General features: G+C 37.7%; 49 protein-coding genes (2 of these 49 only partly in view). 25 read left to right on the top strand and 24 right to left on the bottom strand.

What is annotated here, in order from left to right:
- Window positions 1–134: the 3' end of a bifunctional nicotinamidase/pyrazinamidase gene (pncA, locus tag FRZ67_RS18455; protein WP_147191999.1), read on the top strand. 508 nt of this gene lie to the left of the window's left edge; only the last 134 of its 642 coding nucleotides appear in the window; its start codon lies off the left edge, out of view; its stop codon occupies window positions 132–134.
- Here the strand turns inward: pncA and cysQ are convergent.
- The 6 genes from cysQ to FRZ67_RS18425 all read right to left on the bottom strand — a co-directional run bounded on the left by cysQ (window position 121) and on the right by FRZ67_RS18425 (window position 4,686).
- Entirely contained in the window at window positions 121–900 is a 780-nt protein-coding gene (cysQ, locus tag FRZ67_RS18450; RefSeq protein WP_147191997.1) for a 3'(2'),5'-bisphosphate nucleotidase CysQ, read from the bottom strand. The genes pncA and cysQ overlap by 14 nt on opposite strands.
- Before the next feature lie 47 nt (window positions 901–947).
- Window positions 948–1,289, bottom strand: coding sequence for a hypothetical protein (locus FRZ67_RS18445; protein ID WP_147191995.1), 342 nt, complete (start codon window positions 1,287–1,289; stop codon window positions 948–950).
- Between the two features lie 38 nt (window positions 1,290–1,327).
- Entirely contained in the window at window positions 1,328–2,374 is a 1,047-nt protein-coding gene (locus FRZ67_RS18440; RefSeq protein ID WP_147191994.1) for a hypothetical protein, read from the bottom strand.
- An 11-nt stretch (window positions 2,375–2,385) separates the two neighbouring features.
- The gene (locus FRZ67_RS18435) at window positions 2,386–3,357 is read right to left on the bottom strand and encodes a ribose-phosphate diphosphokinase (protein ID WP_147191992.1); all 972 of its coding nucleotides are present in this window, start codon (window positions 3,355–3,357) and stop codon (window positions 2,386–2,388) included.
- A 322-nt stretch (window positions 3,358–3,679) separates the two neighbouring features.
- Window positions 3,680–4,309 carry a hypothetical protein gene (locus FRZ67_RS18430; RefSeq protein WP_147191990.1) on the bottom strand — a complete coding sequence of 210 codons (630 nt, stop codon included), beginning with the start codon at window positions 4,307–4,309 and terminating at the stop codon, window positions 3,680–3,682.
- 182 nt (window positions 4,310–4,491) lie between these two features.
- Complete coding sequence (locus tag FRZ67_RS18425; RefSeq protein ID WP_147191988.1) at window positions 4,492–4,686, bottom strand: hypothetical protein; 195 nt, start codon at window positions 4,684–4,686, stop codon at window positions 4,492–4,494.
- 316 nt (window positions 4,687–5,002) lie between these two features.
- Here FRZ67_RS18425 and FRZ67_RS18420 point away from each other — a divergent pair, with 316 nt between their 5' ends.
- Window positions 5,003–6,049, top strand: coding sequence for a type-X family DNA polymerase (locus FRZ67_RS18420; RefSeq protein WP_147191986.1), 1,047 nt, complete (start codon window positions 5,003–5,005; stop codon window positions 6,047–6,049).
- A gap of 297 nt (window positions 6,050–6,346) precedes the next feature.
- Here the strand turns inward: FRZ67_RS18420 and FRZ67_RS18415 are convergent, their stop codons facing one another.
- Entirely contained in the window at window positions 6,347–6,733 is a 387-nt protein-coding gene (locus FRZ67_RS18415) for a DUF302 domain-containing protein (protein ID WP_147191984.1), read from the bottom strand.
- 949 nt (window positions 6,734–7,682) lie between these two features.
- Between FRZ67_RS18415 and FRZ67_RS18410 the strand changes: the two genes are divergently transcribed.
- The 7 genes from FRZ67_RS18410 to FRZ67_RS18380 all read left to right on the top strand — a co-directional run bounded on the left by FRZ67_RS18410 (window position 7,683) and on the right by FRZ67_RS18380 (window position 15,655).
- Window positions 7,683–8,189, top strand: coding sequence for a P-loop nucleotide/nucleoside kinase family protein (locus FRZ67_RS18410; protein ID WP_147191982.1), 507 nt, complete (start codon window positions 7,683–7,685; stop codon window positions 8,187–8,189).
- The gene (locus tag FRZ67_RS18405) at window positions 8,170–9,186 is read left to right on the top strand and encodes a hypothetical protein (RefSeq protein ID WP_147191980.1); all 1,017 of its coding nucleotides are present in this window, start codon (window positions 8,170–8,172) and stop codon (window positions 9,184–9,186) included. The genes FRZ67_RS18410 and FRZ67_RS18405 overlap by 20 nt, the downstream gene beginning before the upstream one ends.
- A gap of 1,185 nt (window positions 9,187–10,371) precedes the next feature.
- Complete coding sequence (locus FRZ67_RS18400) at window positions 10,372–11,115, top strand: outer membrane lipoprotein-sorting protein (protein ID WP_147191979.1); 744 nt, start codon at window positions 10,372–10,374, stop codon at window positions 11,113–11,115.
- Window positions 11,112–12,323, top strand: coding sequence for an ABC transporter permease (locus FRZ67_RS18395; RefSeq protein WP_147191977.1), 1,212 nt, complete (start codon window positions 11,112–11,114; stop codon window positions 12,321–12,323). Before FRZ67_RS18400 ends, FRZ67_RS18395 begins: the two co-directional genes overlap by 4 nt.
- A 6-nt stretch (window positions 12,324–12,329) precedes the next feature.
- Window positions 12,330–13,541, top strand: coding sequence for an ABC transporter permease (locus FRZ67_RS18390; protein ID WP_147191975.1), 1,212 nt, complete (start codon window positions 12,330–12,332; stop codon window positions 13,539–13,541).
- A gap of 220 nt (window positions 13,542–13,761) precedes the next feature.
- Window positions 13,762–14,469, top strand: coding sequence for an ABC transporter ATP-binding protein (locus FRZ67_RS18385; RefSeq protein WP_147191973.1), 708 nt, complete (start codon window positions 13,762–13,764; stop codon window positions 14,467–14,469).
- A gap of 10 nt (window positions 14,470–14,479) precedes the next feature.
- Window positions 14,480–15,655, top strand: a complete 1,176-nt coding sequence (locus FRZ67_RS18380; RefSeq protein WP_147191971.1) for a hypothetical protein — start codon at window positions 14,480–14,482, stop codon at window positions 15,653–15,655.
- Window positions 15,656–16,074: 419 nt separating this feature from the next.
- Here the strand turns inward: FRZ67_RS18380 and FRZ67_RS18375 are convergent, their stop codons facing one another.
- From FRZ67_RS18375 to FRZ67_RS18350, 6 genes are all read right to left on the bottom strand, one after another.
- The gene (locus tag FRZ67_RS18375) at window positions 16,075–18,975 is read right to left on the bottom strand and encodes an FG-GAP-like repeat-containing protein (RefSeq protein WP_147191969.1); all 2,901 of its coding nucleotides are present in this window, start codon (window positions 18,973–18,975) and stop codon (window positions 16,075–16,077) included.
- A 277-nt stretch (window positions 18,976–19,252) separates the two neighbouring features.
- A complete protein-coding gene (locus FRZ67_RS18370; RefSeq protein ID WP_147191967.1) occupies window positions 19,253–20,356 on the bottom strand; it encodes a T9SS type A sorting domain-containing protein in 1,104 nt (367 codons plus the stop codon).
- Between the two features lie 250 nt (window positions 20,357–20,606).
- The gene (gene groL / locus FRZ67_RS18365) at window positions 20,607–22,229 is read right to left on the bottom strand and encodes a chaperonin GroEL (RefSeq protein WP_147191965.1); all 1,623 of its coding nucleotides are present in this window, start codon (window positions 22,227–22,229) and stop codon (window positions 20,607–20,609) included.
- Between the two features lie 107 nt (window positions 22,230–22,336).
- A complete protein-coding gene (locus tag FRZ67_RS18360) occupies window positions 22,337–23,014 on the bottom strand; it encodes a BON domain-containing protein (RefSeq protein ID WP_147191963.1) in 678 nt (225 codons plus the stop codon).
- Between the two features lie 67 nt (window positions 23,015–23,081).
- A complete protein-coding gene (locus FRZ67_RS23510) occupies window positions 23,082–23,378 on the bottom strand; it encodes a hypothetical protein (RefSeq protein WP_192903884.1) in 297 nt (98 codons plus the stop codon).
- 449 nt (window positions 23,379–23,827) lie between these two features.
- On the bottom strand, window positions 23,828–25,387 hold the full coding sequence (locus FRZ67_RS18350) for a T9SS type A sorting domain-containing protein (RefSeq protein ID WP_147191961.1): 1,560 nt from the start codon (window positions 25,385–25,387) through the stop codon (window positions 23,828–23,830).
- Between the two features lie 496 nt (window positions 25,388–25,883).
- Here FRZ67_RS18350 and FRZ67_RS18345 point away from each other — a divergent pair, with 496 nt between their 5' ends.
- Window positions 25,884–28,733: a TonB-dependent receptor gene (locus FRZ67_RS18345; RefSeq protein WP_158638405.1), complete on the top strand. Its 2,850-nt coding sequence runs from the start codon at window positions 25,884–25,886 to the stop codon at window positions 28,731–28,733.
- Window positions 28,734–28,885: 152 nt separating this feature from the next.
- Here FRZ67_RS18345 and FRZ67_RS18340 read toward each other — a convergent pair whose 3' ends face one another.
- Complete coding sequence (locus FRZ67_RS18340; protein WP_147191957.1) at window positions 28,886–29,092, bottom strand: hypothetical protein; 207 nt, start codon at window positions 29,090–29,092, stop codon at window positions 28,886–28,888.
- 408 nt (window positions 29,093–29,500) lie between these two features.
- Entirely contained in the window at window positions 29,501–30,232 is a 732-nt protein-coding gene (locus FRZ67_RS18335) for a tetratricopeptide repeat protein (protein ID WP_147191956.1), read from the bottom strand.
- Window positions 30,233–30,474: 242 nt separating this feature from the next.
- Between FRZ67_RS18335 and FRZ67_RS18330 the strand changes: the two genes are divergently transcribed.
- The gene (locus FRZ67_RS18330; RefSeq protein WP_147191954.1) at window positions 30,475–32,913 is read left to right on the top strand and encodes a TonB-dependent receptor; all 2,439 of its coding nucleotides are present in this window, start codon (window positions 30,475–30,477) and stop codon (window positions 32,911–32,913) included.
- Between the two features lie 272 nt (window positions 32,914–33,185).
- On the opposite strand, the gene FRZ67_RS18325 is transcribed toward FRZ67_RS18330, so the two are convergent.
- On the bottom strand, window positions 33,186–33,713 hold the full coding sequence (locus FRZ67_RS18325) for a VOC family protein (protein WP_225975391.1): 528 nt from the start codon (window positions 33,711–33,713) through the stop codon (window positions 33,186–33,188).
- A 191-nt stretch (window positions 33,714–33,904) separates the two neighbouring features.
- On the opposite strand from FRZ67_RS18325, the gene FRZ67_RS18320 reads away from it, so the two are divergent.
- The 8 genes from FRZ67_RS18320 (at window position 33,905) to FRZ67_RS18285 (ending at window position 44,703) form a co-directional block, all read left to right on the top strand.
- Window positions 33,905–35,536 carry an alpha-L-rhamnosidase-related protein gene (locus tag FRZ67_RS18320; protein ID WP_147191953.1) on the top strand — a complete coding sequence of 544 codons (1,632 nt, stop codon included), beginning with the start codon at window positions 33,905–33,907 and terminating at the stop codon, window positions 35,534–35,536.
- Between the two features lie 58 nt (window positions 35,537–35,594).
- The gene (locus FRZ67_RS18315) at window positions 35,595–35,984 is read left to right on the top strand and encodes a DoxX family membrane protein (RefSeq protein ID WP_147191951.1); all 390 of its coding nucleotides are present in this window, start codon (window positions 35,595–35,597) and stop codon (window positions 35,982–35,984) included.
- Window positions 35,985–36,314: 330 nt separating this feature from the next.
- Complete coding sequence (rhaT, locus tag FRZ67_RS18310) at window positions 36,315–37,403, top strand: L-rhamnose/proton symporter RhaT (RefSeq protein WP_147191949.1); 1,089 nt, start codon at window positions 36,315–36,317, stop codon at window positions 37,401–37,403.
- Between the two features lie 438 nt (window positions 37,404–37,841).
- The gene (locus FRZ67_RS18305) at window positions 37,842–40,022 is read left to right on the top strand and encodes a bifunctional aldolase/short-chain dehydrogenase (protein ID WP_147191947.1); all 2,181 of its coding nucleotides are present in this window, start codon (window positions 37,842–37,844) and stop codon (window positions 40,020–40,022) included.
- 322 nt (window positions 40,023–40,344) lie between these two features.
- Window positions 40,345–40,659, top strand: coding sequence for an L-rhamnose mutarotase (gene rhaM, locus FRZ67_RS18300; protein ID WP_147191945.1), 315 nt, complete (start codon window positions 40,345–40,347; stop codon window positions 40,657–40,659).
- Window positions 40,660–40,724: 65 nt separating this feature from the next.
- On the top strand, window positions 40,725–41,999 hold the full coding sequence (locus tag FRZ67_RS18295; protein ID WP_147191943.1) for a sugar isomerase: 1,275 nt from the start codon (window positions 40,725–40,727) through the stop codon (window positions 41,997–41,999).
- An 81-nt stretch (window positions 42,000–42,080) separates the two neighbouring features.
- Window positions 42,081–43,463: an FGGY-family carbohydrate kinase gene (locus tag FRZ67_RS18290; protein WP_192903883.1), complete on the top strand. Its 1,383-nt coding sequence runs from the start codon at window positions 42,081–42,083 to the stop codon at window positions 43,461–43,463.
- Window positions 43,464–43,554: 91 nt separating this feature from the next.
- Window positions 43,555–44,703: an alpha-hydroxy acid oxidase gene (locus tag FRZ67_RS18285; protein ID WP_147191941.1), complete on the top strand. Its 1,149-nt coding sequence runs from the start codon at window positions 43,555–43,557 to the stop codon at window positions 44,701–44,703.
- A gap of 25 nt (window positions 44,704–44,728) precedes the next feature.
- Here FRZ67_RS18285 and FRZ67_RS18280 read toward each other — a convergent pair whose 3' ends face one another.
- Window positions 44,729–46,153, bottom strand: a complete 1,425-nt coding sequence (locus FRZ67_RS18280; RefSeq protein WP_147191939.1) for a DUF1593 domain-containing protein — start codon at window positions 46,151–46,153, stop codon at window positions 44,729–44,731.
- A gap of 172 nt (window positions 46,154–46,325) precedes the next feature.
- Window positions 46,326–47,378 (bottom strand): nucleoside hydrolase, encoded by a 1,053-nt coding sequence (locus FRZ67_RS18275; protein ID WP_225975390.1) that lies wholly within the window; start codon window positions 47,376–47,378, stop codon window positions 46,326–46,328.
- Between the two features lie 138 nt (window positions 47,379–47,516).
- Between FRZ67_RS18275 and FRZ67_RS18270 the strand changes: the two genes are divergently transcribed.
- Together FRZ67_RS18270 and FRZ67_RS18265 are read left to right on the top strand one after the other, a co-directional pair.
- On the top strand, window positions 47,517–48,515 hold the full coding sequence (locus FRZ67_RS18270) for an NADP-dependent oxidoreductase (protein WP_147191937.1): 999 nt from the start codon (window positions 47,517–47,519) through the stop codon (window positions 48,513–48,515).
- A 107-nt stretch (window positions 48,516–48,622) separates the two neighbouring features.
- Window positions 48,623–49,735 carry a Gfo/Idh/MocA family protein gene (locus FRZ67_RS18265; RefSeq protein ID WP_147191934.1) on the top strand — a complete coding sequence of 371 codons (1,113 nt, stop codon included), beginning with the start codon at window positions 48,623–48,625 and terminating at the stop codon, window positions 49,733–49,735.
- 194 nt (window positions 49,736–49,929) lie between these two features.
- Here FRZ67_RS18265 and FRZ67_RS18260 read toward each other — a convergent pair whose 3' ends face one another.
- The 4 genes from FRZ67_RS18260 to FRZ67_RS18245 all read right to left on the bottom strand — a co-directional run bounded on the left by FRZ67_RS18260 (window position 49,930) and on the right by FRZ67_RS18245 (window position 52,731).
- Window positions 49,930–50,232: a DUF1330 domain-containing protein gene (locus tag FRZ67_RS18260; RefSeq protein ID WP_147191933.1), complete on the bottom strand. Its 303-nt coding sequence runs from the start codon at window positions 50,230–50,232 to the stop codon at window positions 49,930–49,932.
- Between the two features lie 136 nt (window positions 50,233–50,368).
- Window positions 50,369–50,635 carry a MazG nucleotide pyrophosphohydrolase domain-containing protein gene (locus FRZ67_RS18255; protein WP_147191932.1) on the bottom strand — a complete coding sequence of 89 codons (267 nt, stop codon included), beginning with the start codon at window positions 50,633–50,635 and terminating at the stop codon, window positions 50,369–50,371.
- A 177-nt stretch (window positions 50,636–50,812) separates the two neighbouring features.
- A complete protein-coding gene (locus FRZ67_RS18250; protein WP_147191930.1) occupies window positions 50,813–51,997 on the bottom strand; it encodes a THUMP domain-containing class I SAM-dependent RNA methyltransferase in 1,185 nt (394 codons plus the stop codon).
- Between the two features lie 236 nt (window positions 51,998–52,233).
- Window positions 52,234–52,731 carry a YybH family protein gene (locus tag FRZ67_RS18245; protein ID WP_147191928.1) on the bottom strand — a complete coding sequence of 166 codons (498 nt, stop codon included), beginning with the start codon at window positions 52,729–52,731 and terminating at the stop codon, window positions 52,234–52,236.
- A 392-nt stretch (window positions 52,732–53,123) separates the two neighbouring features.
- On the opposite strand from FRZ67_RS18245, the gene FRZ67_RS18240 reads away from it, so the two are divergent.
- Window positions 53,124–53,435, top strand: a complete 312-nt coding sequence (locus tag FRZ67_RS18240) for a hypothetical protein (protein ID WP_147191926.1) — start codon at window positions 53,124–53,126, stop codon at window positions 53,433–53,435.
- Window positions 53,436–53,570: 135 nt separating this feature from the next.
- Here the strand turns inward: FRZ67_RS18240 and FRZ67_RS18235 are convergent, their stop codons facing one another.
- A complete protein-coding gene (locus FRZ67_RS18235) occupies window positions 53,571–53,774 on the bottom strand; it encodes a hypothetical protein (protein WP_147191924.1) in 204 nt (67 codons plus the stop codon).
- A 118-nt stretch (window positions 53,775–53,892) separates the two neighbouring features.
- On the opposite strand from FRZ67_RS18235, the gene FRZ67_RS18230 reads away from it, so the two are divergent.
- Window positions 53,893–54,432: a hypothetical protein gene (locus tag FRZ67_RS18230; RefSeq protein WP_225975389.1), complete on the top strand. Its 540-nt coding sequence runs from the start codon at window positions 53,893–53,895 to the stop codon at window positions 54,430–54,432.
- Window positions 54,433–54,931: 499 nt separating this feature from the next.
- Here the strand turns inward: FRZ67_RS18230 and FRZ67_RS18225 are convergent, their stop codons facing one another.
- Entirely contained in the window at window positions 54,932–55,111 is a 180-nt protein-coding gene (locus FRZ67_RS18225) for a hypothetical protein (RefSeq protein ID WP_147191922.1), read from the bottom strand.
- Window positions 55,112–55,770: 659 nt separating this feature from the next.
- On the opposite strand from FRZ67_RS18225, the gene FRZ67_RS18220 reads away from it, so the two are divergent.
- Together FRZ67_RS18220 and FRZ67_RS18215 are read left to right on the top strand one after the other, a co-directional pair.
- A complete protein-coding gene (locus FRZ67_RS18220) occupies window positions 55,771–57,006 on the top strand; it encodes a radical SAM/SPASM domain-containing protein (protein ID WP_147191920.1) in 1,236 nt (411 codons plus the stop codon).
- Window positions 57,007–57,146: 140 nt separating this feature from the next.
- Window positions 57,147–57,671: the beginning of a hypothetical protein gene (locus FRZ67_RS18215; protein WP_147191918.1), read on the top strand. 1,233 nt of this gene lie beyond the right edge of the window; the window shows 525 of its 1,758 coding nt (coding positions 1–525); its start codon is at window positions 57,147–57,149; the stop codon falls past the right edge of the window.

Here is a 57,671-nt window from a genome sequence, read left to right as displayed (position 1 = left end):
AAGATGGCACTTGTCCTTTGAAGAAGGAAGACTTTATAACAACGATGCAGGTGTTTAAAGACAAAGGCGGAATGATTATTCAAAGTGGTAGTTTGCCCGCAGCTTTGAACATCGTGGGGGCTAAAACGCAATAAAGAACGGATTTGTAAGATCAGGTTTATTATAACAGAGTTCTGATTTCATATCAGCCTGGTACACGCCCCTGTTGGAAGCGTTTAAAATTGCATGAGCAGCCGCCGTGTCCCATTCCATCGTCGCTCCCAATCTTGGATAAATATCAGCCCGGTTTTCAAGAAGTAGCATGAATTTAAGTGAACTGCCAAGTGACATAAGCTTTGTACTTTGAAACTGTTTTATAAACGTCATTGTTTCAGAATTCACGTGAGATCTGGAAGCTATTACTGTTATATGTTCTCTTTGCAGCAGATCTTTAAATTGAACTCTTTCAGCCAATGGCGGAAATTCAACCAGGCTCCCTTTCTCATTTTTGAACGCCCCCGTTTCTTTTGACCCACTATACAAAGTATCGTTACATGGCGCATAGATTACACCTCCGGCAGCGGTATTCTGTCTTACGAAAGCAATATTGATAGTGAACTCACCATTTTTATTAATAAACTCTTTTGTCCCGTCAAGCGGATCTATCAACCAAAAATATTCCCATTGTTTTCTTTTTTTGAAATCAATATGCCCCCCTTCTTCGGAAAGAACTGGTAAATGGGTCTTATCAAGGTGCCCCGTGATAATTGTATGAGATATTTTATCTGCCTTGGTTACAGGAGAAGCGCCTGTCTTTATATCTGTTTCAAATTCCCCAGATCTGTATATTTCCATAACTGCTTTGCCTGCATCAAGCGCCGCATACTTTGCTATTTCCAATAAATTCTGTACATCTGTCATCTTCTGCCCCTGAGTTTTGCTAACATCCAAATATTATCTATTATCATTCAAAATATAAAGCTATCGCAGTATATGCATGCATCTGCCGGGATAATACCGCAGGCATTTAATAATACAATAGCACCCGGTACTAATTCATCAATTGGTATTTCTTTTCTATGCCGCTTTTTCTTACCGTTGCGTTCATGATTTCGGTATTTTATTAAGACAGCGTTGTTGAGTAAACGGGTACTTGCCTCACTTTCTGCTAAACCATTTAGAGAAGAGTCAGTTTGATAGAAAAGTTCTGGCTTATCAAGGCTCCAGAAAGATTTTATTGGTTGCACTGTTTTCGTTTTATTGCTTTTATACAAATTATTTTTTATCGGACCGCCTGTTGTGTAATTCATTTGTGCATTCTAAACTTTATTCATCTTAGAATATTACATTACGTTGTAAGTATTTTGTCATATTGTTCTGCCAGTGCTACATATCTGTTTGCTTTGGTAAGCCATCCGTTGTCTCTTTTATAATTCGATTCTGTTACATGTCTTGCACCAAGGTAAGCCCGGAGACAAGCTCTTTTTATTTTATAAAAAAGAACCAATGACGGATTTATATTATCTGAAGTTTGTTCGGAATAAGTGTTAAAAAAAAATTCACCAAGAACAACATTTCCTAACATTTCACATTCCATTGCAAAGTAAGAAAGCTCTTCAGCCGTATCCAATATTCTCAATGCACGGCTGAATTCAAGACGATCAATAATCACTGGTTTTGGAGTAAGGCAAACATGCTCGGGTCTAAGATCACCATGCGCTTCAATAATTTTTTTCTGCGATACCCTTTCGTTAAAAAGTAATGAATGTTTCTCCAGGAAACAGAGCAGTTTGTTTGTAAGCTTTTTGATTACCTGTTCAGGTAGTTTATAGTCCGGTTGAATCAATGCTTTATAGTTTTCTATAACCTCTTTTCGTAATTTTTTTTTGTATTCCTCTTCACCCATCCTTACAGATGGCTCTTCCTTGTAAAAATTTGAAAGCAATAAAGCCGCCTGTTTTAATCGCTCTTCATTAATACAATTATGCCTTATAGCATGATCGAGCATTGTTTCCTGAGATATGTAGTTCATTTTTACCAACCATTCTTCAATTTTACCATTCCCGCTCAGTTCTAACTTACCTTCTTCAGTTGAAGTGAGTGGTGTAAGCCCTATGTATATATCTTCAGCCAATTTTTTATTTAACCGAATTTCTCTTCTGCAATCTTTCAATCTCGAGGCTAGCGTTCGATGATCCAGGTAATTGTATCTGACAGGTTTTTTTAATTTGTACACAAAATTGCCAACAAAAAATATCCATGACATGTGCGTCTCCTTTGTATTCACTTTTTGTGCATGAAAAGGATAGACTTCAGGCTGTTTTAAAAACGCAACCTTTTCTTCAATCGAAAAACGATTATCAGTAACTGCTTCTACTGTATTTTTAGTTGTCATTTGTTCCCAATTTAATCATTCAGCAGTGCTGTAATCGAACCTCCTTCATTTATTCTTTTTATTGTCTCAGCAAACAAGGTTGCTGCATTTAATACCGTTACTTTCTCTTTCGTCTTTGTATTGTTTAACCTGAAAGGCGGAATGGTATTCGTAATAATTATTTGCTGCAACATTTCTTTACCAAAAACCTCGTCTGGATTTCCCGTGAAGATTCCGTGAGTGGCAAGTGCAAATATTTTTTTAGCTCCTGCTTTTTTACAAGCTGTGGCTGTACGGGCTATAGTAGTTCCTGTACTGATAAGATCATCAACAATGATAGCAGTTTTATCTTTTACTTCTCCCAACAATATGGAGCCCGATACAACTCCCTGGCTCCTGTATTTTTCCATAAACGCCAGGGGAATATTTCTCTCCATCCTTTTCTGTAAAGACTGCTGAAACTGTTCTGCTCTTTTAATGCCTCCAATATCAGGAGACACAATCACCACATTTTCATTTGAAATCAATGGAGCTAAATAATCTGCAAATATTTTTTTTGCTTCAAGATTTTCAGTGGAACAGCGAAAACTATTTTGAAATGCCTGGATGTTGTGTACGTCCATTGTTATGATACGATCGGTTCCAACTGCTTCAAAAAGTTGTGCTATATAACGTGTAGTAATGGGGTCCCTTGATTTTGTTTTCCTGTCCTTACGTGCATAGCACAAATAAGGAACAACAGCTGTGACATTTTTCGCGGAGGCATCTTTTAATGCGCCTATAAAGAATAGTAAACGGCAAAGTTTATCATTTACACTTTGCATTCCATCACTATATAAAGAATGAATCACGAATACTTCTTCATTGCGCACATTTTCCATTGAACGGATTTTGTGTTCACCGTCTTCAAATTCTCTTTCTTCATGCATGCTTAGCGGAATATTCAATTCCTTTGCGATTTGCTCACCGAATTCTATACTATTAAATAAAGAAAAAAGTTTCATAAAAAATAAGTTCTAATAGCTTATAATCTTAAACCGTCATTGATTTGCCGGATGAACGTTAATAATCTGAATAGTTATATTCGGTAATTAGGAATATAAATTATTATTTTTTAAATAATGACAAAAGAACCAAATTACGAAAATTGCGACGCTACAGCTACCTCATGCATTTTGTATTGTCTGGAAGAAGTTACTTCTTACTTCACTTTAAATATGAAATGTGTTTTTAATTTATTTGTGTCTTGACTTTTTCCTGCGGCAAATGAAATTCAACAGTCATAAAATTTAGCTTACTTTGAATGTACTCATTGAATGAATTGGTTTACTCCTTGCCAATTACTTCTTTCTTTACCATGTCACTTACAATCAGCTGTCCATATTCATGCGCCAGTGATTCTGAATTATCGGGGTTGAAAGATTTTGTTTGAACAGAATAAACAAGGTGTTTGGTAGTTGCATCATATAAATTGCTTTCCCAGAAATATTCAGTATTGGTAACATAATAACCGGGGGTATAGACACGTCCATATATCGTTGTGTAATAACCCCAGAAACGGTCATAATAAATTGCATATGGTGTGTAAATAATGTGATTGGGAACGTAATTACGTTCTTTTGATTTATCAAGCAATACAATTGTCATTATCGCATCTGTTCCTGTATTTTTTATTTGCTCAACAAACCCTTCTTCATTCATTTTATCAAATTCTTTAGGACCATATTGCTGATACGCGGAAATAGCATCAATGGCGTGTGATTTTAGATCTCCTACCAAGTGCTGTTCCATTTTTTCTTTCAGGCTGTTATCCGGTTGAGATAATGCTATGACTAAGATTTTTTTGTACTTAACAGGCGTTGAGGCAGGCGCTTTCCATGAAGAAGTAATACGGGTATTTGTACATGATATTACAATAAGCGTGATTAATAAAAGTGATACAAAACTCTTTTTCATAACTTTTTGCTTTATGTCGTAACTATTTCTCAACAAAAGAAGTGTTTGCATTTGGTGATTAATGACTTTAGTAAAATACTGAGAATAAAGGAGATAAGCTTAAGCAAGATTATTGATGAATTAACATCACCGGAACATGACTAAATCAATTGCAACAATATTGTTTTCATAAAATTTCTTGTTTAATAATATTGTATAAGTGCAATATGTTTGTACGCATCCAGTACATCTTTATCTACAAATTCCACATCCCCACCAGTTTCCAGTACTTTTTCAATCACATCATCCACTGCATCTTTTATATGAGAAAATTTATTGTAAGGCTCAGAGGCTTTATAAATAACATCTTCATCACTTCCATATTGAGCAGCATACATGTAGTCTCAAACTCATCTTTGGTTCAAACGGAATAATAATTGATACGGCGGGCCTATAGTGAACAGCCCCAATTACTTCACGTATTTCCGGTGTAATGACCGCATTCATAGCAAGCTTTTTTAGATAACGAAACTACTTTTAGTTATCGCTTAAAACACTGATAGCTATCACAACATATAGTGATTATCCTCATAGACTGGAAAAGGGTTTAGCCTGTTATTTGCCTTTTATTTAGCAGAGTGAAGAATTATGATTGGGCTTTCGTTGCGTCGCACTCTTTAGCAGTTTGTACTCCATGCAACAAATAGATACTTTATGTTTGAGGGTTTGTCAAAAAAAAATATTATTCAAAACAATTTGTCACTTGCATCTATATTTCATCATATGGCAGATTGTTACCGCTATCTGGGAAGCGAAGAACGTTTCCGCGCTATTGCCTATGAAAATGTTTCCAGGATATTGCGTAATATGAAAGAAGATATTGCTTGTTATTCAGGTGATGTGAAAACACTTGATGAAATTGGTGGTATTGGAGAAAGCATAGCCGAAAAAATTATAGAATACCTTCATACTGGCAAAATAGAAACATTTGAACTGCTTAAAAAGCGCGTGCCTTATGAGTTACTGGAGCTGATGGACATTACCGGTTTTGGTCCTGCTACATTAAAACAATTGCATGATAAACGCGGTATCAAAAACAGGGAAGACTTAATCAAAGCATTGGAGACAGATAAACTGGAGGGATTAAGGGGCTTTGGCGAAAAGAAAATTGAAAATATGAAACGGGCTCTGAAATTATTCAAGGAACCCAAACGCATACTGCTAAAAGATGCTGAAAGAATCGGCAATGAAATAGTAAATGAAATAAAAAAAATGCCCGGCGTGCAAAAAGCAGAATTAGCGGGCAGTCTGCGTAGAAAAAAAGAAACCATTGGAGATATTGATATTGTTATACTCGCCGAAAGCAAGGACAGAAAAAAGATCGTTAACAGGATTATTAAACTACCACAGGTAGCGAAAGTATTGGTAAAGGGCTCTACCAAAGCCAGTGTAATATTGAACTATGAAAATGTACAGGTAGATATCCGCCTGGTAAATGATTACGAATATGGTGCAGCTATGCTATACTTCACAGGATCCAAAGAACATAATATCAAACTCAGAATGATTGCCAAACAAAAAGGCTTTAAAATAAATGAGTATGGATTATATGATGCAATTTCCGGCAAAAGATTAGCGGGTTCCACAGAAGAAGAAATGTATCATTTTTTGAATCTAAAATATATTCCTCCGGAACAACGTTTAGATAAAGGCGAAATTGAAAAAGCTACTTTGAGTAATGGCATTATTTATCCCAATTAATTGGACACTTTTTTATTAAAAACCTCTATTACCTTTGAAGGTTCCATTCTTTAAATACACAGTTCAATATATAAGCATATCACTTTTCTTTATATTGTTCGTGATTTTATCAAATCATTTATATTCGGCATCATGCTTTAATCAATAGAATAGAAGTTGAAGTGGGCGATGTAAGGAATGATACCATGAATGCAGCAGCCTGCAAAATAAAAAATAAATGATTACAGCTTATGATTAATATCAACGTGTGCTGCATAATTTTTATCAGCAATATTTTATTAAAATAAGGTATTTATATTAACAGTTATTCAATACCTGTTGTAAAGATTCTTTTATTTCTGTGGCAAATGTTCTCAAATTAAGATCGCTCACGCTATGCATCAATTCTTCAGGATTTACTATGGAAATTTCCACTTTACCAACTTCGTGTTCCTGTATCACCACATTACACGGCAAAAACACACCAAGTTTATCTTCTTCCAGTAAAGCTTCATAAGCATAACGTGGATTGCAGGCTCCCAGTATTATATATTTTCTGAAATCAACATTGATTTTCTTTTTTAAAGTTTCTTTCATATCGATACGGGTAATTATTCCGAATCCCTCCTTTTGTAATTCGGCAATTACTTTCTCAACTTCCTCTTCAAAAGAAATATTTACTGTTTTGCTGAAATGGTACTCCATTGCAAATAATTTACATTGCTGTGATCATTCATTAAATTCACTTTTAGTCCACTAATTATAACAAGTTTGCAGTAATTATTTTTTGGTCGTTTTAACTATCCTTACTGCTATTACGAAAATGACAATGGCAAGAATAATTATAAGTATATAGTTCGACTTTATCGCTTCCATTGTAATTTTTTTTTGTCAAAAAAGCATTTATATCACCTTCATAAGATCTGCAATATGAATTATTTATTTCTTTCAGAAAGTGAGAACACCAGTCACTTTCTAAGATAAATTACAATTTCATCGGATTATGTTGAATAAAATACTCATACAGTTTTAGCAGTATCCATCCCATTAACTGCCTTCCATACAGTACCAGCATAATAAATAAAATTATTATGACAAACCAGTAAACAACTATTTCTAATTGAACCTTTTCTGGGGCTATCATAAAAAATTTTTACTTATCAAATCTATAGCTTTTATCTCCCTTGAAAAATGATTATTATCAGCCGAAAGACTGATTTTTCTTAAGTTGTTATAACCTATGATTTATCAAGGAATCACTATGCCTTTGGCAACAAAAAAAGGTCAGTAGAAATACAAGCTTTTTCGTTTTCGTTTTTTCTTTTATGCAACCCGATCAATTCACCAAATGCAATGATCTGTTCACTCATTGCTTTTTCTAACTGGAGTTTTTTAGGTAACCTGGTTGATCTTACGGGGGGATGAATACAATTTGTTTGAGTAAATAATTTCCTTTCATTATAAGCTGTCGCTGATCTTCTTTCTCGTTATAAAGGGTTTTTTTTATGACATGTTGTGAAAAAATGAATTAAACTTTCATTGTATCATTCTACACGAATGATGAAAATCATAATACCCTCATTTAATTAGTTTTAGATTTGTGCTGATAATAATGAATGAAGCACAAGTATTGGATTTTTAAAAATATCCCTCCATGATTATAATGGTCTTTGGTTTGCCAGGTTCAGGTAAAAGTTATTTTGCTTCTCGTGTTGCAGAGATGATCCATGGGGATTATTTAAACAGTGACAAACTGCGAAAGCAGATGTTTGGTATCAGAACATATTCAATAAAAGAGAAATTATCAGTATACAATGAAATGCTTGCCCAAATGCAAAAGGCAATAAAACAAAACAAAAATGTGGTACTGGACGCCACCTTTTACACAAATGATATCAGGAAAAAATTTATTGATGAAGTGAAAAATAAAGATCTTGTTTTTATTGAAGTCACAGCAGAAGAGCCTTTAATCAGGGAAAGATTGAAAAGACCGAGAGGAGATAGTGAAGCTGATTTTGAGGTCTATAAAAAAATCAACCAGGAATGGGAGCCTTTGCATGAAAATCATTTGATACTGACATCAACGGATGATAATATTAAAGACATGCTAGAAAAAACTGCAGATTACCTGCACCTTGGTGATGACAAAGGAACAAATTAACAAGCTACTATTGGAAGGAAGTTTTCCTGAAGATTTATCCCGTCCTGAATTGATTGAAACACATATTTCCTGGGTGTTTTTATGTAACCGGCTTGTGTATAAAATAAAAAAGCCTATTCATTATTCATTTCTTGACTTTTCCACAATAGAAGCAAGAAAATACTATTGTGAAAGGGAAGTCGAATTAAACAGAAGATTAAGCGATGACATGTACCTGGACGTACAAACTGTAAGAGAGTCCTCCGGCAACGTCTTTATCGGAGAGAAAGATGGTGTGATAATAGATCACGCTGTGAGAATGAGAAAAATGGACAGGGAAAAGCAAATGGATTTACTTTTAGCCAGCAACAAAGTAACCCAATCTGATATACAGCATTTAGCAGAAAAAATAGCCTCTTTTCACAAACGTGCAAATATCATTTACGAAAAAGATATACTGGATGTTCAAAAGAAATTTAATGATTTGGGTGCAGAAAAAGATTATCTGGGTGAATATTTAAATAGCAATAGTAGCATTATCATTAGCCAGGCCATTGATATGTCTTATGCATTTATGGAAAGGAATAAAGACCTCGTAGCCGCGAGGCTTAAAGCCGGGTATTTCAGAGATTGCCATGGGGATTTACATTCAAGAAATATTTTTTTACTGCCATCTCCCCTGCCCTTTGATTGTATAGAATTCAACGATGATTACCGCCAGATTGATGTATTGAACGAAATTGCATTTTTGTGTATGGATCTTGATGCATTTGGCAGGCAGGATTTATCAGACTTATTTCTAAGCTGCTATAATGATTTTTTCCCTTCCATAAAAACTGAAAAAGACCGCAAACTTTTTATTTACTATAAAAGTTATCGCTCGAATATCAGGGCAAAAGTAAATAGCCTCAGATCCAGGGATTCAAAAAATGATGCCGAAAGAAAATTAATTCTTTCGGAAGTTGACAAATATCTTAAGTTAATGAACACCTATATTAAACAGCTGGAGAATAATTAATATTCTTAAATCTTGCCGTAATATCAATGGAAGTGAGCGCAGTAGATGGCGCTTGGTTTTATATGTGTATTATACCATACCGTACATCTGAATCACTTTGGTGGACATTACTAACCAAAGAATGTTGAACAGTTGCTGCGAAAAGCAATGCCGGTTTAACCTGGTTTTGAATAATTTACCATTTATTCCTTATCGCTGCACCATAAAGCCAGCTTTTAAAATAGACTATATTGGGCTAAATGTAAAAAGGCAACCGGGTTTGAGCCAGATCAGTTTACCAATAAAATGTCGGGCAGGAAATAATTCTTAACACAAATGTTAGCCATAACACTATCTCAATAAAGGTAATAGATAAGGGCATTGGCATTCCCCGGTAGGATCAGGCAAATATATTTTCAAGTTTTTTTCTGGCACAAGATGTTTCGTCAATATAAGGTACAAGCCCTGGCCTTAATATTGTAAAACGTTATTTGGATTTGCCTGGAGGAAAGATTAGTTTTATCAGTGAAAATGATATAGGGATAACATTTATTGTTGAGATCCCTGTTGGTCATTAATTCATATCGGTCACTTTTCATTTTCTTTGCTTTACAATCCTTTCATCTTTGCTATCCATAGCTTCCGCTGAAAAAAATTACATGAGATTTTAATAAAAAGAAACCAAGCCAGCCATCAAATAATAATATCTGAAATTTTTTTTATTACGTTATTGTCGGTGTTATAAATGTTGATTTCTCTCGCATGATGCTGACAAAGCATACACGCCTTTTGGTAGTTTTGCTACATCAATCGCATCATTTAAAGCGCCGTTGTTAAATGTAATTTTTCATTGATGAACACTTTTTTTAAAAGCTGCAGTTTTCATAGATTCTCGTTTTGGCATGCAATAAAGAAAATCCTGGTAAGCATTTACCAGAGAAAGTATTCATGTATATTTTTTTATGACTATAAAACCGGGTAACAAGTTAGCTAATGCATTGAATGCAGCGGCAAAAAAAAATGTGTATATGTACATGCTTGCTGATAATACCCTTACTCATGCCTGATATAAATCAGTATTTTCATTCTTCTCGCTCTATAACTTTACTGAGAGCTATTTATGCTGAATAAAGATAAAAGCATACAAGTGTGCGACGCAACAGTTGTTAAATAGAATTACTTAAGCCCGGTACAAAAAAATTTTCTATGCTAAAAATTATTTCATGTTTTTTTTCATTGCTGTTTATGCTTTCTGTACATGCACAGGATGCAAAAGAAATTGTGAAGAAAGCTGATGACAGGGCGAAAGGAAAAACCTCGCAGGCAAATATGATGATACAAATTGTGCGACCAAACTGGTCGAGAGAAATGGGAATGAAAACCTGGACAAAAGGAAATGATCTTGCTTTGATATTGGTTACATCACCTGCAAAAGACAAAGGCATTGTTTACCTGAAACGCAAGAAGGAAGTGTGGAACTGGGTGCCCGCAATTGAACGCAATATAAAACTGCCACCATCTATGATGAGCCAAAGCTGGATGGGCACTGACTTTACAAATGACGACCTTGTGAAAGAAGCATCGATCGTAGAAGATTATGATCAGTCAATTATAAAAGATACGACGATCGACGGAAGAGCTTGTTACATGATTAAAATGTTGCCGAAGCCGCAGTCTTCTGTTGTGTGGGGAAAGGTTTTATTGTGGATAGATAAAAATGATTTCATCATGATGCATGCGGAATATTATGATGAAGATGGCAGCCTGGTGAATACGATGCATTGTTCGGATATCAAAATACTGGGTGGAAAATTGTTGCCTGCAAGAATGGAAATGATACCTGCGGAAAAAAAAGGAAATAAAACTGTACTCATTTATAACTCGCTTGAATTTGATAAAACGATCGACGATAATTTTTTCACAACACAAAATATGCCACGGGTGCAATGACCTGGAAACTTACATGGAGAAATCTCTGGCGTAATAAACGCCGCACCATTATTACCATGGCATCAATATCGTTTGCTGTTGTGTTGGCAATTGTTATAAAATCATTGCAGGAAGGCGTTTTTAATAATCTTATTAAAAATGTTGTAAGCTTTTACTCAGGATATATTCAGGTTCATAAAAGAGGTTACCAGGATGAACAAGTGCTTGAAAATAGTTTTGTGCTTTCCGATTCATTGTTAAAAAAGATTCAGCAACCATCCGTAAAAGAAATTGTACCGCGAATTGAATCATTTGCACTTGCATCAACAGGAAATACAACGAAAGGTTGCATGGTGGTTGGCACAGATCCGGAAAAAGAAAATCAACTCACTTCACTTAAAAGCAAATTGAAAGCCGGCGCTTACTTTAATAAAAATGAAAATGTAGCATTGATCGCAGAAGGATTAGCAAGACGATTATACTTAACAGTAAATGATACTATTGTTTTGCTTGGTCAGGGATACCAGGGAGCAATTGCCGCTGGAAAGTATGCTATAAAGGGAATTGTAAAATTTGGTCAGCCACAATTGAATGATGGTCTTGTGTATTTACCATTAGCTACCGCACAAAAATTTTTGAGTGCAGAAAATATTGTCACATCCGTTGCGCTTGCCATCGACGATCCTGAAAATCTTGACATCATTCAGCAGTCAGTGGCATCAGGACTTGACAATGAATATGAAGTGATGACATGGAAACAAATGATGCCTGATATAGAGAATCACATGAAAGCAGATGCTGCAGGTTTTTATGTATGGACAGGTATTCTTTATCTCATCATTGCATTTGGAATCTTTGGAACAATACTAATGATGACTGCAGAAAGAAAATATGAATTCGGAATGCTGATCGCAATTGGCATGAAGAAAATTAAGTTGGGAAAAATGCTGATTGCCGAAACAGTTTTAATCAGTATCTGCGGCACTTTAACCGGAATACTGATAAGCGTTCCTGTTGTTTTATACCTGCAAAAAAAACCAATTCATTTTACAGGAGACAGAGCCAGGGCCTATGAGAATTTTGGATTTGAAGCAATATTCCCTGCAACATTTAACGGAGATATTTTTTTATCACAGGCATTCATCGTTTTAATAATAGCGATGCTCATCGGGATCTACCCTTTGTGGAATGTAAGCAGGCTAAATCCTGTTGCAGCAATGAGAAAATAAAAAATTATGTTGATCAAAGTAGCATGGAGAAATATCTGGCGAAACAAAACGCGAAGCCTTGTTATCATTGCTGCAGTTGCTATTGGTTTGTGGGCTGGATTTTTCCTTATGTCATTTTACAACGGTCTTATTGAACAACGCATCAGTGCGGCGATTGAAACGGAAATATCACACATACAAATTCATCATTCAAAATTTTCAAATGACTACGACATACAATACTATATACCATACGCAGAAAATTTATTACAACAAACAAAAAAGAACTCACTTGTAAAAGCTGCGGCAGGAAGAGTGATCATCAAGGGAATGATCTCTACTGCATCGGGCAGCAGCGGCATACAAATAAACGGAGTGATGCCGGCAGAGGAAGATCATCTTACGCAACTCAAAAACAAACTGGTTAATGGAACTTATTTCACTGCTTCAAAGCCCTATGAAATAATTGTAAGCGAAAAAACTTTGAAGAAACTTAAGCTAAAATTAAATGCAAAAACAATTCTCACCTTCCAGGATAGAGATGGCAACATTGCTTCAGGTGCGTTTCGCATTATTGGCATTTATAAAACCGTGAACACACCTTATGATGAAAGCAATGTGTTTGTAAATATTTGCGACATAGATACACTTGCTGGCATCACACATCAATACAATGAAATTGCTTTGCTGTTACGTTCAGGAAAAGAAGTTGAAAATGTAAAGCAACAATTACAAAAAGAGTATCCGCAACTTGAAATAAAAACATGGACGGAAATTTCACCCGAGATGAATTTGCTTGTTTCTGCATCAGATCAAACTATGCTAATCTATATGGGCATCATCATGCTTGCACTTGCATTCGGCATCATCAACACCATGTTGATGGCTGTGCTTGAAAGAACAAGAGAAATAGGAATGCTGCTCGCTCTCGGCATGAACAGGATAAAAGTTTTCACGATGATCTTACTCGAAACCGTTTTTCTTGTTTTCGCCGGAACACCCGTCGGCATTGCGTTTGGCTTAAGCACTATTGCTTACACACACAAAAGCGGCATCAATCTAAAACAATTTTCAGAAGCTTATTCCAGCCTCGGCTACAGCAGTCTCATTTACCCAACATTCAATGCGCGGCAATTTTTTTTAATGCTTGCAATGGTCATCGCAACGGCGCTTGTTGCATCACTTTTGCCGGCGCGAAGAGCATTAAAATTAAAACCTGCAGAAGCAATACGAAGATGAAAATGTTTTATAAACGATATGATAAAAATTGTGTAGCCAGCTACGGAATATGCATTGAGCTTTTGTTGTGTCACTCACTTGTACTGTACAACAGTTATGAGCTACGCATAAATTGTTGACTCATGTTCTGAAAGTTGAAGTGAGTGACACAACAGGCGATGCCACAAAGGGCAAGAGCCGGCTAATAAAATTTCAGATGCAATAAAGAATAGAAATTAAAATGAACACAGTAATAGACGCACACAACCTGGTAAAAATCTACGATGAAAAAACAATTCCTGTGTATGCACTTAATGGTGTACACCTGCATATTGAACGTGGTGAATTTACTGCAATAAAAGGACCCTCAGGTTCGGGAAAGACTACTCTACTAAATATGATTGGAGGATTAGACGAACCCACTTCGGGTTATGTGGAGATCAATGGAACAAACATTACCAAGATGAAAGGAAGTGCGCTCATCGATTTTCGTTTACACAATATTGGCTTCGTGTTTCAATCATACAATCTTATACCGGTGCTTACTGCAAAAGAAAATATTGAGTTCATTATGTTGTTACAAAAAACTCCAACAAAAGAAAGAGAAACAAGAGTGATGGAATTACTGAAACAAGTTGGTATTGCAGACAAAGCAAATAAGCGACCCCCGGAATTATCCGGTGGTCAGCAACAACGTGTTGCAGTGGCAAGAGCATTGGCGCCTAAGCCGCAATTTATTTTAGCAGATGAGCCAACTGCTAATCTCGATTCTGTTTCTGCCGGTAATCTTCTGGATATGATGTTGCAACTAAACAAAGAAGAAAACATGACTTTTATTTTTTCAACACATGACCAGCGTGTTATTGAAAGAGCGAGAAGAGTGATCACACTTGAAGACGGAAAGATCGTAAAAGATACAGCGCCAATATCAGTAATGCATGCAGGATAATTTGCTAATCATGAGCAGCAGTAAACAAATATTGATCTTATTCTTGCTCGTCTTTTGCGCAACAAAAATTTTTTCACAGGATGACGGCATAGAAAAACCCAAATGGCTCGAGTTTCATGGGTATGTAAAAGATTTGCAGAGTGTAAGTTTTGGTGGGGCAGGAGATTCTTTAACCTCTTCCAATCTCATACACAACAGACTGAATTTTAAATTCAACATCTCTTCAAAAATCTCTGGGCGACTTGAAATACGCAACAGGATTTTTTATGGCGAACAAATTGCGCAAATACCAGGCTTTGGAAAAATAATTAATCAATATCCGGGCTATTTCAATTTGTCAAAGCTGTGGGTTGATGATTCCAATTTTGTTGTACAATCTGTGATCGACAGAATGCTGTTGCAATATTCAACTGATAAATGGGACATAAAAATCGGGAGGCAACGCATTAACTGGGGTATCAACAATGTGTGGAATCCCAATGATATTTTTAACGCCTATAACTTTCTCGATTTCGATTACGAAGAGCGACCGGGAAATGATGCAATACGAATCCAACATTTTTTAAAAGATAATTCAACAATTGAATTTGCTTATAAGCCAGGAAAGGAGAAAGATCAAACCATTGCAGCAGCTTTATATAAGTTTAATAAAAGCAAATATGATATTCAATTTCTTGGTGGTATTTTCAATACTGATGTTGTTGCGGGAACAGGCTGGGCAGGCAGCATAAAAGATGCAGGTTTTAAAGGAGAGGTAAGTTATTTTCATCCGAGGCAAAAATTCACAGATAGTTTTGGTGTTGTAACAGCATCAATGATGACAGACTATACTTTTAAGAAGAACTGGTATGGCATTTTTTCTTTTCTATTTAATAGCGAACCGCTAAATATGTTTAACCCAGACGTAAAAATTTTGAATTTTAATTTGACGGCTAAAAACCTGTTCCCTTTTCGTTATTCTTTTTATGCCGGGGCAATAAAATCCTTTACGCCTGTTACTTCTATGAATATTGCAATCGTTTATTCTCCCACAAACAATACGCTTATATTCTTCCCGTCTTTTGCATGGAACGCTGCAAAAAATCTTGACCTTGATCTTACCGCCCAATCTTTTTTTGCATCAGAAAATGGGAGCTATCAAACTCAGGGAACTACAATCTACCTGCGCGGAAGATGGAGTTTTTAATTGAGCACGCGTTGGACGGACTACAATTTTTTTAAGAAAAATCAATCACCAGACTATCTGTAACAATAATGAGCATTAAATACATATCATATGTTAAGCGTAGTATACTATGCTGGAATATACAAGAACGTGTAAGTGAGTCCAAAACAAGTTGGATTAAGGATGACACGCTCAATGATGATAGTAGTAATACAATTAAATAAATGATTATTACTTAAATATTGGGTATAATTAATCCTTATTGTATTTACCGGGAATTTCTTGTAACCTGTTCAAAAAGAGCTGGGTATTAAATTGATTTGAAGAAAGCCTCTATATAGCATTAATGCAATACATCATTTATCAATACAGTAATTTAAATTCAAATAAAAACACCTGCAATATTTTTATACTGCAGGTGTTGATAATAACACAATTTCTTAGTTTGCTTTTACAAACTTTATTTGTTGCCGCTCATTCTTATTATTGATCACATTCAAAATGTAAATCCCTTTTGGCAGCCCTGCTAAATCGATTGCCCTATTCAAACTACTACTACCCAAAAATAAATTTTGACTGATAAGAATCCTTCCCTGCATATCAGTAATACTGAGTTGAAAATTGGTTGCAGTTGCATTTGAGATATAAAGGTTAAGCACATTTCCTGTAACAGGATTGGGTGAAATGCTAATGCTGAAGTTGCCGGCACTTAAAGCATCAGACATGTTTGTTGAAGATGATACAAATGAACTTGCCGTTGTAAATCCAGGACCGTGAATTCCTTCTGATATTTGCCCCCCACAATTACTTCTTATTTGCCATTGATATGTAGTATTGGGTGATAAACCGTGTAAGGTAATTGCATTTTGTGTTCCCTCTTTTCTCTTGTATATCCAGGCTGAATCACCCGCCACACGATAACGAATTTCGAAGGTGGTAGCAGCAGTATCGGGTAGTGTCCATGTAAGCTTTGCTGATGAATCTGTGATATTGGTAACTTTTAAATCTGAAGGTGGGGTGCAACCATTGTCACCGATAAGACTTTCCAACACGGATATTGTTTCTGAAAATAAATTATCCAATACAATATCCGGCTTTCCGTCTCCGTCTATGTCAACAGCATTAAGAAAACGCGGACCCGTACCTGTAGAATAATCAACTTTTGGAGCAAATGAAATAACTCCAACACTTCCGATATTTTTGAAAACTGAAATATTACTAACCCAGTAATTATTCAGGATAATATCCGGTTTTCCATCTCCATTCAGGTCATTTATGATCGATACGTCTGACCCTATGCCCCCGGATGGATAATCTATTTTAGATGCAAATGAAATTACACCATTTGAACTTGTATTTCTGAATATGGAAAGAGAATGATCCGGGTTATTAAAATTTGAGATCGCAAGGTCGGGTTTACCATCGCTATCCAGATCACCGATCGCAACTCCTTTCCGTTCTGCGTATGTAGTATAGTCTAACCTTGCTGCAAATGAAATATTTCCCGGAGTGCTTGTGTTCCGGAATACCGAAAATATATTTGATGGCGCTTCTGTGCCCACAACAACATCAGGTTTGCCATCCCCGTCCAGATCACTTATTGCACAATTAAAATTACCCAAAGCTGTTGCAAAATCTTTTCTTGTGTCAAAAGAAATATTCCCTACAGAGCTTGTGTTTCTGAAAACAGAGAAGGTAGCTGATACAAAATTGGTGATAATAATTTCAGGTTTCCCATCTCCATCCAGGTCTCGTACAACTGCATATCCGGGACTATTTCCGGTGGCAAAATCTATTTTGAGCGCAAATGAAATATTTCCCGCTGTGCTTGTGTTCCTTAAAACAGAAATCGTATTCGCAGAAATATTACTGGTAACGATATCTAATTTGCCATCGCCGTCAAGATCGCCTGCAGTGCAACTTCTGTTACCATTACCCGCAATAAAGTTTTTTTTCTGCGCAAAGGAAACAGAACCAGTGTGGCTCGTGTTTCTTAAAACTGAAATTACAGAGGAATTAAAATCACCTGTTACCATATCTGTTCTTCCATCACCGTCAAAATCTCCGATATAAGATCCGCAAGGATTGTAACCGAGTGGAAAATCTTTCTTCGGGATAAAAGAATTTTGTGTAAAGGCATCATTACCTCCTTCGAACGTCACCACAAAAGGTTTTGCCGAATAAGCGGTTAGACCATTAGTTGTAACCGATATTGGCTCATATGTTGTACCAACCGGCACATAAACTTTCAGCTTTGTTGCAGTTGCAGAAGCGACAACCGCTCTTACCGCACCAAAATAAACAATGTTCTCAAGTGGATTTGTGCTGAAATTCGTTCCATTGATTGTTACTGTTGAACTAATATGACCGGAAGTTGGAGAAAAAGAAGTAATGGATGGTATGCCTGGTATATTGTCGTCTGGCGTGTATTCCCAGAAATCTTTAGTATAACTGCCTGTGCCAATAAATCCTTTGTTGTTGATAGAAAATCCGGTCGAACTAATCTTTCCTGTCCCCGGGAAATCAGCTTTCCGCGTCCAGGTATTGATAGTTGGGTCATATTCTTCCCAGAAATTTGGGTTATTGGAAGAACCTGCTCCAATGTATCCTTTATTTCCGATACCGAAACCGACAGCGAAATCGCGACCACCCCCTGCTACATCTGCTTTCCGCGTCCAGGTATTGGCGGCAGGATCGTACTCCCAGAAATCTTTTAGAAGGGAAAGAACCGACAAACCGGTTCCAATATATCCTTTGCTGCTGATGCTGAAACCAACAGCACCATAACGACCGCTTCCTCCAAAATCTGTTTTCTTCATCCATGAATTGAGGAGAGGATCATATTCCCAAAAATCTTTCAAATCATTAGTAGTTTCATCCTCACCAAGTCCAATATATCCTTTGCTTCCGATGGAAAACCCTACCGCAAAGTCCCTTGCTGTTCCCGCGAAATCAGCTTTCCGGGCCCAGGAATTGGTAACGGTATCATATTCCCAAAAATCTTTGTAATAGACAGGACCTCCATTATAGAAATACCCCATTCCAATGTATCCTTTGCTGCCGATGCTGAAACCAACAGCCCTGTCACGGAAACCTCCCCCAAAATCTGCTTTCTGGGTCCAGGCATTGGTAGCGGGATCGTATTCCCAGAAATCTTTAGTGGACTCGCCCACGTCAGGATAGCCTGTGCCAATATATCCTTTGCTTCCAATGCTAAAACCAACAGCATATTGTCGGCCAGTTCCCCCGAAATCGGCTTTTCTTGTCCATGTGTTAGGTTGTGCATGTATTGTTACCACATTAAAAAGTACTGCTGTGATAACAACTAAATACTTTTTCATACAATAGATTTTAGTTTATATAAAAATTCGGTTGATCGTTGTAATTCTTTTTCTGAAAGGCGGCGAATGATCGGTTATCAAAATTTTCGTATTCATTTAAATATATTTTTGAAGAATGTATTTATTGTACAGGCATCGTCATTTCATGGCATCACCTGTTGCGTCGCACTCCTGTACTTTAAATTTTTGATTCAGCAATTAAAATGACTGGGTCAACGATTAACATAAAACAACACCTGCAATATTTTTTATACTACAGGTGTTGCTGAAGAGGTACTTAATTTGCTTTTACAAACTTTATTTGTTGCTGTTCGTTTTTATTGTTGATGATTTTCAAAATGTAAATTCCCTTTGGCAGTGCTGCTACATCAATTGTTTTATTTGAACTGCTATTCAACACAAGATTTTGATTGACAAGTATTCTTCCCTGCATATCAGCAATACTCAATTGAATGTTTGACTCACCTGAATTTTTGATACGAAGATTGAGCATATTTCCTGTAACCGGATTTGGCGAAATATTAATTGTAAATTCCTTGTTGCCAGAAAGAGCATTTGAAGCATCATTTGCAGTAACCTTTAAATCAGGATCTCCGCCACCATATACAGGATGTGCTGATAATGCATACCCTTTTACACCCTTTACAAAATGCGCATCACCGAAACCATTGTATGACCCATTTGGTCCAACAACGCTTTTTTCGATTTCTTCTTTTGAGCCAAGTGTATTGTATAAGACAAGTTTACCTTTCCCATTGTAGACTCTTAATTCATCCATAATAAGTTCGCCCGTTAGCGGTGAGTAGGGAGAATGATTTACGGTTATCAGATTGAATGTTCCACCAGAAAGTGGTGCAAAAGCGGGACACGCAACACCACCCCAAGCAGAAGTATTTTGTTTGCCATCAATATAAACTGCAACTGTTTGCTGCCGGTTAAGTTCAGGTAAGCCGTTTTTGTTCCATTTAATACTGTAACAATGCCATTTATTTACTTCGCCGTTACTGCCATATATTCTCTCATAAGTCCAACCACCGAATGAACCTGTTCCGCAGGCATTGTCGAGGCTGGCCGTAAAGCACAATCCGCCGTGTCCTTCACCATCGTTGGAGTTGAATTGCAGATAGTACATGTTGACATAGCTTTCGTAACAAGGTTTATAGGTTTTCTCGTCTGTAATCTGAAAAAAGGCAGGTCCGCGTCCGCTTCCATCAATGCCTCCGCTAAACCCTGTAAGTTTACCAAAAAATTCAATCCTGCCTGAGTCTCCATCTATAATTGTATAAGGAAAGCTGGCGGCGGTAATAGGTAATGTTTGGGCATTTGTTTTCACTGCTGAGCTTAACAGCAATGCGCTAAAAATTATTAAATTTTTTTTCATAGTTAAGCAATTTTATACTTTATAAAATATTTAATTGTTGATTGATTGCGATGCCAAACGGTGGAGAACCGTCTGTTGCAAATGTTACTTTAGGTTGCATTTGAAATATTTTAAGTATCCCTGAAAAACAGGGCATTATGTTACAATACTTCACCGCAGTGGCTATCTTTTGTTGATTAAAGTTTTAGAGTACAAGTGAGTGACACAACCAAAGCATAATAGCAGTACAGTGGCTGGTTGCAAAAAACAGTTACATCATATCTTGTGCTGTGGCAATAATAGTTGCATCTTTTTTCTCAGGCTTTTTAACAATCACGCACTCAGTTGTTATAAACATGCCCGCTACCGAAGCAGCATATTCCAATGCAAGGCGGCTTACTTTGACGGGATCAATAATGCCTGTTTCCAATAAACGTTCAAATTTTTCTGATTTCGCATTGTACCCAAAATCATTCTCACCTGATTTTACTTTTTGTAAAATCTCTGATGGCTCAATCCCTGCATTAACTAAAATTTGTTTTAAGGGTTCTTCCAATGCTTTGCGTAATATTTCAATACCTACATTTTCGTCGTCGTTGGTATCCTGGATCTTATCAAATTCCTTTAAGCAACGTAAATAAGCAACGCCTCCTCCCGGCACAATGCCTTCTTCCATAGCAGCGCGGGTGGCGTTAAGCGCATCATCTACCACGTCTTTTTTTACATTCAATTCAATTTCTGAAGAAGCACCCACGTATACTACGGCAACGCCTCCTGTTAATTTAGCCAGACGCTCCTGCAGTTTTTCTTTATCATAATCAGAAGCAGTCGTTTTTAGTTGCTCTCTTATTTGTATTATAGCATTATCAATATTTTTCTTATCGCCGGAACCTCCGATAATGGTTGTCTTATCTTTAGTAATAATTATTTTATCACATTTTCCAAGATGCGCCAGTTCTGCGTTTTCCAACTTTAAGCCCTTTTCTTCCGATATAACAGTTCCACCGGTAAGCACAGCTATGTCTTCAAGTATTTCTTTTCTGCGATCTCCAAACCCAGGTGCCTTAACAGCAGCCACCTGTATAACTCCTCTTAATTTGTTAACCACCAATACTGCAAGGGCTTCGCCTTCCACATCTTCTGCTATTATAAGCAATGGTTCATTAGACTGTGAGATTTTATCAAGCAGTGGAAGCATTTCTTTCATTGCTGATATTTTTTTGTCATACAGGAGAACAAAAGGTTTTTCATATACCACATTCATCTTATCCGGGTTAGTGATAAAATACGGTGATAAATATCCGCGATCAAACTGCATACCTTCCACTACTTCCACATAGGTTTCAAAACCTTTCGCTTCTTCAATAGTGATGACGCCTTCTTTACCAGCCTTACGCATTGCATCAGCGATCAGTTTTCCAATCTCGGGATTGTTGCCTGCTGAAATAGTTGCCACCTGTTCAATTTTGGCACTATCAGTGCCAACAGGAATGGCCATCTGTTTTAATTTTTCTGATACGAGTTTTACCGCCTTGTCAATACCTCTTTTGATATCCATTGGATTCATACCGGCTTCCACTTTTTTTAAGCCGGCGTCAATCAAAGTACGTGCAAGTAAAGTGGCAGTTGTAGTTCCATCGCCTGCAGCCTCTGAAATTCTGATAGCTGCATCCCGGATCATCTTTACGCCCATTTCTTCAACGGGATCTTCCAGTTCTATTTGTTTGGCAACAGTAACTCCATCGCAGGACATTTGCGGCGAGCCATCTATTTTTTCAAACACCACGTTACGGCCTTTTGGACCAAGTGTGATAATAACTGCTTTCGCCAAACGATCAACCCCGTTCTTTAATTTTTTACGGGCATCGAGATCATATTCTATAAGCTTTGACATGGGATTACATTTTATAGACAAATATTGTTACGCATTAGAGAAGTTGTCCCACCCAATGGGCGGGGCAACTTCTGCTAAAGAAAGGTTTAGTGTTGAACGAGATTGTTTTAGTTTTCTTCAAAACTGTATTCAGGTATTTCTATTTCCAGTTTACTGTCAACAATAGTTACACCCGGAGCACTCCACGCAGCTTTTTCCGCATCTTCTTTTTCAGCAAATGAACGCACCTTGCCACGAAGTGTAACCCTGCCGTCAGAAATTTCGGCGGTTATTTTTTCTGCATCAATTGTTGCACTTCTATGAAAAGCAGCATTAATTTTTTGTTCAATTGCAGAAGCTGTTACTTTAGGTTTTATAGTAACCAGGTTAATTACAGAACGTACGCCCATTAAATTTTCAATAGCTGTTTTTACGTTATTGCGCTCGTATTCCCATTCAACTTCACCTTCCAGTCTTACAATACCATCTTCTACTTTTATTTTTATCTTTTCTTCCTGCACAGCAGAATGCCATTTTAGTACATTCAGCACTGCTTCAGCGATTTCTGTATCTGTTTTTTTGTCGAGAGGTGAGACGCCAATTTGTATGCCTTCTGCAATGGCTTTTACACCGGCAATACCCTTAGCAGCTTTTTCCGCAGCCAATTTTTTTGAATAGGAATCTACTTGCCCGGATAGGGTAACAACCCCGTTTTTAACAGCTACACCAATTTGTGTGGCATTTAAAAAAGGTTGCCATTTAAGTTCCTCCATTACATCTTTTTGAATCTGCATATCGGTTTTCATAATCATAATTTTTAGAGTGAGTAATTATTTTATTTAAGATCAAAGAAATAATAAACCGGATTTGTTATCAATGACAGCTATCACAGTTCTTAATGACATTAATTACATAAAAACGCATTCGTAAATCTTTAAAAAAATTACCAGTTTTTCTCAACTCTCTTAATTTATCTAAATAAGACATTATTTCTTCATCACCCACTTCTCTGAAATCTTCATAAAAAGCACCAACACCGTGAAATGCTTGCAGTGTTAATACAGCTACTACTTCATCAACCTCTTTCGGTAATTTTTGTACGGCACTTCTGCAACCATTGTTTTTGCAAAAAGATTTGTCGGTTATAAAAGAGCCGATCTTTTTTTTCATGATAAGGATAGATTCACAAATTTGTTACAAACAAAGAAAGACCGTACAAATTATATGGGCAGGTAAACCTTGTCCAATGAATTATGCGGCAATTGGCGTGTTTGATAAAACTGTAAACATCAGTAGACGCGTCAAAAATTAAGATGCCAGTTTTTATAAATTTCAGCAAATGCAGTGATCTGATTAGTCATTTGATAGCAGCGGGATGTGTCGTTGCTGGGTGGCATTGAAAGAAGGAGAAGTAGTAACACCCTCAATCCGGTAATTGTCTATTTTCTCATTCTCACGGAGGTATGAGATCATTTATAAAATACCTGAAATTATAGCATATTCAAAGTTTTTTCAAATAGCAAACGGGGCGCTGAAAGCAGCGCCCCGTTTGCTATTTAGATAATTACTTCTTATTTAAAAAGGTTGTACTGTTATATTTTTAAAAGGCTCAGAAAAATTTATTTCTGAATTACCAATTCTAATTTTTTTATTTGATGAGCACTGTTTGCTAATTCAATAAGATACAAGCCTGCTGCCCATTTACTGAAATTGAAATTTGTTGTATGGTTCATTATTTTATCTGCAAAAAGTATTTTTCCCGATGCATCATGTACCTTGATAGAAGCGTTGAGCCAATTATCGGTAACAGCTAAAGTAAATGAACCGTTTGTAGGATTTGGATACAGATTCGTTGCGTGTATATTTTGTATGACTGCCGCATCTGCAAGTGAAACACCTAATACTGCACTTGATTCGTAACAACCAAGATCTGCAGCAGGTCCCTGCGGCCTCGTATTACCATCAAGATCTACAGATGGGGCAAGTGCAGTATTGCCTGAATTGATGCAGGGTGAACTGTCTTGCAAATGATAATCTCTATTGGAAACAAATTTTGGATCGCTATTCAACACTGCAGTACCATTATATCCACCCCGAATATCGCTATAGGCAACCTGTGTAAGTTTTGTTTGATTATAAATTTCTGCACCGTTATCAGGGTTCCATAAAATGGAATTATAAACGTTTGGCGCGATACCAGGCAAACTGCTGAAATAAATACCTGTACCTAGCACAGGTGCTCCATCCGTTCTTTTGTTGTTAGCAAGTGTGCTGCTGAAAATTTTAAAATCTTTTGCCTGACCGTAAAAATAAACAGCGTTGCCAAGTAGCGCTTCATTGGTGCTGAAAGGGGTTAATATATTTTCATCTACAAGGCAATTGGTCATCTGAAGTTTTGTAAGATATGCATACACAGCGCCGCCTTTTATGGAAGCTGCACCATATAAAATCTGTTCAGTTGTATTGATAGTATTGTTTTCAATTTTAACTGCATCCAGTTTTAGTGAAGCTGAATAAGCATACACCGTACCTACTGCCACTTCAGAAACGGTAAACTTGTTATTAGTAATAGTAGTATTACCAATAATAGCATTACAACTCTCCACCCCTATTGCAGCACCTTCACCGGTTGTAACATCTCTTAACACATTCCCGGCAATAAGACAATGATCAATAATATTCGTTAATGCAGCAGGTGATGAAATAATATAGATAGCTGCACCACCACCATTGTTCTGTATCTCCGCAGAACTGGTAATAAGATTTTTTACCAGTGCACAATTCTTTACCTGCACCGCTGCACGAAATGCATAAATTCCTGCACCCCTGCCGCCTTTGTGTGCAGGCACATCAATAAAACCATTTTGTACAGTAAATCCGTTGATCTCTGCTGCAAATGCAGTGTTGCCATTCCATTCAATATCAAATACACGGCCAGCTCTTTTACCATCAATAACAGTGGCTGCTGTCTTTAAATTTTTGCTTAATAAATGAAGATTATTTGTTTGCGGCCACACAATGTTTTCAAAATAAGTTCCTGCGTCTACCAGCACTGTATCGCCCACTGTACCTGCGTTCAGGGCTGCCTGTATCGTTGTGTACTGTTGTGGCACCTGTATAACTTTTGCAAAGCCCTGCATGCTTATTACCAGCGAAAAAATGATAAAGATCTTTTTCATACATAAATTTTAATTGACAAAGGAAAAAAGTTGACTAAAATTGAAATGTCAGCAGGATTGCATTTCAGAACGAAGAAGCCTTATGAAGTGTTGGTATAGAAAAAAAATATTTTTTCGGGCCTTGTGCAGGCAGCAGCTTTCGTTGTGTCACTCACTTGTACGTTCTCTTCAATACTGAGCTAACTGCTGAAGAGTGCGACGCAACGAAGATGCCATCATAACAATAGCCGACATCAAAAAATAAAAGTCATACAACTATATCCACTTAGTATAAAAATTAAAACCCTCCTGTTTTAGAAAACAGTAAATCTATTGCGTAAAAATTACAGGAAGGCAGGACAGTACAGGACAGTTCATGTAAGCGCATGACGGTTGCGGGAAATGTAAAAAATACTTTTGACCTATCGATTGCTATGCACACTGCTATAAAAAAATTGCATCCGGTCGTCTTTTAATTTTTTTAGAAACTACTGTCTCAAAAACTAAAATGCTTGTTATGAACAAAAGATTGCTTAACGGTACAAAGCCTTATGTTTTTATTACCTGCTTTGTAATGCTGTTGCTATTTTCTTCACAGTTATCTGCTCAAACTGTTGCTATTTCAGGTAAGGTTACCAATCAAAAAGGAGAGCCGCTGGCAGGTGCGTCTGTATTGATCAAAGGAACAAACAATGGTACCAAGACTGATGACCAGGGAAAATTTTCTTTTACCGGTCTAACATCAACCAATGTAACAGTTATAATATCTTATGTTGGTTATAATGATAAGGAGATAAAAATATCAGCTGGCAAAAGCAGTGTCTTAAATATTTCACTCGAAGAAAAATCCAATGATAATGAAGAGATCATTGTAACGGGTGTATTTGATAAACGTAAGAAGATGGAAGCATCTGTTGCCATTACAACTATTAACTCAACGCAAATAAGCAAACTGGTTTCTGCAAGTGCAGCAGATCTTTTGAAAAATGTTTCCGGTGTATATGTAAACTCTGCATTGGGTGAAATAAGAAATACTGTTTATTCACGTGGTGTATCTGTTGGTTCAAATGATGGTGCTTCAGGTTATTATTATGTAAGCATGCAGGAAGATGGATTGCCTGTAACCAATGCAACCTATGGCAATTACGGCCCTGATTATTTCCTAAGACCTGATGCAACACTGGGAAGACTGGAAGCGGTGAAAGGTGGTACTGCATCTATTCTTGGCGCAAACGCACCCGGTGGCATCTTTAACTATATTATGAAAGAAGGCGGCAATAAAACTGCCGGTGAAGTTGCAACCAAATATGGGCTGGAAGGTGATGGCAAAAATAATTTCTATCGCACAGACTTCAATATTGGCGGACCTCTCGGGCATAACTGGTTCTGGGATGCAGGCGGTTTTTATCGTTATGATGAAGGCAACAGAAACCCTGGTTATGCGATGAACAGAGGCGGACAATTCCGTAGCAATATTGTAAAAAAATATAATAGTGGTTCTATAAAATTATATGCCAAATATTTGAATGATCACAATGGCTGGCCTGAATTTACACCCACAGTTGGATTTTTCAACCCTAAACCCGCACCAGGTTTTTCCATTACATCTTCTGTGCTGATGCCTTCTGTTCAGCAAAATCTTCCTATCAATCAAACAGGGCAAATAGCAACATATAACAATCGTGATCTTATTCATTCCATTGATAAATCATTTGGCTTTAACTGGGAGCAACGCCTTGGTAATGGATTTACTTTTAACAACGCCATGCGCTATTCAGATAAAGCTGCTGTGTGGAATACCAATGCAGTGGTGTATCCTGTAGCCATGGATGACCTTGTTACCTATGCTATTCTTGGTTTGCTTGGTACGCCCGGTACTTACAGTATTAAATCAATGAGTACAGGAAAAGAACTGGCAAATATTACTTCATTCAGTGGTTTTGATTTTAATGTCAATCACAGTGAATTACCCGGAAGTGATGTTTCTGCAAACTCATTATTCTTCGAACCCGTTTTCTATGTTGATAATAAAGTAAAAGAACTGTTAGACCAGTTCTCACTCACCAAAAAAATGAAAAATATGAGCTTTACATTTGGTGGCTTTTATGGTCATTCGAAAATTGACAGGCTTAATTCTTTTGGCGGTGTAGCGTTGGGCACTATACAAGACAAACCAGAACTGGTAAACATTACACGCACCAACCAGGACGGAAGTATTGCAATGGTTACTAACTCAAACGGTGTCACAGGTGTTGCAGGTGGCGGCTTTTCCCTTGCACACGCAGCACAAAGTCAGCTTGCATTATTCTTTGGTCACAACTGGCAAATAGCACCTGCATTAAATGTGGATTGGGGTGTGCGGTACGAAAGCATGCAGGTGAAAGGTTATAATACACCATCTGTTTCAAACCAGGATACAGCAGGTGGTTTAGATGGTAACCCACTTACCTTGTATGATAATGCATATGGTACAACGCCAGCTACCTATAACTTTAATAAAACAGTAAACACTTTTTCTTACTCAGCAGGTTTAAATTATACGATCAGCAACCAGTTCTCCTTATATGGCAGGTATTCAGAAGGTAATAAAGCGCCGGATCTTGATATGTACTTTAATGCCACTTCAGATTTCCTCGCTAAAACATTGAACCCGCTTGCGCAGAAAGTGCGCCAGTTTGAATTAGGAATAAAAGCACGAACAGGCAATCTCAATTTATTTGTAACGCCATTTTACAGTGTGTTAAGCAATGTATCAGGTGTGCAGAATTTTCAGAATGAGGATCAAACCTTTTATGGTACGCCACTCGTGTATAACAAATACAGAACCTACGGTGTAGAAGTAGAAGCAGATTATGCTTTCGCAAAACATTTTAATGTACGTGGTGTGCTTACATTGCAGAAGTCAAAAGCAGTAGATTATCATACCTGGCTTTCAAATGGTTTCGGACCAGAAGATGATTCACTTGTTTCTTTCTCCGGCAATGAAGTGGATAACATTGCAAGAAGCATCTTCAATATTACTCCCTCTTACAATCTTAATAAATTCTATGCACAGCTTACCTGGGCATTCATGGGCAAGCGCCAGGCAAATGTGGCCAATGCATTCCAGCTGCCATCATTCAGCCAGTTCAATTTCAGTACAGGGTATGATGTAACAAAAAATTTCAAACTCGGTCTTGTTATCAATAATGTTTTCAACACATATGGTGTAATGAGTTGGAGCCGCCCCGGTACTTTCCTTGCAGCGCTTGACAGGCAGGGCTTCACCAAAGAAATGTATAACGATGCAGTTAAAAACAATACGCCTTATTCAACCGTATCTATTCCTGCCAGGTCGTATTTTGTTACAGCAACATTCAGGTTTTAGTCTCTTGTGTATGTATTCATAAAGCAGCGGGCATGCTCTCAGTAATGGGAGCATGTTTTTTTGTTATGAGCCCGGCTGAAGCAGACTTGGTTCAAAAGAAAATTTTAATGATACAGATTTTTCAGGCAGTGTGCTACTAACCAATATATTACTTACAGCAATTGAAATTTAACCTGTGACACATACAGATTTTCGTGGCTATGCGCTGCTGCTTTATTAATTGCTTTCCTGAGTGATGTTATTCGTTGCATTATTTTATGTGCCTGAAAAAACTTTTCATTCCTGATAGCAGTTTCATGGCAGATCTCTTCTTCCTTTAGTTGAGAAGTTAACATTGAGATAAAATCTTGTAGTTTCATACCTATAGTTTTAGTGTTCCGTTATCTGATCATGAATATGCTTAAAATGAAAGACCAGAACAATCCTCATCTTCCATCATCATCCTGCTAAAAGAAACCATTTTTAGAATCCCCACTCCAGGTTTCATTTCGGCCTCTATTACAAAACAAATATTTAATAAAAATGCTGTCAGAACAATGACAGGTATCATGGAAAATAATGATATTGGTTAACGGGTTGCACCTAATGTGCATAGTTGTGGCATTTTCTGCTGGTGAATTATTGTTTTAACTATTGAAGATGGATTTGTTGACGGACTTTGGGTAGTTTGGGCGGCTAAGGTTGTGTCACTCACTTGTGCGTTCTGTTCTTTGCTGAGCAGAGCAAAATAATTTCGTTTTGCAACGATCTGGTCGAAAGAGAAACTTTTACGGGTTCTGCTTTTGTTCTTTCATTTTTCTTTTCGTAACAGCTATCTCAATCAGTAAAGAAAGCTCTTCGCCATCTGCATACTCATCCGGGTATTCTTTAAGGTCTTCAAGATGTACAGCATGCTTAATATCATAAGCTTTCTGATAAAGCCGCAAGGCCTTTTCATAATCTTTTTGAACTTCCATGATATTGCCTTTTAGTTCCAGGCCTCTATAATCTGTAGGATTTGTTATAACCGAACTATCTAAATCTTTAATGGCATGTGTATAATCACCCAACTCAAAGTATACTTCTGCGCGGAAATAGTAAAAGTTGGCACTTAAAGACCTGTCCATTTTATACGTTCTGTAATTTATCATTTTCCGCAAGCTGTCTTTGTTTTTACTGACCTGATAAAATCGTGAGGAATCCATATACTTGTAGTAGACGTCACACGTACTTACTGTTTCCACCATCACCTCTGCAGAAATATCTAAAGCAAAATGTTCAAAATTTGCTTTAGCATCTTTACCGAATTTTTTTATTGCCTTGTCTACTACTATTTGTACATTATCGCCAAACGCTTTGTCTATGCAATCCCCTAAAGGTTTATTAAGATTAAGAGGTTTTCTTGATTTGTTTTTTTCAAAGCAATTGCACAACGCTGCTTTTATAGGTTGTAATGATGTGTCTTGTGCATTTAGAGAATTACAGAAAAGAATAAGCGGCAGTAAGAAAATATATTTCATGGTTTAGAGTTACCTGCGCAATATAGCATTTGTCCTAAAATCAGCCGCTTACTTTTTGCTGCACAATGTTCAGAACGTACAAGTGAGTGACACAACAGGCGATGCTATGCATACCCAAGGTTGTAACAAAAACTCATACTGCATAGAAAGTTATTTTTAATATTATCATAATTTCACAGAAAAGGCAGGTATTATAGTGTGTTATTGATTAATTTCAGGTATCACCCATTAACGGCTTGTATATGAAACACTGCTCTACCCTTTTTCTAACGTTATTGCTGACATCGTCACACTGCCTGTTTGGGCAACCACCTTCTGTTAACCCCGATTTTGTAAGTACACTTTTCTCGGATTTTATACAAAACTCAGAAAAAAGTATACTGCTGCAGACAGACAGAAATATTTATATAGCAGGTGAAAAAATATGGTTTAAAGCATACACGGCAAATAGCGGTGATAAGTCTTTGAGCAATTACAGGAACCTGTTTGTTGATCTTGTAAATGACAAAGACAGTGTTATAGATCAACTGGTGCTCAACAATACACAGCAGCGCACAAACGGTGTTTTAGATCTGCCTGATTCTATTGCGTCGGGTTTTTACTGGATAAGATGTTACACCGCCAAACAACTTGCAGGTGACAGTGCAAATATTTTTATTGAACCTGTATTTATCTTAAATAAAAAATTGCATGATCAAAGTGCTTATGCAACCCAATATGAAAGAATGTACAGGAATAAAAATATTAAACCTGACATTCATTTTTTTGCAGAACGGCTTACAGCAATACCCGGCGTTATTTCAACAGGTGTAATTGAAATAAAAGACAATTATAATAATCCTTTATCAGTAAAGGGGAATCTTATCAACAGTAAAGATTCTGTAATATCAGTATTTACAACAAACAAACTTGGACTTTCACGTCTTACTTTTATTAATGATCCTTCAGAAAAATATAACGTTGTTTTTCATTTGAGTGGCACAGATATTAAATATCCGTTACCTGCTGCCGGTCAACATGATGCCCAGCTTTCTGTTGCCAGGCAAACATCAAAAACAATAAAAGCATTTGTAACACTTGAAGAATCCTTGCCTGCTGATATGCATACCACTATTCTCGCTGTTAAAGGTGATAGCTTGTGTTATGCAGCGGTTGGTACCGGCAGTTATGGTATTACCATACCGCTTGAAAATTTTCCACATGGTATTGCCAGATTATTACTGTTTGATGAGAACAAACAATTATTAAGCGAAAGAAAAATTTATGTTCCAAAAGAAGATGTGCAGATAGAAATAAAACCGGGAAAAAAGAAATATGATGCAAGAGAAAATGCAGCAATTCATATTAAACTAACAGACCCAAACAGTAACCCTGTTGCGGCATCACTTAATGTTGCTGTACAGGACGAATGGATATCTCAGTTTGCTGACAGTATTGAAGTTGATGCACCTCCCCCATCCAATGAATTGCTGCTGGATAAATGGGTACAGCTTAATAACAGCAAATATTCTGCTGATGATATTGATCTTTTAATGGCAACATTAACATCCAATAAGCAGGTGAACTATACAAACACCACAACCGTAATTGATAAATATGATGATAATACAAAGCTCCTGAGCCTCATTGGAAAAGTAATTGATAAAAAAGGTAATAGCATAAATGACAGGGTTGTGACATTGCTAACAAGAAATGTGCAGGGCTTTTTTATGGATGTTGATACAACCGGCAAAGATGGAATGTTTGATCTGCCCATTCCCCAGGGTAACGATAGTCTCAGGCTTTCGTTACAGGTTACTGACAAACACAAAGCGCAAAGACTGGAAGATAGCATTGTAGTTGATAGTTTTGATTTTCCGGTTTTCCCAACGCCATTATCTGTAAAGCAACAATATATGGCGGAAAATATAAATACAGTTTCTTCTTTGCGTAAATACCATATTGATACAGCAATTACTTTCCAGGGCAAAGGGTGGCTTGCACCTGTAACGGTAACAACCGTAAAAAAAGAAGAACCGAACTATGACGTATCTAAAAGAATAAGTTCAATGTCTCAAATTCTTACAGGTGATAAACTCAGTCGCAGCTACGGCTCTGTAGGACTGGCCTTATTAACTGTTCCAGGAGTATCATATGCGTATGGAGATATCACCATTTTTGGATTGGGCATATCCAAGCCGCTTATTCTTATGGATGGCGCTGAATTCCCTTTACCCAACGATGCCATTCCCGGACCGGATGGGCCGGTTATGACTTTTCTAAATTCATTATCTCCTTCAGATATTGATTTCATTGAAGTTTTAAGAGGTGGAGAGGCCGCTTTTTATGGCGTGCGTGGTGCCGATGGAGTAATTTCCATTAATACAAAACATGGTACGGGACGTATTGATTACAGTAAAACAAATTTTAGATCATTTATACCAATCACTTATCATACGGCTACGAAATTTCCAATGCCAGACTACTCAAATAAAGAAGTAAAAAGCAGTACCATTCCTGATCCACGCACAACTATATATTGGAATGGCGATCTCTCAACAAATCAAAATGGCGAGGCAGACGTAAATTTCTTTACGGCAGATAATGCAACTAATTATACCGTAACAGTAACCGGTGTAACAGCAAAAGGTGATCTTATTTATAAACGTATTACTATAAGCAACAGCGGAAAAATAAAATAATCTTTAGAAAAGATACATGTACGATTGTTGTTATTACAAAGTTGTTGTAGAAGCCGTTTGAGTTATTTGTTAGATACCAGCAACAGTTTTTTATGGCATCCTGGTTGCGTCGCAATCACTTCACCTGTACAACTTATGGCATCTTTGAAAGCATATAATGAATAAAATTTAATCTACTCACACAGCTTCTTGCAGAATGCTGCACAAAGATGTTACATGTGTGTGAGTACACAACAAAAGCTTCATCTATCTGAACCGCTTTTACCTGCTTGTTATTTCGTAGTCCCGGCACCCATTTGTTTACCCATTTTTTCATATACTATATCATTGGGTTCCCATAATTCTATTTTGTTGTTTTCAATATCAAGAATGTGAACAAACTTTCCGTAGTCGTATGTTTCAATAGTATCTAAAACGGTAACTGCATTCTTTTTTAAATCTTCAACAAGCAATTCTATGTTTTCAACCCTGTAATTTATCATGAAGTCTTTTGTAGAAGGCTCGAAGTAATGGGTAGTTTCTTTAAAAGGGCTCCATTGTGTAAACCCCTTTTTGGTAGTGTCTGCACCTTGCCGCCATTCAAAAACTGCCCCGTACTGGTTAGTATTTAAACCCAGATGTGTTTTATACCATTCCCTCATTTTACCGGGGTCTTTGCATTTAAAAAAAATACCACCTATACCAGTTACTTTTTTCTTTTCCTGTGTTTCGTTGTTTTGTGTAGTTAGCATCCCTTTGAATGCAAAACCGGCAATAAAGGATGTGGCGATCAAAAGGATAATTAAAGTTATCTTTTTCATGTTGCAGGGCGTGTTTTTTATAGCAGTAAATAATACTTTGTACTAACACTAAATTTACAACACCCAGCTTAAAAGATGAAAAGGATTCATTTATTTACATTCTGGTGCGGTGCACTATTCACTTTGTTCATGATGGTACATGATAGTTATTACATTATACACTGTACTTTTAATTTTCTAAACAAGCCATAATGAAAAAAAGCAGCCTTATTTTTTTTGTCCTTTGCCTCGTTACAGCAGCAAATGCACAGGATATCTACAAAGAGCAGCGTGGCGGATGGTTGCAAAAAGCAGAAGAAAGCAAACCTCCATTAATTGAAACAATTAAACAGCCCGTAACACTTGTTACGCTTGTGCAGGATGACAATGTATTCCAGCATTGGAAAGCAGTCAAATCAAAACCCGTTGATTCGTTATATAATAATTCTTTCAAAAAACAATCTGGTGTAGTGGTAGATTTTGGTGAACATCTAACCGGCTATTTTACTTTTAGTGTAGAAGAATTGAACCGGGCAGCAGATGCACCGTTGCGTATAAAATTTACTTTTGGCGAAGTGCCTTCTGAACTCGCAACGCCATTCGATCCTTATCCCGGTGGTTTAAGCCGGGCATGGCTGCAGGATGAGATCATAACCATTTCAGATGTGCCATCAACGATTACTATTCCGCGGCGCTTTGCTTTTTGTTATGTAAAAATGGAATTGCTGGGGAGTTCTGTTTATTCAGATTTTCGGATCACCAATGTTTCATTTAAAGCATCTACTTCGGTGAATACAACTCCCGGCGCACTTGCCGCAACAACAAATAAAATGATCGGGGATATAGACAGAATTGGATTGACCACTTTAAAAGAATGCATGCAAACAGTGTATGAAGATGGTCCGAAACGTGACAGAAGATTATGGATCGGTGATCTTTATCTTGAATCACTTGCCAATATTTATTCTTACAAAAATTATGCGCTTACCAAACATTGTTTGTATTTGCTTGCAGGTCTTAGTTATGAAGATGGCGTAGCACCTTCTAATGTTTTTGAAAGACCAAAACCACATCCGCAGATCAATCCTTTATTCGATTATGCTTTGATCTATGATGTGGCTGTGAAAGAATATGTGCAGGCAACAGGCGATAAGCAAACAGCACTTGATCTCTGGCCGCTTATAAAACAACAATTAGAAATCCCCAAAAAATATCTCGGCGAAGATGGCATGCTCGATTATGAAAAAGCAAACAAAGAATGGTGGCTCTTCTTCGATTGGCGCAACGGTTTGGATAAACAGGCAGCGTTGCAGGGTGTTGTTATCTGGGCATATAAAAACACGTACGAACTTGCAAAGATGATCGGTAAAGAAAATGAAGTAGCGGAGCTTCCTGCTTTAGTAAAAAAGATGACCGATGCAACACACAAAAATTTATACGATAAAACTTCCGGTGTTTTTGTAAGTGGAAAAGACAACCAGGTTTCTTATGCATCGCAGGCATGGATGGTGCTTAGCGGTGTTGCCACAAAAGTAGAAGGCGCTACTGCATTAAAGAAATTACCAACAATGCAAAACGTCGTATATCCCGGTGCACCTTATTTGTATCATTATGTTATTGAAGCAATGATCCAATGCGATCTGAAGCAGGAAGCAAAAGAACTGCTCACAAATTATTGGGGTGGTATGGTAAACAAAGGCGCAGATACTTTTTGGGAAGTGTACGATCCCAAAGATGATTTTTTATCACCGTATAAATTTTTTCCTGTAAACAGTTATTGTCATGCATGGAGCTGCACGCCTGTTTATTTTATAAGAAAATACCCGGAGATATTTCAGCAGTAAAAAAGATGAAAATGCTTTTAAAATATTGACGTACATTTTTGATCACTAATGTAACAAAATGAAAAAGGCAACATTGATCTCTCGTATTATATTAGGGTTTATTTATCTCGTCTTCGGGCTTGATTATTTTTTTCATTTTATTCCGTATGAACCAAACCATACCGGGATAGTAGCCGCATTTAAAAAATCGCTTGTGGACATAGGATATTTTTACCCTATGATAAAATCAATACAAATCGTTGGCGGTATATCACTTTTGATAAACCAATACGCACCCTTTTTTGCGGTCGTAGTATTTCCAATCAGTGTAAATGTTTTTTTGTACCACACTATTTTGGTGCCTTCTGCCTGGTGGATGGGCGTTTTACTCCTCGTTCCTAACTTGTTTTTAGGATATGCATATAGGAAATATTATAGTGGTATGTTTATAAGAAAACCGAAATTGTAAGATTGTTTTATTTCTTTATTAACCAAACATTGAATTATCTATTAAACTTTACTTGCGTCGCACGCTTGTGCTTTCAGTCCGAAAGCCGGCAGGCCGGAAGTCCGGGAGATTTTTATACGAAGTGATATTCTTCTGGCTTACCTGCTTTTCCCACTTTGCTGACTTGTATTTAAACCGTACAAGAGTGCGACGCAACGGATGTTTAATACTTGCACAAAAGTATGGCTCATAAGATTTCAATTGCTTCATGACAGACCATGACAGTTATCTTTATCAGTCAATATACTTTTACACCAGATTGTTAATTGCTATATAGAAAATCAACAGAACATGCAGGCTATACTCGGAGTTATTTTTCATTTCATCGGAGGTTTTGCTTCAGGCAGTTTTTATATGCCTTATAAGAAAGTAAAGGGCTGGCATTGGGAAAGCTTCTGGATCGTTGGAGGCATCTTTTCCTGGTTGATTGTTCCGCCGCTTGCCGCTTATCTTACCATTCCAGGTTTTGCAGATATCATCAAAGGTGCCAGTGGCAGTACCATTGGTCTTGCCTATATGTTTGGTGTGCTTTGGGGCATTGGTGGATTAACCTATGGCCTGGGCGTTCGCTACCTTGGCGTTTCACTTGGCAGCAGTATTATTCTTGGATTATGCATGGTGTTCGGTGCAATTATTCCTTCCATTTATTATGATCTTTTTCCTAAAGAAGGTAAAGATACTTTTAGCATGTTGACTGGTTCGCAGTGGGGTCTCACAGTTCTTGCGGGACTTGCAGTTTGTATTGTTGGTATCATCATCTGTGGTAAAGCCGGGATGATGAAAGAGAAGCAATTAGTAAAAGAGGCTACTGACCCGCATGGAATGGAAACAAAGACCGAATATAAATTTGCACTCGGCATGTTTGTTTCTATTGTATCGGGTGTGTTAAGTGCATGTTTCAATTTTGGTCTCGAAGCCGGTAAACCAATGGCCGATCTTGCCAATGAATTATGGAAAGCAGCTAATCCAAATCAAGGCAATTTTTTATACCAGAATAATGTAACTTATGTGGTGGTTTTATGGGGTGGTTTAACAACAAATTTTATCTGGTGCATGATATTAAATGCACGCAACAAAACATTTAATGATTATACAAATAAACAAACACCGCTGTTAAAGAATTATATTTTTTCTGCATTGGCAGGCACTACATGGTTCTTACAATTTTTTTTCTATGGCATGGGCGAAAGCAAGCTGGGCAATGGCCCCAGTTCATGGATACTGCACATGGCATTCATCATCCTCACGGCAAATATGTGGGGGCTGGTATTAAAAGAATGGAAAGGCGTAAACAAAAAAACGATCACAACAATTGTATTAGGAATAATAACCATTATAGTTTCTGTATTGTTGGTGGGTTATGGGAATTCGATAAAATAAAGCCCCCTCTAACTCCCCCGGGGGAGGATATTGAAGTAAGGATGATGTAGAAAATTTTTATGAGCCGGGCTAAAGAATAAGCATTAAGCTTCCGTTGCGTCGCACTCTTGTAAGATTATATCGCTAAGCAGCAATTGTCTGAACCATGATCTATAGGATTAAACTGATTTACCAGATTAAAAGCAAATAGCAAAAACGATTTAGAATAGAATCATCGATGATGAATAGAGATACAAAAGCACAAGTCTCAGATGTTACTGAAGTTTAATGAAGGCGAATGAAGAAAAGTGCTGAATATCTTTTCTTCCTGACTTTTTTTGTTACTTTTTTGTGTCAAGACAAAAAAGTAAATAAGAGTTCCGAACGTACAGGTTAGTGACACAAGGAACGATTACCAAAGAATAGAAAGATCGTTAACAACAATAAAAAATATTAGTTATGGGCACAATTAAAAATGATGAGATTTACAGCTCCCCTTTAGGGGTTGGGGGTTTCAAACACGTTTCATATTTGTGGGACGAAGCCAAAGCAGCAGAACTTGCAGGCGATGAAGTAGCCTTATTGGTATATCGTTCTAACTTGCTTGGAGCTGACCTGCGCTTGACAAACTACGGTGGCGGCAACACATCCTGTAAAGCAATGGCCAAAGATCCTTTGACGGGAAAAGAAACAGAAGTGATGTGGGTAAAAGGCAGTGGCGGCGATCTTGGTACCATGAAACGCAACGGACTTGCAGCTTTATATGTTGACCGTTTACGCAGTCTGAAAAATATCTATCGGGGGTTAGAATATGAAGATGAAATGGTAGAGTTGTTCAATCATTGCATTTATGATCTTGCATCAAAAGCTCCTTCAATAGATACACCGTTGCATGGATTTCTTCCATTCAAACATATCGACCATTTACATCCTGATGCAGCTATTGCAATCGCGGCTGCAAAAGATGGAGAGAAAATAACAAAGGAATTATTCAACGGAACAATCGGTTGGGTAAAATGGCAGAAACCCGGTTTTGAACTCGGCCTCATGTTGAAACAATGTCTTGATGAAAATCCTGGTATCCGTGGCATTATGCTTGGCTCACATGGATTATTTACCTGGGGCGATACAGCTTATGAAAGCTATATCAACACCCTTGAAGTAATTGAGCGTTGCGCACAATACCTTGAAGATAATTATGGAAAGAAAGGCGCCATTTTCGGCGGACAAAAAATAGAACCATTACCCAAAGAAGAACGGTTGAAAAAAGCAGCAACACTCGCTCCAATTTTAAGGGGATTGTGTTCATCAGGTTACCCTAAAAACTCCCCTTCAGGGGTTGGGGGCATGATCGGTCATTTTACCGATGATGACCGTGTATTACAATTCATCAATTCAAATGACCTTGAAAGATTAGCGCCTCTTGGTACAAGCTGCCCCGACCATTTTCTGCGTACAAAAATTTCTCCGCTTGTATTAAATCTTTCAACAGATGAAGACGTAACGAATACTGCAGCAATCAAAGAAAAGATCGCTCCGTTGTTTGAAGCATACAGAAAGATGTATACGGAATATTACAACAGTTGCAAACATCCAAACAGTCCTGCTATACGTGATGCAAATCCCGTGATCATTTTATATCCCGGTGTAGGTATGTTCAGCTTTGCAAAAGATAAACAAACAACAAGGGTAGCTTCAGAATTTTATATCAATGCTATTAATGTTATGCGTGGCGCCGAAGCAGTTAGTGAATACACATCATTGCCAAGGCAGGAAGCATTCAACATTGAATACTGGTTATTGGAAGAAGCCAAGCTGCAACGCATGCCCAAGCCAAAATCATTGAGCGGCAGAATTGCACTCATAACAGGAAGCGCAGGAGGAATAGGAAAAGCAATTGCTAAAAGATTCGCAGAAGAAGGTGCATGTATTATCATTAATGATATTAATGAAGGGCGTATGAATGAAGCCATGCAGGAATTTCAAAAACAATTTGGCAGAGATACTGCCGCATCAACATTACTCGATGTAACAGATAATGCTTCTATCGAAAAAGCTTATGCAAATGCAGTACTTGCTTTTGGTGGTGTCGACATTGTGGTAAACAATGCGGGCATCAGCATTTCAAAATCTATCACTGATCATTCAATTGAAGATTGGGATAAGCTGTATGATATTTTGGTGAAAGGTCAGTTTCTGGTATCAAAGCTTGGCGTGGAGATCATGCGCAAACAAAATATTGGCGGAGACATCATCAATATTGTCTCAAAAAATTCTGTAGTTGCCGGGCCAAACAATGCAGGTTATGGAAGCGCAAAAGCTGCGCAGGCGCATCTTACACGTTTGCTGGCTGCAGAACTTGGTGCAGATAAGATACGTGTAAACACTGTAAACCCTGATGCGGTTATTGCAAACAGTAATATATGGGCTGGCGGCTGGGCAGAAGGCCGTGCAAAAGCATACGGCATCACGGTTGAAGAGTTGCCCGCATACTATGCAAAGCGCACTTTGCTCAATGAAGTTATTCTGCCTGAAGATATTGCCAACGCATGTTATGCTTTTGTTGGTGGTCTATTAAATAAATCAACCGGTAACACATTGAATGTTGATGGTGGTGTGGCTATGGCGTTTTTGAGATAGAAGAAACCCCCGTCCCCTAAAGGGGAGTTATAAAGTATGTTCATTGAAAATTGTACGTTTAATAAATATTATTTTGAGCCTGACTACTGTTCTTTGTACCATCGCCTGTTGCGTCGCACACTTGTACAATATATCGTTATGCGGCTAAAACATAAAGTAGAATTGTAAATTACGCATCATTGATGAGTAAAGAAAAAATAGCTGAAGTCACAGATGTTACAAGAGCCAAATCAAGGCGAATGAACGGATGTGCTGTATATCATCCGTTCTTGATTTTTTTGTTACTTTTTGTATCAAGACAAAAAGTAAATAAATAAAAAATATGCAACGTGTAGCATTCAAAATGAAACTCTTTAAAGGTTGTGAAGACGAATACAAAAAGCGTCATGATGCCTTATGGCCGGAATTACAATCGTTGCTCAAACACGAAGGCATAAAAGATTATTCCATTTTCTTAGACGAAGAAACAAACATATTATTTGGTTACCTTACTATAGCAGATAAAACGAAACTTGATGATCTGCCCAATGAACCAATAATGAAAAAATGGTGGGATTATATGAAAGACATTATGGAGACCAATGATGACAATTCTCCAATAAATATTCCATTGAAAGAAGTATATTATTTACCATAATGAATAAAGAATCAGGATAATCAGGTGAATCCTGAAAATCATGGTTCAGACAAAATAACATTGCTATGCAAATAGAAAAATATAAACTCGAAGAACACAACCATTCGCTGCAGAAAGAGCACCAGCGCAAGTTTGATTTTATTGCCGCAGATATAAAAGATGTAAATGGTTTGCTGCAAAAGTTGATAGACTTCCAGGTGGCAATCCCAAGCTGGGCGCTGGGTACAGGCGGTACAAGGTTTGGCCGTTTTCCCGGTGGTGGCGAACCGCGTAACCTTGAAGAAAAAATTGAAGACATTGGTTTGCTACATGCATTGAACAGAAGTAGTGGAGCTATCTCTTTACACATTCCGTGGGATATTCCGGAAAATGCATCACACATTAAAGCACTCGCTGCACAAAACGGTTTAAAGTTCGATGCCATGAACTCCAACACTTTCCAGGATCAGCCTGATCAGGAATTGAGTTATAAGTATGGATCCATGCAGCATGTAGATAAAGCGGTGCGCAAACAAGCAGTTGATCACAATATTGAAGTAGTTAAATATGGCTTAGAGTTGGGTTCTGAATCATTAACCGTTTGGTTAAGTGATGGTTCATGCTTTCCCGGCCAGTTGAATTTTAGAAAAGCATTTCAGAATACATTGGAAAGTTTGCAGGAAGTATATGCAGCTCTGCCCGATCACTGGAAAATGTTTGTAGAGTACAAAGCATTTGAACCTAACTTTTATTCCACAACTGTTGGAGATTGGGGACAATCATTATTATATACAAGTAAGCTTGGCAAGAAAGCATACACATTAGTTGACCTTGGGCATCATTTGCCAAACGCAAATATTGAACAGATCGTTGCATTGTTGTTGATGGAAGGAAAGCTTGGTGGCTTTCATTTCAATGACAGTAAATATGGAGATGATGATCTTACTGTTGGCAGTATAAAACCATATCAACTATTTCTCATCTTCAATGAACTGGTTGAAGGCATGGATGCAAAAGATATGAACCATGCAACAGACCTTGGCTGGATGATTGATGCGAGTCACAATGTAAAAGATCCGCTTGAAGATTTATTACAATCCGTAGAGGCAATCATGATCACCTATGCCCAGGCATTGTTGGTTGACAGGAAAAGGTTAGCAGAGGCCCAGAATAATAATGATGTAGTAACTGCACAGGAAATTTTGCAGCAGGCATTTCGTACAGATGTTCGTGCACTTGTTGCAGAAGCAAGATTAAGAAGTGGCGGTGTGTTAAATCCACTGTCTGTATACAGAAGTGAAAAAGTAAGAGAAAGTCTAATTAAACAACGTGGATCGAAAACTGTTGCAACTGGTTTGTAGTGTTGAACAAAGAACAAAGCGTACAAGAGTGCGACGCAAGAAAAGTTTCATAGTAGCAATACATTTTGGCCCATAATAAACATGAATAAAATCTCTGTCATAGCGATCTTCGACATTGGCAAAACCAATAAAAAAATATTATTGTTTGATGAACAATATCATGTTGTGCAGGAAGAAAGTGTGCAGCTCGACGAAACAACAGACGAAGATGGCTTTCCCTGCGAAGATTTAAAAGCCCTGACCAACTGGATTTGGGAAAAATACTGGCAGCTTATTGCGAACAAACAGTATGATGTAAAAGCGGTAAATTTTTCTGGTTATGGTGCAAGTTTTGTGCACCTGAATGATTTTTATAAACCGCTAACGCCATTATACAATTACCTGAAACCTTATCCTGAAAATTTAAAGAAAAAATTTTATGACACTTATGGTGGTGAAAGTTTAATTGCAAAACAAACAGCATCGCCTGTGTTGGGGAATTTGAATTCAGGAATGCAGTTGTATCGTTTGAAATATGAGCAACCGAAAATTTATGAGCAGATAAAATATTCCCTCCACCTGCCTCAGTATCTAAGTTTTATTGTTTCAGCCAGAGCAGCTACAGATATAACCAGTGTTGGTTGCCACACACAGTTGTGGAATTTTAAAATTCATAAATACCACAAATGGGTATATGATGAAGGAATGCGTACAAAATTTGCACCTATTTATCGTGGAGATAATATTGTGCATGCCAATAATGATACGCGTAAAATAGCCATTGGAATTGGCTTACATGATAGCTCTGCTGCACTGATACCATATCTTTCAGCTTTTACAGAGCCATTCATCTTATTGTCAACAGGTACATGGTGCATCAGCCTTAATCCTTTCAATCATAGTTTACTTACTGATCTTGAACTGCACCAGGATTGCTTATGTTACCTTTCCTATAAAGGAACACCGGTAAAAGCTTCCCGCCTATTTGCCGGTAATGAACATGAGCAGCAAACAAAAAGATTAGCAGCGCATTTTAACAAAGCCGGCAACTATTTTACCAGTGTTGCTTTGGATGAAAAGATTTTGAATAAGTTGCATACTGCGGGAAAAGCTACAGCAGGTGACAATGGCATGATGAAGCAATCAATGTTTGCAACAAGAGATATCAGTGCTTTTGAAAATTATGAAGCAGCATACCATCAGTTGATCGCAGATATAATTGTACAGCAGGTACGTTCGACAAAACTTGTATTGAATGAAAGTGTAAAAAGAATTTTTGTAGATGGCGGGTTCAGCAGGAATGCTATATATATGCATTTACTTGCAGAAGCTTTCCCCGGTATTGAAGTGTATGCTGCAACGGTGGCGCAGGCTTCAGCACTTGGCGCAGCGCTCGCTATACATCATCAATGGAATGCTAAATCTTTGCCTGACAATATCATTGATCTGAAATTATATTCTGTTGCCCATTCCGAAAAAGCATAATTACTGTACGGAACGATAAAGTGATTGCGACGCAACAGGCGATGCTATAAAAAATTGTCGCTGGTATCATATATAAAATTATTGTAGTCACATGCAAATAAAATACAACGCAAATTATCCCGGTATAGATGACCTGATAAAAAAAGCAAAACAAAAAATTCCACGTTTTGCTTTTGAATATCTTGATGGCGGCTGCAATGAAGATGTGAATCTTTTTAAAAACACTGCTGAGTTAAGAGAGGTTGAATTGAAACCCTACTATTTAACGAAGCATGTTTCTTCTGATATAAAGACCGAATTATTCGGTCATGTATATGATGCGCCTTTTGGAATTGCACCCGTTGGCTTGCAGGGACTTATGTGGCCCAATGCGCCTGAAATACTTGCCAGGGCTGCGTTTGAGCATAATATACCTTTTATTCTTAGCACTGTTACAACTTCATCTATAGAAAGAATCAGTGAAATTACAGAAGGTAAAGCATGGTTCCAGTTGTATCATCCTGCAGAGAAAGAAGTAAGAGACAGCATCATTAAAAGAGCTGAAGCTGCTCATTGCCCTGTGCTTGTTGTACTGAGTGATGTACCAACGTTTGGATTCAGGCCACGTGATATAAGAAATGGTTTGGCAATGCCGCCAAAGATGACGGTGCAAAATATTTTGCAGATCATGGGCAGGCCGGAATGGGCAATCAAAACATTGATACACGGTCAGCCGGCATTTGAAACATTGAAACCTTACATGCCAAAAGGTTTGAACATGAAACAACTTGGTTTATTCATGAACAAAACTTTTTCAGGAAGAGTAAACGAAGAAAAAATTGCACCGATAAGAGATATGTGGAAAGGAAAACTGGTGTTGAAAGGTGTGGCAAGCGAAGAAGATACAGAGATGGCAATTCGTTTGGGTTTTGATGGAATTGTTGTTTCGAATCATGGCGGCAGGCAGTTGGATGCCGGGCAATCTGCAATCAAATCTCTGCAACCGATCGTAAAGAATTATAAGCATAAAATAAAAATAATGATGGATAGCGGCATACGCTCCGGCCCGGATGTAGCAAGGACTTTAGCGAGTGGTGCAGATTTTACTTTTATGGGCAGAACGTTTATGTACAGTGTTGCTGCGTTAGGAAATGAAGGTGGCAATCATGCCATCTCTATGTTGAAAGTACAGTTGCAACAGGTAATGGAACAGGTGTGCTGTAAAACTGTTGCAGACTTCCCCAATCATTTGATTCAGTAAAAAAAATTTTGCTGCTATTTATTTTTTATGGCATCACTGTAACGATCACTCTTTTATATCCTGTTAATGATGGTGTTCCTTTGTCTGTAACTTTTAAAATAAAATGAATGGTCTGAGCGCTTTGAACAACCGGTGCCGTTACAGGTATATCGTACAAATTGGGTGAATATGGCCTGAAACTTACAATACCTTTATAGGTTCCGGCCTCAGGATATTGAAACCATAAATAACTCATTGAATCACCGTCAGGATCTGTTGTGCCTGCAGCACTTAAATGAAATTGTTCACCCGATTTTACGGTAAGATGATCGCTGTGTGCAAGCATAGGAACAGGCGGATGATTACATTCATTAAAATTTTTTGTTGTCCACAACATGCGTGCAGCAAAATCATGCTGAAATTCTGTGCGCCAGCGCCAGATCGTTTCACGATTGCCCACATAACTTTTTTTATCAATGGGTGATACAACTGAATCACTGGCATTCGTCCAGATAGCTCTTGTTTCGGGTTCATCTTTTGGCCAGTTATCTCTTTTAAACATGCCTGTATTAGAATCCTGAAATTCGGGAAGATAAAATGCATAACGCCCTCCCCAGCCGCCGTAATTGGGATGTTCAGGATCATTCAAACCATTGCTGATAAGATTTAAAAACGATGGCGTATCTCCTTCCATTCCATAAGCCACATCCGGGTACGCAGCACCAAGTGGACCATGGCCCTGCTGAATATTTTTTGCAAGCCAGTCCGCAGAAGTAACTTCTGTGTTTGAACCGGGCATTGGAAATGACATACCCAGCCATGTTGCGTTTACATAATTATAACCAGGCGTTACCACATAAAAAACAGATGGAAAATTTTTTCGTATCCAGGGTCCTGCGTCATCCTGGTCAGAGATGGTGTATACTCTTAATTTTTTATACAATTTTTCTGCATCACCGGCACTCTTTGTTTTTTTTATCTTCCATAATGCCTGGGCCAATGTATTTGGTCCGCCCCAGACAGAAACCCATAAAGGGCGGTCATCATTTTTCTTCAATGCTTTTATGATCCAGTCAGAACCTTCTGAATCTCTTCCTTCACCAACTCCTTGCATGCCATAAACCGCCAAACCCTTTTTCACTAAAGGTTTCAGCGCATCATAAGCAGGATAGCCTTTTTCATGTTTTAATAAATTCGGTTGCACTTTTTTATAGGCATCAAGTATTTTCAAAATACTTTCAGGAGCTACTCTTGCCTGCTGATGAATGGAAGTTGTGGCTATCAGGCCTTCCACATCCCATTGATTTGAATACAACAAAAATCGTATCATCGACTGCGTGTCGTCAGGGTCTGCTTCAATATCTGATAGTACTAATACTCTTAATTTCTTTGCTGTTTGTGCAGACACAACAGAATGCATAAAAAATAATATAAACAATAGCGCTGCCAGTTTTGCAATTATTCCTTTCATGTGGTTGTATTATTTTGTGTACCCAACTTTCTATACTGCTATGAGGCTTAACTTGCGTCGCACACTTCAACACTTTGTTCTTTGCTGAGCAATGGGCAGCACGTACAAGTGTGCGACGCAACGATGCCTAATATTTATACTAAAGCCCGGTTCATAACAAATGTATGTATTGCTACTTACTTTGATTAAACAAAGCAAGCTTTGCATATAGATCTTCGAATAATAACTGCACATCGAGTTGTGTGTACACACGTATATTTCTTCCTTTATGATTTACTTCATATATGCCCTGGTTATTTATAAACGGCGAAGGCCGCAACACATAAAAACTGGAAGCAGGATCGGGCTCAAACGAAGATTGCAACGCAGTTAACAGCACCAAAGGACTATCACCAACAATATACACTTCACCAACATTGAAATTATATTTGATACCCATCTTCATGACGCGTTCAATATTGTTTGCGAGGTATTCACCGATCTTGCCTTGTGTTTTTACTTTCAATAACAATGATGAATAAGGCATCATCACCTGGCGATATACATTGCGTGGAATTTGCCAGACAGGAATGGATGATTTATTAAATATTACCTGTCCTGCTTTTAAATCTATTCCTAAATTATATTCAAGCGTTGTATAACCAGGCGGAGGCGTTGCAAGCTCAGGATATTCCGGTCCGCCGATCCATATGAGGGTTAAGCGGCTGGCAATCTTTGGTTCGAGAAGATACGCACTTGCAAGATCTGTAAGCCCTGCACCGCACACAACGTACAAAGGAAGTTTTGTATCATCACGCATAGCTTCTTTTATAATTGCACTTGCTGCATCAGAAGGTTGTGCAGTGCTGTCGTTCTCCAGTGCAAAGTTTGAACCTTGTAAAACATTATATGTCTTATCGAGATTCATGATGTTTAAGACTTCTTCGATTTTCATTTTTGCATGAGCTGCCGTTTCCTTCGAAGGATCAAAACCATCTCCCGCTCTTAAGTGAGAACCAATGATAGCACGGATCTCAACAGAAGGAGATAATAGATGTTGCACCAGTTCAAACAAGCCATCAGGATCGCCACCAAAATCATTATCAATGATGATGCGCATACGCGGTTTAACCATGCTGTCCGAAAACAATGAGCCTGTCTTTTTTTGTAAAGCACCTGTTTGGGCAAAAATATTTGTACCCGGCAGACAAAGTAAGATTACGATGATATAAATTTTATATTGCATGTTGCTTGTTTAGTTCTCTCAGTTGATTTAACCGGAACAGGTGGACCATCACCCGGCATTTTGCTAAAGCTACGGTAAAAGCATATTGCCGGACAACGAAATCAAACTTTGCTAACTTCACCTGATCAAAAAAAAATTATGACAACCAAACAGATCGTGTTTGCAGCAAGGCCAAAAGGCACACCCACCATGGAAAACTTCAGGTTTGAAAATATTGAATTACCAGAACTGCAGGAATGTGAAGTATTGCTGCAGGGTTTATATTATTCTGTGGATCCATATATGCGTAGTAAAATGAATGATGCAAAATCTTATACTCCTCCTTTCCGTTTAAACCAGCCCATGGAAGGTGGTGTAGTGGCTACAGTAATAGAAAGCAGGTCAGCTAAATTTAAAACCGGCGACCTTGTTTTAGGAAGATTACCATGGCGCGAACAAATCATTACTTCGGAAAAAAACATACAAAAAATTGATACTGTTATTGCACCGGCAAGCTATTATTTAGGTATACTGGGCATGACCGGCCTTACTGCTTATGTTGGGTTAGTACATATTGGTAAACCAAAAGCAGGAGAAACAGTGGTGGTATCCGGTGCAGCCGGAGCAGTAGGCGTAGCAGTGGGACAAATAGCGAAAATATTAGGCTGTCGTGTAATTGGTATTGCGGGCTCTGATGAAAAGATAAAATTGCTTAAAGAAAAATTTGGTTTTGATGAAGCCATCAATTATAAAACCACACCCGATATGAAATCAGCCATCGCTGCAGCATGCCCAAATGATGTAGATATCTATTTTGACAATGTGGGCGGCGAAATATCTGACGCGGTAATCTATAACATCAACTTTCACGCACGTATACCGTTATGCGGGCAAATTGCTTTATACAACAGCACTGAAGTGCCCATGGGACCAAGGCTCCAAACTATATTGCTTACAAGAAGTGTACTGATGCAGGGGTTTATTGTAAGCGATTATCAAAGTATATTTCCGGAAGGTATTCAGCACCTGGCACAATGGGTAAAAGAAGGAAAACTAAAATTTATGGAAACAATTATCAAAGGCTTCGACCAGTTGCCCAATGCATTGCTTGGATTATTCAAAGGAGAGAATACCGGTAAGATGATCGTGGAAGCATAATTGTAACATAAAGCTTAACCCACAGCGATAGCTTATCAAATTGAAATTATAAAAGAGTATTTTTAAGCCATCCCGATTAATTTATATTTTGAAAAATATACTACCTCATGAAAAAAAATATTTTAAAACATAGTATTTTACTTATTTGTTTTATAGTAAGCATTTATTTTTCAAATGCCCAATCAACAGCTCCCGTACGCATTTGTGTGGCACGTATTACACATGACCACGTAGGATGGATCTTAAGCAGAAACAAACCCGATGTTACCATTGCAGGTATCTACGAGCCGGATAAAGAACTGGCTGAGCGCTATGCAAAAAAATATAGCCTTAATGAAGCATTGTTTTATACCGATCTTAATAAAATGCTGGATGCATTAAAACCAGAAGCAGTGGTGGCTTTTGGTTCTATCTATGAACACATGCAGGTAGTAGAAGCCTGTGCACCGCGGCATATACATGTAATGGTAGAAAAGCCACTTGCTACAACTTACCAGCAAGCATTGCGTATGGATACACTGGCAAAAAAATTCAACATAAAACTGCTTACCAATTTTGAAACCTCCTGGTATCCTTCAACTGCAAAAACATACAACCTGATAAACGATAGCAATTATATCGGCAACATAAAAAAAGTAGTGATCCACGATGGTCACCAGGGACCAAAAGAAATCGGCGTAAGCAAAAATTTTTTCGAATGGCTTACCGATCCTGTGCAAAATGGCGGCGGCGCACTTATCGACTTTGGTTGCTATGGCGCCAACTTAATGACTTATTTAATGCATGGGCAGCAACCCGTTTCAGTTACAGCAGTTACGCAACATTTTAAACCGGATATTTATCCAAAGGTGGATGATGAAGCAACCATAATTGTTACTTATCCCACTGCCCAATGTATTATACAAGCTTCCTGGAACTGGCCCTTCGGCAGAAAAGATATGGAAGTGTATGGAGATAAAGGTTATATCATTTCAACCAACAATACCAACATGCGGTTAAGATCGCAACCCGATTCTGTTGAACACAGCGAAGAGGTAAATGCTACGGACCTTAATGTATATACGGATCCTTTTGCTTATCTCGCCAATGTACTGCGCAATAAAATTACCGTTCCCGAAAATGGCCTCTATGCATTGAACACAAATATTACCGTAGTGCGTATTCTTGATGCGGCAGGAGCATCTGCTAAAACAGGTAAAACGATCTACTTTAAAAAATAATGTTATGCCAAAAGTCAGTCCACTATCTCACCGTGCGTGGCGGGCATGTTTTCCGCGTGTTATAATTTTTCAAGCAGCATAATTCCTTTGAAGCCGGCAACGGTATTCTATGGCATAACCTGTTGTGTCACTCACTTGTACGTTCGGTTATAATAGCAACGGCGTAATTTACACCTGCCTGCAAATTATCTCCCTTATAGTTTTGTGCCTTGTATTAACACCGATGACCTTATTGACCGTTCTTTCAAATGCAAAAACTTCTTACGTTCTTCATCCTGCATAAAGTTCTTAAAATCCTGTTCCGTATCAAACGCTGCCAAATGAATTTCGTAAGGTTGTTCTATATGACTTTCTATAAAACTTTTTTCGGTTGGTCTTACTCTCAACAACAGCCTTCCGTTATATTTTAAAATAGCTGGAATGGCAATGTCTTCAAATTGATGAAACACATTTTCCTGCCCTTCAATAATATAAATTAGCTGGGTTATGAATATCATGTTTGTGCCGTTAGTTATTGGGTTGAGAAAGGTAACGTCATTTCCGGATATAATTTTAAATAACCTGCATGCCTGCGTTTACATCGCTGCGCCTTTCATACTTTATACTCCTGCTATTGCAAGAAGCTACATACATTCATTTCGAAGGCATCTTCCCTGCATCATTTAAATACGCAGCAATCGCATCTTCCATATCTATATCCATGATATTGGCCAGCGTTAATAACCACATCAGCACATCTGCAAATTCTTCCTTTGCATTCTCTTTGTTGCCGCTTGCAATGGCAGAAGAAAGTTCGCCCACTTCTTCATGAAACCATAAGGCAGTATGATAAATACCTTTTGCGTTATCGGTTTCGAAATACCTGTCTTTTACTATTTTTTGCAGTGCTGAGATTTCCATAAAATATAATTTATAAGTATTGATGTTAAAGTATGACTGCAGACAAAAAAAATTTGCTGTAACGGTCTGACGGCTTTGAGCCGTCTGACCGTGTGTTTATGCTCAATAATGCATTGCGGCACAAGAGTGCGACGCAACGATGTTGCCATAAATACAAAAGCCGGGTTCAAAAAAATATTATGCTTCTTTCTGCTTTTTTATCATCGTCCTGCTGCCTGCATACAATTCATATTCCAGTAAGCGGCAGTCAATAGTGCTCGTATAAAATTCTATTCTTCGTTTGGCTTTCAGACCAATTTTTTTTGCAAGGTCTAAGTTGCCGGTAAACACATAACCAAAATAACCACCGCACTTTTGTTTCATAAAATCGCCGATGCGGCTGTAGGTTTTTTCAAGTTCAGTTATATCACCAAGCCGCTCACCATATTCAGGGTTTACATAAAAAATGCCCGGAACATTTTGCGGAATTTCAGTTTCAGCAAAATCACAAACTTTAAACTCAATAAGCTTTGCAACACCCGCAGCCACTGCATTCTTTTTTGCATTCTCAATAGCTTTTTCACTATAGTCGGTGGCAATGATACGCAGACCGGGCACATCAATAATTTGTTGTTCCAGCAATGCATCTTCCTGCTCATAAACAGTTGCATTGTAACCCTGCAAATGCATGAATGCATAATTAGTTCTGAACAAACCGGGTCGCCTGTTCGTAGCGATCATGGCAGCTTCAATAGCCAGTGTGCCGGAACCGCACATAGGATTTACAAATGGCGAAACTCTGTCCCAGCAGGTTGCATAAATAGTTGCTGCAGCCAGTGATTCCAGCATAGGGGCAAGGCCTGGTATTTTGCGGTAACCATGCCGCGCCAGTGAATCGCCGGAAGTATCAATAAAAATTTCTGCATCATCATGCTTCCAGTATAAATGAATGACGGCTCCTGTAAGTTCCGAACCCGTGGATGGCCGTATGCCACGTTGTTCCCGAAACCTGTCACTGATGGCATCTTTTACACGCAGGTTCGCAAACATGCTGTTATTGATAGTATCATTACTTACATTACTGGTGATGGAAAAATAACCGTTTGCAGGAAGAATATTTTCCCATTCGTATTTGAGTATGTTACGATAAACAGCATCAGCATCAGCAGCTTTAAATTGCTTCAGGCTATACAACACCTGGCTTGCACACCGCAGGTTAAGGTTTAATTTTATGCAGTCATTGATGGTGCCATGCAACCGCACACCGGTTACAAAACTTTCTTCCACTTCAAAGCCCAGTGCTGTTACTTCCTGCGCCAGGTAAGGCATAATGCGCTTGTGGCAGGTAATGGTAATAGCCGCTTTGGTAGTGTATAAACTCATCGCGATAAAGATAAAGTTTCCGCGAACAAAATAATTTTTATGTAGCAGGCTGAAGTGGTGCTATTGATCTTTTCTTGCGTCGCACACTTGTACGTTTGGATATGTGTAGCAGCAGTTGTAAATAAACTGCATGCTTGCGTTTACAAAAGCAAAGGAAACTGACACATAGCTGTAATAACCCTGCACCTTATTACTGTGCCAGCTATGTGTTATATGTGCGCTATCCGCAGAAGATTTTATTTTACTGCCGGCATACTGGTGCTCCCTATATCACGATACAATTTCCATTCTCCATTTCTGTTTTCCCACACTACTACATACTTGCCTCTGTCGATCAATGATTTATTTCCATCTTTCATTTCATAATTGCCTGTTTCAATTATAAATGTTGAACTCCCTGTTATATCTGTTGTGGAAAAAGTCATTTCTTTAATCCCCATACGTATTGCTGCGCCCCACGCACTAAGAATATCATTACCTTTTGCTACTTCGCTGTTGTCAAGCAATAACTCAGCATCCGGCCAATAATGAGCGGCCAATGCAACAGAATCTCCCGAAGCAATTTGTTCTGCAAATTTTGCATTAATACTGTCTATAAATGAGCCAGCCCGTTGTTTGTCGAAAGTTGGGTTTACTGTTTTTGAAACTGCTGAGTCCCCGGTATTAGCTCCATTACAGGAGAGCAAGCCATAGCAGGTAAGTGCTGTAACAATTAGTACAAATATATTCCGCATAGTATTTGATTTTAGTATTTACTCTTTTGGATACGCTCACACTTGCCAAAGTCTATTTTGTATTGCTGAAGATACATTTTGTTGAAGATATAATTTCTTTACCGGCTTTTATTTTCACGGCATCATTTGTTGCAGCCCATCCGCCGGGTTGCATCACTCACCTGTACGTTTCATTATTATAGCAACGGTTGTAAATAGCATGCCTATATTTGAAAAGGCAGGAAACCGCCCACACATTCTCTTTCATCCTGATAGTTTACATTAATACAAGATTATTTTCAAAAATGTTTGATTGCAGTCCTGGTCTGGCATTTATTTTGAATGCTCCAATAGTATACAGCATTAAGTTTTAGGTAAATAAAATCATCTATTAACCGTGAAAGCTAAATGTTATGAAAACCAAAACTTTTCAAATACAGTTTGATTATCCTGTTACCCGTGCAATTAAACTCCACTTGCAGTCCGAAGTTGAACTTCACCATTCAGAACCCTATTATATTATCCGGAATATTACAAACATTAATGGCCAAAAAAACGTGTCCGTTTTATTCGACATCAGGATAAAAGCTATCAAAGGTAAATTTGGTAAAACCAGGTGGGTGCATATTGATTCAGAACAGGAAAGCGCTTTAAGCAAAATCATTGGTGATAAAATATCCGCAGGTCATGAAGTGGAATTTGCGGATGTTTTTACAGATGAATAAGTACGTGTGTATTAAATTGTATAAAGGGTAATTGTTTCCCGAAATGAAGCATCATAATAATGTATTTATACAACAAAAAAAAGAGGGCATATTTTATTTATGCCCTCCACTCACTAAAAATAATCAAAGAAAAAATTAATGTCTTAATGTGTCAATATGCATGGTATCGTCGTTTCTTATTTGCGTACTATCATCGGTTAACACACTGGTAGAAGAAGGATTACTGCTTGGGTTACCAATAGAATCCATCTTATTATCATCCTTAGCTTCATTGTCATTGTCACAGCCTGCAGCCAAAATAAACATTGAAAAAGCTAGCATAGTAAGTACTGATTTCATAATTGTATTTTATGAGTACAATTCAATTATGTTGCCAGAAAAATTATTTTTCATGGCATGGTATTTTATAATGTTTCTAAACAAGAATTTAAATATTACTAATTAAAAGCTAAACGCAATGGAGAACATGAACACGCAAACAGGTAACATAACTGTATCAGCAACATTTCCTGACAGGGATAGTGCTGAAAGAGCATTTCAGGCAGTAGAAGAAAGAGGTTATACAAAAGATGATATCAACCTCGTTATGAGCAAGGATACACGTAAACGTTACTTCGATGAAGAACACGAAGAAGTGCATACCGAATTAGGAAGCAAAGCAATGGAAGGCGCAGGCACAGGTTCCGCAATTGGCGGCACAGTAGGCGCTATCGCTGGTGTAATTGCTGCTTTAGGTACTAATCTTATAATACCTGGTTTAGGTTTGGTAATTGCAGGCCCTATTGCAGCAGGTCTTGCAGGTGCAGGTGCCGGTGGCCTCACAGGTGGTCTTATAGGTGCACTCGTAGGTTCAGGAATTAAAGAAGAGCATGCAAAGGTGTACGAAAAGAGTGTTAAGGACGGGAGAATAGTGCTCAGTGTAAAGACAAACAATGTGGAAGATGCCGCAGCGATCAGGGAAACCTGGGAAGGCTATGGAGCTTCTGATATATACTAAACACTTAAACAAGCAAAATAAAAAAGGGCTGCAGATACAGCCCTTTTTTTATTGTTAAAAGATATCTTTTATTTCCTGTTATTTCTTACAATTTTGTTCAATGAATAAATACCCGGGTCTTTATTATATACCCTTTTTTCTACACAATGTTACCTGAAAGGAACACTATGTTGATTAACTTTTTAAAAGCAATAATTATTATCCCGGCTTTGTAGCAGGTAGCATCTTCGTTGCGTCGCACTCTTGTACGTTCGGTTATTATAGCTGCAGTTTTAAATAACCCACATGCTTGCGTTTACAAAGGCACAGGAAGCTAACACACTTATCCTGCGCCTTGTTGCTGTGCCAGCTATGTTTTATATACTTATGCCCTCGTAGTTCACAGGTTATTTTTTATACCATGCTGCACAAGAATGCTTTTTAAATAGGCCAACTGTTCATCGCTGATATTTCTTCCGGGTACCATGTTTGCAATCTGGCGTGACTGCCATATCAGTATCTAGTTTTTTGTTTTACTTACTTTATACAATTTATCCCATGTAAGTGTTGAAGTAAACGATTCACCTTTTATAGAAAGGCCACTGTTTTCTATGGTATATTCTATCGGTTCACTTATCCTGTTATTGGTAGTGTAATTTTTTCTTGATGTAAAATAAGTAAGCAGGGGAATCCACGCCATTATAAAAAAAGCAACAAGGATAGTAGAACCTGAACCATATTTCGGATCAGCGAAAATCTTGCTATCGGGGATGTTTTCCGCAGTGTCTCTCTATTGGTTTGTGTGTGCAGGTCGAGGACGCTGCGGTATCGTGATGAAGATTTTATTTACTACCAATAACCCGCAGCGTCCCTTGCAGGAGACACTGCGGAGACGGAAGTTTGCCCACAAGCATTGCTATCTTAAGCCTTGCTTATAATAATTTGCCCAGACGCTTGTTCAAAATTTATGCCTCAGGCTAAGGCTAATATTACACTTTTATAATTTACATTTCACTACTAGTTGGCAGGTGTTTTCTAAACACAATGCAGACAGCAGATCCTGATTTTCTTCATCAAATTTTCCACCAATATTTTCCTGCTTTTGTATTACAGCATGTTTTGCCTTCAGACATTGGAATTCTATTTTCGATTTCCAATCAACGTCTTCCCCAGTCTCAAAGGGCTAAACGAAATCACTTATAAATGTGACTAATATCATCTCTTTATAGTGTTTTGGTCAGCGACAAATAGATAAAGTGTCACGAAATTACCTATTATTTAAAAGGCCACAAAAAGAGTAATAGTGCCAGTGAAAAAGTGATTTTGTAATGTGCTACAATTCATCAAAAAAATCTTTTTATGAAGGAAACTTATAGAGAAGTGGAGGTACCGGTAAATAAGAGAAGATTTTTCAAATTTTCTTATAACAGTAGCAATAAAATTGTAACTGGGTGGGAATATTTGATTGTAAGCTTGCTAATAGGTTTAAACGTTACCTGGCTTGCACTATTAAGATACAAAAATCCATGGAAGGCATTTTCTCTTGCAGCCAAAGTTATTAATACCAGGAAGGGGTTTAAAACTACACATCCAAAAATTGTAAAAAGGGCTCATAAATATTATATGAATTTGCATACACCTGGTTGGCCATCAGGTGTATTTAACCGCGGTATAAATCATTCATTAAATTTATTTTCACAAAGCCCTGACATTTCATTGTTTTCACTTGTTTTTGCCATAACTAATAAATGTGGCTTTCAATGTGAACATTGCGTTGAGTGGGACAATTTGAACAGGAAAGACAGTTTATCAGCTTCCGATCTCGTTGATATTATAAACCGTTTTTACCGGATAGGTATTTCGCAGGTACACCTAAGCGGAGGAGAACCCCTCAACAGGATTGAAGATATTATTTTTATACTTGATTCAGTTCCTGAAGGGATAGATTTCTGGATGTTTACCAATGGGTATAATTTATCTGCTGAAAAAGCCGCACGGCTAAAAAATCATGGACTTACAGGTGTAATAATCAGTCTTGACCATCATGAATCAGAAAAACATGACCAATTCCGTGGCATACAAGGCTCTTACCGAAAAGCCTTGCAATCTGCCCGAAATGTTATTGATAGTGGATTGTTGCTTGCATTTTCCTGCTGCGCAACAAATGATTTCATATCTATGAATAACCTTGCCAGGTATGCAAGGATTTGCCGTGATGCAGGAGCATCATTCATTCAATTCCTGGAACCAGAAGCTGTTGGTCATTACTGGCAAAAAAATGTCTCACTTAATAAAGAGAATAAAGAAATCCTCGAACATTTTTTTTACCTCTTAAATTTTGATACTTCTTATTCAGGCTATCCAATTGCCAGTTATCCTGCAATGATAAAAAGGCAAAACGGATGCCCCGGAGGAGGATTACATTTTCTTTACGTTGATGCTAATGGATACGTACATGCTTGCCCTTTCTGTAAAAATAAGTTGTTTCATGCCTCTGCCGGGAATTTGGAAAAAAACATTCGCTCATTAAGAGAAAGGGGGTGTTCAATGATTGAATTTACTTCGAAATCCAACGATCAGCTTAAAACAAATTAGTATGAACCCGTAAGCCTATGATTAAAGAAACCCTGGTTGATATTCTTCGCAAAAACTGATTTATCCTATGTAATGTTAGAATTGAGGTCATTGAAATATTGAACTAAATAAAATCAATTTCACAATATAAAAATTAACTTATGAAGCCGATAATTTCCCGCTTGTCACAGCACAGCACCTTATTCTTCTTTCCCTTGCTCCTTTTATTAAGATGGAAATGGAGAAATTATATTTTCATTGTTTTGGGAATCATCATTCTCGCAGGTTGTTTCAGGAAATTTTATAATACCGGAACAACTACCAATGTGGATTCCAATATGATTGAACGACTAAAGGCAGAAAATAAATATTTTATTATACATTATAGAGACACTATCCTGCAACTTGACAATATCTCCATAGGCAATAATGTGCTTACCGGGAAAAGTGGCCAATTGTCGACAGAGCATACCAGCCAATTGAATCCGGAAAGTAATAAACCCAACCCATTCAAAAATGCAAATAAGGCTGCTGTATTGTCTGAAGTTCATCTGTACGTTAATAATGATAAAAAAACCACTCTGGAAAACCCGGAAGTTAATGTTCCTCTATCAGACATTTATAGGATGGACGTTTATGAATTTAATAAAGGAAGAACCAGTACAAGTACTATCATAAGTATTGTA

Source organism: Panacibacter ginsenosidivorans (assembly GCF_007971225.1).
Taxonomy (GTDB): domain Bacteria; phylum Bacteroidota; class Bacteroidia; order Chitinophagales; family Chitinophagaceae; genus Panacibacter; species Panacibacter ginsenosidivorans.
The sequence above is the reverse complement of the archived record's forward strand: the minus strand, read 5'-3'. Positions and strand labels throughout refer to the sequence as shown.

Excerpts from the sequence above, each read along its gene's own strand:
- cysQ (WP_147191997.1), bottom strand. The coding sequence starts at position 900 with ATGACAGATGTACAGAATTTATTGGAAATAGCAAAGTATGCGGCGCTT.
- FRZ67_RS18445 (WP_147191995.1), bottom strand. The coding sequence starts at position 1,289 with ATGAATTACACAACAGGCGGTCCGATAAAAAATAATTTGTATAAAAGC.
- FRZ67_RS18440 (WP_147191994.1), bottom strand. The coding sequence starts at position 2,374 with ATGACAACTAAAAATACAGTAGAAGCAGTTACTGATAATCGTTTTTCG.
- FRZ67_RS18435 (WP_147191992.1), bottom strand. The coding sequence starts at position 3,357 with ATGAAACTTTTTTCTTTATTTAATAGTATAGAATTCGGTGAGCAAATC.
- FRZ67_RS18430 (WP_147191990.1), bottom strand. The coding sequence starts at position 4,309 with ATGAAAAAGAGTTTTGTATCACTTTTATTAATCACGCTTATTGTAATA.
- FRZ67_RS18425 (WP_147191988.1), bottom strand. The coding sequence starts at position 4,686 with ATGTATGCTGCTCAATATGGAAGTGATGAAGATGTTATTTATAAAGCC.
- FRZ67_RS18420 (WP_147191986.1), top strand. The coding sequence starts at position 5,003 with ATGTTTGAGGGTTTGTCAAAAAAAAATATTATTCAAAACAATTTGTCA.
- FRZ67_RS18415 (WP_147191984.1), bottom strand. The coding sequence starts at position 6,733 with ATGGAGTACCATTTCAGCAAAACAGTAAATATTTCTTTTGAAGAGGAA.
- FRZ67_RS18410 (WP_147191982.1), top strand. The coding sequence starts at position 7,683 with ATGATTATAATGGTCTTTGGTTTGCCAGGTTCAGGTAAAAGTTATTTT.
- FRZ67_RS18405 (WP_147191980.1), top strand. The coding sequence starts at position 8,170 with ATGACAAAGGAACAAATTAACAAGCTACTATTGGAAGGAAGTTTTCCT.
- FRZ67_RS18400 (WP_147191979.1), top strand. The coding sequence starts at position 10,372 with ATGCTAAAAATTATTTCATGTTTTTTTTCATTGCTGTTTATGCTTTCT.
- FRZ67_RS18395 (WP_147191977.1), top strand. The coding sequence starts at position 11,112 with ATGACCTGGAAACTTACATGGAGAAATCTCTGGCGTAATAAACGCCGC.
- FRZ67_RS18390 (WP_147191975.1), top strand. The coding sequence starts at position 12,330 with ATGTTGATCAAAGTAGCATGGAGAAATATCTGGCGAAACAAAACGCGA.
- FRZ67_RS18385 (WP_147191973.1), top strand. The coding sequence starts at position 13,762 with ATGAACACAGTAATAGACGCACACAACCTGGTAAAAATCTACGATGAA.
- FRZ67_RS18380 (WP_147191971.1), top strand. The coding sequence starts at position 14,480 with ATGAGCAGCAGTAAACAAATATTGATCTTATTCTTGCTCGTCTTTTGC.
- FRZ67_RS18375 (WP_147191969.1), bottom strand. The coding sequence starts at position 18,975 with ATGAAAAAGTATTTAGTTGTTATCACAGCAGTACTTTTTAATGTGGTA.
- FRZ67_RS18370 (WP_147191967.1), bottom strand. The coding sequence starts at position 20,356 with ATGAAAAAAAATTTAATAATTTTTAGCGCATTGCTGTTAAGCTCAGCA.
- groL (WP_147191965.1), bottom strand. The coding sequence starts at position 22,229 with ATGTCAAAGCTTATAGAATATGATCTCGATGCCCGTAAAAAATTAAAG.
- FRZ67_RS18360 (WP_147191963.1), bottom strand. The coding sequence starts at position 23,014 with ATGAAAACCGATATGCAGATTCAAAAAGATGTAATGGAGGAACTTAAA.
- FRZ67_RS23510 (WP_192903884.1), bottom strand. The coding sequence starts at position 23,378 with ATGAAAAAAAAGATCGGCTCTTTTATAACCGACAAATCTTTTTGCAAA.
- FRZ67_RS18350 (WP_147191961.1), bottom strand. The coding sequence starts at position 25,387 with ATGAAAAAGATCTTTATCATTTTTTCGCTGGTAATAAGCATGCAGGGC.
- FRZ67_RS18345 (WP_158638405.1), top strand. The coding sequence starts at position 25,884 with ATGAACAAAAGATTGCTTAACGGTACAAAGCCTTATGTTTTTATTACC.
- FRZ67_RS18340 (WP_147191957.1), bottom strand. The coding sequence starts at position 29,092 with ATGAAACTACAAGATTTTATCTCAATGTTAACTTCTCAACTAAAGGAA.
- FRZ67_RS18335 (WP_147191956.1), bottom strand. The coding sequence starts at position 30,232 with ATGAAATATATTTTCTTACTGCCGCTTATTCTTTTCTGTAATTCTCTA.
- FRZ67_RS18330 (WP_147191954.1), top strand. The coding sequence starts at position 30,475 with ATGAAACACTGCTCTACCCTTTTTCTAACGTTATTGCTGACATCGTCA.
- FRZ67_RS18325 (WP_225975391.1), bottom strand. The coding sequence starts at position 33,713 with ATGAAAAAGATAACTTTAATTATCCTTTTGATCGCCACATCCTTTATT.
- FRZ67_RS18320 (WP_147191953.1), top strand. The coding sequence starts at position 33,905 with ATGAAAAAAAGCAGCCTTATTTTTTTTGTCCTTTGCCTCGTTACAGCA.
- FRZ67_RS18315 (WP_147191951.1), top strand. The coding sequence starts at position 35,595 with ATGAAAAAGGCAACATTGATCTCTCGTATTATATTAGGGTTTATTTAT.
- rhaT (WP_147191949.1), top strand. The coding sequence starts at position 36,315 with ATGCAGGCTATACTCGGAGTTATTTTTCATTTCATCGGAGGTTTTGCT.
- FRZ67_RS18305 (WP_147191947.1), top strand. The coding sequence starts at position 37,842 with ATGGGCACAATTAAAAATGATGAGATTTACAGCTCCCCTTTAGGGGTT.
- rhaM (WP_147191945.1), top strand. The coding sequence starts at position 40,345 with ATGCAACGTGTAGCATTCAAAATGAAACTCTTTAAAGGTTGTGAAGAC.
- FRZ67_RS18295 (WP_147191943.1), top strand. The coding sequence starts at position 40,725 with ATGCAAATAGAAAAATATAAACTCGAAGAACACAACCATTCGCTGCAG.
- FRZ67_RS18290 (WP_192903883.1), top strand. The coding sequence starts at position 42,081 with ATGAATAAAATCTCTGTCATAGCGATCTTCGACATTGGCAAAACCAAT.
- FRZ67_RS18285 (WP_147191941.1), top strand. The coding sequence starts at position 43,555 with ATGCAAATAAAATACAACGCAAATTATCCCGGTATAGATGACCTGATA.
- FRZ67_RS18280 (WP_147191939.1), bottom strand. The coding sequence starts at position 46,153 with ATGAAAGGAATAATTGCAAAACTGGCAGCGCTATTGTTTATATTATTT.
- FRZ67_RS18275 (WP_225975390.1), bottom strand. The coding sequence starts at position 47,378 with ATGCAATATAAAATTTATATCATCGTAATCTTACTTTGTCTGCCGGGT.
- FRZ67_RS18270 (WP_147191937.1), top strand. The coding sequence starts at position 47,517 with ATGACAACCAAACAGATCGTGTTTGCAGCAAGGCCAAAAGGCACACCC.
- FRZ67_RS18265 (WP_147191934.1), top strand. The coding sequence starts at position 48,623 with ATGAAAAAAAATATTTTAAAACATAGTATTTTACTTATTTGTTTTATA.
- FRZ67_RS18260 (WP_147191933.1), bottom strand. The coding sequence starts at position 50,232 with ATGATATTCATAACCCAGCTAATTTATATTATTGAAGGGCAGGAAAAT.
- FRZ67_RS18255 (WP_147191932.1), bottom strand. The coding sequence starts at position 50,635 with ATGGAAATCTCAGCACTGCAAAAAATAGTAAAAGACAGGTATTTCGAA.
- FRZ67_RS18250 (WP_147191930.1), bottom strand. The coding sequence starts at position 51,997 with ATGAGTTTATACACTACCAAAGCGGCTATTACCATTACCTGCCACAAG.
- FRZ67_RS18245 (WP_147191928.1), bottom strand. The coding sequence starts at position 52,731 with ATGCGGAATATATTTGTACTAATTGTTACAGCACTTACCTGCTATGGC.
- FRZ67_RS18240 (WP_147191926.1), top strand. The coding sequence starts at position 53,124 with ATGAAAACCAAAACTTTTCAAATACAGTTTGATTATCCTGTTACCCGT.
- FRZ67_RS18235 (WP_147191924.1), bottom strand. The coding sequence starts at position 53,774 with ATGAAATCAGTACTTACTATGCTAGCTTTTTCAATGTTTATTTTGGCT.
- FRZ67_RS18230 (WP_225975389.1), top strand. The coding sequence starts at position 53,893 with ATGGAGAACATGAACACGCAAACAGGTAACATAACTGTATCAGCAACA.
- FRZ67_RS18225 (WP_147191922.1), bottom strand. The coding sequence starts at position 55,111 with ATGGCGTGGATTCCCCTGCTTACTTATTTTACATCAAGAAAAAATTAC.
- FRZ67_RS18220 (WP_147191920.1), top strand. The coding sequence starts at position 55,771 with ATGAAGGAAACTTATAGAGAAGTGGAGGTACCGGTAAATAAGAGAAGA.